This window comes from Rhodanobacter geophilus (genome assembly GCF_040812275.1).
Classification (GTDB): Bacteria; Pseudomonadota; Gammaproteobacteria; order Xanthomonadales; family Rhodanobacteraceae; genus Rhodanobacter_A; species Rhodanobacter_A geophilus.
In genome coordinates, this window is the sequence record NZ_JBFOHL010000016.1 from 1 (window position 1) to 56,205 (window position 56,205).

The 56,205-nt window shown below is 67.1% G+C and carries 51 protein-coding genes and 1 other RNA gene (1 of these 52 only partly in view); 22 read left to right on the forward strand and 30 right to left on the reverse strand.

Features of this window, described 5'->3' with window-relative positions:
- Positions 1–405: 405 nt before the first annotated feature.
- The 19 genes from ABQJ56_RS15225 to ABQJ56_RS15315 form a co-directional block, all read right to left on the reverse strand.
- Positions 406–2,223, reverse strand: a complete 1,818-nt coding sequence (locus ABQJ56_RS15225) for a type IV secretory system conjugative DNA transfer family protein (RefSeq protein WP_367845872.1) — start codon at positions 2,221–2,223, stop codon at positions 406–408.
- Positions 2,220–2,489 carry a hypothetical protein gene (locus tag ABQJ56_RS15230; RefSeq protein WP_367845873.1) on the reverse strand — a complete coding sequence of 90 codons (270 nt, stop codon included), beginning with the start codon at positions 2,487–2,489 and terminating at the stop codon, positions 2,220–2,222. Before ABQJ56_RS15230 ends, ABQJ56_RS15225 begins: the two co-directional genes overlap by 4 nt.
- Before the next feature lie 34 nt (positions 2,490–2,523).
- A complete protein-coding gene (locus tag ABQJ56_RS15235; protein WP_367845874.1) occupies positions 2,524–3,792 on the reverse strand; it encodes an XVIPCD domain-containing protein in 1,269 nt (422 codons plus the stop codon).
- A gap of 85 nt (positions 3,793–3,877) precedes the next feature.
- Positions 3,878–4,384, reverse strand: a complete 507-nt coding sequence (locus ABQJ56_RS15240) for a hypothetical protein (protein WP_367845875.1) — start codon at positions 4,382–4,384, stop codon at positions 3,878–3,880.
- Positions 4,385–4,670: 286 nt separating this feature from the next.
- Positions 4,671–5,000, reverse strand: a complete 330-nt coding sequence (locus tag ABQJ56_RS15245) for a hypothetical protein (RefSeq protein WP_367845876.1) — start codon at positions 4,998–5,000, stop codon at positions 4,671–4,673.
- A 38-nt stretch (positions 5,001–5,038) separates the two neighbouring features.
- Complete coding sequence (locus ABQJ56_RS15250) at positions 5,039–5,539, reverse strand: DUF4189 domain-containing protein (protein WP_367845877.1); 501 nt, start codon at positions 5,537–5,539, stop codon at positions 5,039–5,041.
- On the reverse strand, positions 5,536–6,633 hold the full coding sequence (locus ABQJ56_RS15255; RefSeq protein WP_367845878.1) for a TrbL/VirB6 family protein: 1,098 nt from the start codon (positions 6,631–6,633) through the stop codon (positions 5,536–5,538). The genes ABQJ56_RS15250 and ABQJ56_RS15255 overlap by 4 nt, the downstream gene beginning before the upstream one ends.
- Before the next feature lie 107 nt (positions 6,634–6,740).
- Positions 6,741–7,559, reverse strand: a complete 819-nt coding sequence (locus ABQJ56_RS15260) for a hypothetical protein (protein WP_367845879.1) — start codon at positions 7,557–7,559, stop codon at positions 6,741–6,743.
- Between the two features lie 37 nt (positions 7,560–7,596).
- Positions 7,597–10,077 (reverse strand): VirB4 family type IV secretion/conjugal transfer ATPase, encoded by a 2,481-nt coding sequence (locus ABQJ56_RS15265; RefSeq protein WP_367845880.1) that lies wholly within the window; start codon positions 10,075–10,077, stop codon positions 7,597–7,599.
- A gap of 48 nt (positions 10,078–10,125) precedes the next feature.
- Positions 10,126–10,434: a VirB3 family type IV secretion system protein gene (locus ABQJ56_RS15270; RefSeq protein WP_192165171.1), complete on the reverse strand. Its 309-nt coding sequence runs from the start codon at positions 10,432–10,434 to the stop codon at positions 10,126–10,128.
- Entirely contained in the window at positions 10,427–10,831 is a 405-nt protein-coding gene (locus ABQJ56_RS15275) for a TrbC/VirB2 family protein (RefSeq protein WP_367845881.1), read from the reverse strand. Before ABQJ56_RS15275 ends, ABQJ56_RS15270 begins: the two co-directional genes overlap by 8 nt.
- A 200-nt stretch (positions 10,832–11,031) precedes the next feature.
- On the reverse strand, positions 11,032–12,015 hold the full coding sequence (locus tag ABQJ56_RS15280; protein ID WP_367845882.1) for a lytic transglycosylase domain-containing protein: 984 nt from the start codon (positions 12,013–12,015) through the stop codon (positions 11,032–11,034).
- Between the two features lie 27 nt (positions 12,016–12,042).
- Complete coding sequence (gene virB11, locus ABQJ56_RS15285; protein ID WP_367845883.1) at positions 12,043–13,074, reverse strand: P-type DNA transfer ATPase VirB11; 1,032 nt, start codon at positions 13,072–13,074, stop codon at positions 12,043–12,045.
- Between the two features lie 21 nt (positions 13,075–13,095).
- On the reverse strand, positions 13,096–14,286 hold the full coding sequence (locus ABQJ56_RS15290; protein ID WP_367845884.1) for a TrbI/VirB10 family protein: 1,191 nt from the start codon (positions 14,284–14,286) through the stop codon (positions 13,096–13,098).
- Entirely contained in the window at positions 14,283–15,050 is a 768-nt protein-coding gene (locus tag ABQJ56_RS15295) for a TrbG/VirB9 family P-type conjugative transfer protein (protein WP_367845885.1), read from the reverse strand. Before ABQJ56_RS15295 ends, ABQJ56_RS15290 begins: the two co-directional genes overlap by 4 nt.
- Positions 15,047–15,985, reverse strand: coding sequence for a VirB8 family type IV secretion system protein (locus tag ABQJ56_RS15300; protein WP_367845886.1), 939 nt, complete (start codon positions 15,983–15,985; stop codon positions 15,047–15,049). The genes ABQJ56_RS15295 and ABQJ56_RS15300 overlap by 4 nt, the downstream gene beginning before the upstream one ends.
- Before the next feature lie 42 nt (positions 15,986–16,027).
- Positions 16,028–16,669, reverse strand: a complete 642-nt coding sequence (locus tag ABQJ56_RS15305; protein WP_367845887.1) for a hypothetical protein — start codon at positions 16,667–16,669, stop codon at positions 16,028–16,030.
- Positions 16,670–17,220: 551 nt separating this feature from the next.
- The gene (locus ABQJ56_RS15310; protein WP_367845888.1) at positions 17,221–17,577 is read right to left on the reverse strand and encodes a YraN family protein; all 357 of its coding nucleotides are present in this window, start codon (positions 17,575–17,577) and stop codon (positions 17,221–17,223) included.
- Positions 17,577–19,517, reverse strand: coding sequence for a penicillin-binding protein activator (locus ABQJ56_RS15315; protein WP_367845889.1), 1,941 nt, complete (start codon positions 19,515–19,517; stop codon positions 17,577–17,579). The genes ABQJ56_RS15310 and ABQJ56_RS15315 overlap by 1 nt, the downstream gene beginning before the upstream one ends.
- A gap of 84 nt (positions 19,518–19,601) precedes the next feature.
- Between ABQJ56_RS15315 and rsmI the strand changes: the two genes are divergently transcribed.
- From rsmI to lpxC, 17 genes are all read left to right on the forward strand, one after another.
- Entirely contained in the window at positions 19,602–20,429 is an 828-nt protein-coding gene (rsmI, locus tag ABQJ56_RS15320; RefSeq protein WP_367845890.1) for a 16S rRNA (cytidine(1402)-2'-O)-methyltransferase, read from the forward strand.
- Between the two features lie 49 nt (positions 20,430–20,478).
- Positions 20,479–20,841, forward strand: an RNA gene (gene rnpB, locus ABQJ56_RS15325) — RNase P RNA component class A.
- A 272-nt stretch (positions 20,842–21,113) separates the two neighbouring features.
- Positions 21,114–21,620, forward strand: a complete 507-nt coding sequence (mraZ, locus tag ABQJ56_RS15330) for a division/cell wall cluster transcriptional repressor MraZ (protein WP_367845891.1) — start codon at positions 21,114–21,116, stop codon at positions 21,618–21,620.
- Between the two features lie 48 nt (positions 21,621–21,668).
- On the forward strand, positions 21,669–22,592 hold the full coding sequence (gene rsmH, locus ABQJ56_RS15335) for a 16S rRNA (cytosine(1402)-N(4))-methyltransferase RsmH (RefSeq protein ID WP_367845892.1): 924 nt from the start codon (positions 21,669–21,671) through the stop codon (positions 22,590–22,592).
- Positions 22,589–22,861 (forward strand): cell division protein FtsL, encoded by a 273-nt coding sequence (ftsL, locus tag ABQJ56_RS15340; protein WP_437343440.1) that lies wholly within the window; start codon positions 22,589–22,591, stop codon positions 22,859–22,861. The genes rsmH and ftsL overlap by 4 nt, the downstream gene beginning before the upstream one ends.
- A gap of 89 nt (positions 22,862–22,950) precedes the next feature.
- Positions 22,951–24,720, forward strand: coding sequence for a peptidoglycan D,D-transpeptidase FtsI family protein (locus tag ABQJ56_RS15345; protein ID WP_496430682.1), 1,770 nt, complete (start codon positions 22,951–22,953; stop codon positions 24,718–24,720).
- Positions 24,717–26,207 (forward strand): UDP-N-acetylmuramoyl-L-alanyl-D-glutamate--2,6-diaminopimelate ligase, encoded by a 1,491-nt coding sequence (locus ABQJ56_RS15350; protein ID WP_367845894.1) that lies wholly within the window; start codon positions 24,717–24,719, stop codon positions 26,205–26,207. The genes ABQJ56_RS15345 and ABQJ56_RS15350 overlap by 4 nt, the downstream gene beginning before the upstream one ends.
- Positions 26,204–27,571, forward strand: coding sequence for a UDP-N-acetylmuramoyl-tripeptide--D-alanyl-D-alanine ligase (locus ABQJ56_RS15355; protein ID WP_367845895.1), 1,368 nt, complete (start codon positions 26,204–26,206; stop codon positions 27,569–27,571). The genes ABQJ56_RS15350 and ABQJ56_RS15355 overlap by 4 nt, the downstream gene beginning before the upstream one ends.
- A complete protein-coding gene (gene mraY / locus ABQJ56_RS15360) occupies positions 27,561–28,661 on the forward strand; it encodes a phospho-N-acetylmuramoyl-pentapeptide-transferase (RefSeq protein WP_367845896.1) in 1,101 nt (366 codons plus the stop codon). Before ABQJ56_RS15355 ends, mraY begins: the two co-directional genes overlap by 11 nt.
- A gap of 1 nt (position 28,662) precedes the next feature.
- Positions 28,663–29,901 carry a putative lipid II flippase FtsW gene (ftsW, locus tag ABQJ56_RS15365; protein WP_367845897.1) on the forward strand — a complete coding sequence of 413 codons (1,239 nt, stop codon included), beginning with the start codon at positions 28,663–28,665 and terminating at the stop codon, positions 29,899–29,901.
- Positions 29,898–30,974 (forward strand): undecaprenyldiphospho-muramoylpentapeptide beta-N-acetylglucosaminyltransferase, encoded by a 1,077-nt coding sequence (gene murG / locus ABQJ56_RS15370; protein WP_367845898.1) that lies wholly within the window; start codon positions 29,898–29,900, stop codon positions 30,972–30,974. Before ftsW ends, murG begins: the two co-directional genes overlap by 4 nt.
- On the forward strand, positions 30,971–32,416 hold the full coding sequence (gene murC, locus ABQJ56_RS15375) for a UDP-N-acetylmuramate--L-alanine ligase (protein ID WP_367845899.1): 1,446 nt from the start codon (positions 30,971–30,973) through the stop codon (positions 32,414–32,416). The genes murG and murC overlap by 4 nt, the downstream gene beginning before the upstream one ends.
- 5 nt (positions 32,417–32,421) lie before the next feature.
- Positions 32,422–33,378 carry a D-alanine--D-alanine ligase gene (locus ABQJ56_RS15380; protein WP_367845900.1) on the forward strand — a complete coding sequence of 319 codons (957 nt, stop codon included), beginning with the start codon at positions 32,422–32,424 and terminating at the stop codon, positions 33,376–33,378.
- Positions 33,375–34,118: a cell division protein FtsQ/DivIB gene (locus ABQJ56_RS15385; RefSeq protein WP_367845901.1), complete on the forward strand. Its 744-nt coding sequence runs from the start codon at positions 33,375–33,377 to the stop codon at positions 34,116–34,118. Before ABQJ56_RS15380 ends, ABQJ56_RS15385 begins: the two co-directional genes overlap by 4 nt.
- A gap of 281 nt (positions 34,119–34,399) precedes the next feature.
- Complete coding sequence (gene ftsA / locus ABQJ56_RS15390; RefSeq protein WP_367845902.1) at positions 34,400–35,635, forward strand: cell division protein FtsA; 1,236 nt, start codon at positions 34,400–34,402, stop codon at positions 35,633–35,635.
- A 266-nt stretch (positions 35,636–35,901) separates the two neighbouring features.
- Positions 35,902–37,083 (forward strand): cell division protein FtsZ, encoded by a 1,182-nt coding sequence (gene ftsZ, locus ABQJ56_RS15395; RefSeq protein ID WP_367845903.1) that lies wholly within the window; start codon positions 35,902–35,904, stop codon positions 37,081–37,083.
- Positions 37,084–37,531: 448 nt separating this feature from the next.
- The gene (lpxC, locus tag ABQJ56_RS15400) at positions 37,532–38,446 is read left to right on the forward strand and encodes a UDP-3-O-acyl-N-acetylglucosamine deacetylase (protein ID WP_367845904.1); all 915 of its coding nucleotides are present in this window, start codon (positions 37,532–37,534) and stop codon (positions 38,444–38,446) included.
- A 336-nt stretch (positions 38,447–38,782) separates the two neighbouring features.
- Here the strand turns inward: lpxC and ABQJ56_RS15405 are convergent, their stop codons facing one another.
- Positions 38,783–39,229, reverse strand: coding sequence for a DciA family protein (locus ABQJ56_RS15405; RefSeq protein ID WP_367845905.1), 447 nt, complete (start codon positions 39,227–39,229; stop codon positions 38,783–38,785).
- A gap of 200 nt (positions 39,230–39,429) precedes the next feature.
- Here ABQJ56_RS15405 and secA point away from each other — a divergent pair, with 200 nt between their 5' ends.
- Positions 39,430–42,141: a preprotein translocase subunit SecA gene (gene secA, locus ABQJ56_RS15410; RefSeq protein ID WP_367845906.1), complete on the forward strand. Its 2,712-nt coding sequence runs from the start codon at positions 39,430–39,432 to the stop codon at positions 42,139–42,141.
- Between the two features lie 254 nt (positions 42,142–42,395).
- On the opposite strand, the gene ABQJ56_RS15415 is transcribed toward secA, so the two are convergent.
- From ABQJ56_RS15415 to ABQJ56_RS15440, 6 genes are all read right to left on the reverse strand, one after another.
- Positions 42,396–43,247 (reverse strand): symmetrical bis(5'-nucleosyl)-tetraphosphatase, encoded by an 852-nt coding sequence (locus ABQJ56_RS15415; protein WP_367845907.1) that lies wholly within the window; start codon positions 43,245–43,247, stop codon positions 42,396–42,398.
- A gap of 13 nt (positions 43,248–43,260) precedes the next feature.
- Positions 43,261–43,644 (reverse strand): Co2+/Mg2+ efflux facilitator ApaG/CorD, encoded by a 384-nt coding sequence (gene apaG, locus ABQJ56_RS15420; protein WP_367845908.1) that lies wholly within the window; start codon positions 43,642–43,644, stop codon positions 43,261–43,263.
- Positions 43,645–43,709: 65 nt separating this feature from the next.
- Complete coding sequence (rsmA, locus tag ABQJ56_RS15425) at positions 43,710–44,507, reverse strand: 16S rRNA (adenine(1518)-N(6)/adenine(1519)-N(6))-dimethyltransferase RsmA (protein ID WP_367845909.1); 798 nt, start codon at positions 44,505–44,507, stop codon at positions 43,710–43,712.
- Positions 44,504–45,541, reverse strand: a complete 1,038-nt coding sequence (gene pdxA, locus ABQJ56_RS15430) for a 4-hydroxythreonine-4-phosphate dehydrogenase PdxA (protein WP_367845910.1) — start codon at positions 45,539–45,541, stop codon at positions 44,504–44,506. Before pdxA ends, rsmA begins: the two co-directional genes overlap by 4 nt.
- Before the next feature lie 15 nt (positions 45,542–45,556).
- Entirely contained in the window at positions 45,557–46,912 is a 1,356-nt protein-coding gene (locus ABQJ56_RS15435; protein WP_367845911.1) for a peptidylprolyl isomerase, read from the reverse strand.
- A gap of 31 nt (positions 46,913–46,943) precedes the next feature.
- Positions 46,944–49,388: an LPS-assembly protein LptD gene (locus tag ABQJ56_RS15440; RefSeq protein WP_367845912.1), complete on the reverse strand. Its 2,445-nt coding sequence runs from the start codon at positions 49,386–49,388 to the stop codon at positions 46,944–46,946.
- Positions 49,389–49,484: 96 nt separating this feature from the next.
- Here ABQJ56_RS15440 and ABQJ56_RS15445 point away from each other — a divergent pair, with 96 nt between their 5' ends.
- The gene (locus tag ABQJ56_RS15445; RefSeq protein WP_437343441.1) at positions 49,485–49,646 is read left to right on the forward strand and encodes a peptide-methionine (R)-S-oxide reductase; all 162 of its coding nucleotides are present in this window, start codon (positions 49,485–49,487) and stop codon (positions 49,644–49,646) included.
- A 51-nt stretch (positions 49,647–49,697) separates the two neighbouring features.
- On the opposite strand, the gene ABQJ56_RS15450 is transcribed toward ABQJ56_RS15445, so the two are convergent.
- From ABQJ56_RS15450 to ABQJ56_RS15460, 3 genes are read right to left on the reverse strand one after another with little or no spacing between them, the layout of a single operon-like run.
- Positions 49,698–50,618 (reverse strand): histone deacetylase family protein, encoded by a 921-nt coding sequence (locus tag ABQJ56_RS15450; protein ID WP_367845926.1) that lies wholly within the window; start codon positions 50,616–50,618, stop codon positions 49,698–49,700.
- Between the two features lie 12 nt (positions 50,619–50,630).
- A complete protein-coding gene (locus ABQJ56_RS15455; RefSeq protein WP_367845913.1) occupies positions 50,631–51,203 on the reverse strand; it encodes a cob(I)yrinic acid a,c-diamide adenosyltransferase in 573 nt (190 codons plus the stop codon).
- A 1-nt stretch (position 51,204) separates the two neighbouring features.
- On the reverse strand, positions 51,205–51,804 hold the full coding sequence (locus ABQJ56_RS15460) for a hypothetical protein (protein WP_367845914.1): 600 nt from the start codon (positions 51,802–51,804) through the stop codon (positions 51,205–51,207).
- Between the two features lie 99 nt (positions 51,805–51,903).
- On the opposite strand from ABQJ56_RS15460, the gene ubiH reads away from it, so the two are divergent.
- Genes ubiH through ABQJ56_RS15475 form a run of 3 tightly spaced genes read left to right on the forward strand, consistent with a single transcriptional unit; the run spans position 51,904 to position 55,172 of the window.
- Positions 51,904–53,127 carry a 2-octaprenyl-6-methoxyphenyl hydroxylase gene (gene ubiH, locus ABQJ56_RS15465; protein WP_367845915.1) on the forward strand — a complete coding sequence of 408 codons (1,224 nt, stop codon included), beginning with the start codon at positions 51,904–51,906 and terminating at the stop codon, positions 53,125–53,127.
- Positions 53,124–54,332 carry a UbiH/UbiF/VisC/COQ6 family ubiquinone biosynthesis hydroxylase gene (locus ABQJ56_RS15470; protein ID WP_367845916.1) on the forward strand — a complete coding sequence of 403 codons (1,209 nt, stop codon included), beginning with the start codon at positions 53,124–53,126 and terminating at the stop codon, positions 54,330–54,332. The genes ubiH and ABQJ56_RS15470 overlap by 4 nt, the downstream gene beginning before the upstream one ends.
- A 45-nt stretch (positions 54,333–54,377) precedes the next feature.
- Positions 54,378–55,172, forward strand: coding sequence for a dienelactone hydrolase family protein (locus ABQJ56_RS15475; RefSeq protein WP_367845917.1), 795 nt, complete (start codon positions 54,378–54,380; stop codon positions 55,170–55,172).
- A 474-nt stretch (positions 55,173–55,646) separates the two neighbouring features.
- Here the strand turns inward: ABQJ56_RS15475 and ABQJ56_RS15480 are convergent, their stop codons facing one another.
- Positions 55,647–56,205, reverse strand: the 3' end of a protein-coding gene (locus ABQJ56_RS15480; RefSeq protein ID WP_367845918.1) for an APC family permease. 1,106 nt of this gene lie beyond the right edge of the window; 559 of the gene's 1,665 nt are visible here — the last part of the coding sequence; its start codon lies off the right edge, out of view; it ends in the stop codon at positions 55,647–55,649.

The following is a 56,205-nucleotide window of genomic DNA, read 5'->3' on the forward strand; positions in this document are numbered from 1 at the left end:
GAACTCGGAAGTGAAACGCAGCCGCGCCGATGGTAGTGTGCACCTCGCATGCAAGAGTAGGTCACCGCCAGGGGCTTTATCCCTCAAACGCCCTCACCTTCCCCGGTGAGGGCGTTTGCTTTTTCTGGATCGCCGCACCATGCGCCTGGAACAAGGCGTTCCAATGGGGCCGCTGCTGGTCGCGCTGCGGGACGTGCTGGATGGAGTGCCGCGGATCGGGCGGAGGCACTTTGACGCCGCCACGCCCGGCGGCCGTGGTTCCGATGCCGTCGTGGAGCACATGATGCCGTGCTGCTCGTCGCATCCACGCCCACATCCTGAGACAGGGTGTGCATCCCGAGGAACTTGTTCTCCACGGCGTCTTCATCGATGCCGGCCGGCGCAGCGTCAGCGCGTCCGCTCGATTCACTGCGCCAGCCATCGTGCAGCCTGCTCGCCTTGCGGCTGGACGACGTTTGCCACAATCGTCGCTCCTCTCGGCGAGTGCTGCGCAGCTGCCTCGATTTTCACCGGCGGAGCGCTTGCCCGTTCCCGCAGCACCTTGTCCTTGAAGAACCAGTTCTTGTGCGCGCGGATGGGTTTGCAACCCTCGTAGAAGATGATCTCCTCGTCCTGCGGCAGCTCCTTGATTTCCTGCGGCAGGAACAGCGCGCGCTTTTCGTCGCTGTAGCTGGTCGACACCTGGTGACTGTCGCGGCCGCGGCTTTCGCTGCGCTGCTTCATGCGCACCGTCTTGTAACCGAGCATCTCGCTGTATTCGTTGGCGTCGGCCTGTTCGCGCGGGGCGAACACGATCTGCGCGCCGTGGTTGGTGATGAAGTTCTGCGCGTCGTGGTCGCCGTAGGCCGAGCGCAGCTGCGACCGGCTCTGCACGATGCACAGGTCGCGTACACCGTAGCTGGCAGAGATCGAGATGCGCTTGGCCCAGACGTCCACACGACCCATGGCGGTGAATTCGTCCATCAGCATCAACAACTGATATTTGAGGTCGGGCTCCTCACCCAATTGCTTGCCTAGATTGGCGCCGATCACGGTGCTGAAGAAGATGTTCAGGAGCTTGCGGCTCTCGTCCAGCTTGTTGGTCGGGATGATTACGTAGAGGGTGGTGGGACGCTTGCGCAACGCGGTCACGTCGAAATCCGTGGCGTTGGTGGCGGCCGCCAGGATCGGGCTCAGGAATTGCTGCAGCGGCGCCTGCACCGTGGCGATGACCGAGGAGAAGGTCTGCTCGGCCAATCCCAGCAGATTGCCGAACACGGTGCGGGTCTGCGGGCTGACGCATGCATAGGCCGGGTCGGCGAGTATCTGCTGCAGCGTTTCCTTGATGCTCTTGCCGTCCATGCCGCTGGAAAGGCGCAGGATGCGTTCAAGGCTGGGGAACAGAACCGAGGTGCTCGCATCGAGCCGCAGCGACGAGGGAGTGCCCGCGCACTGCTGGGCCAGCACCTGGCCGTCCCACACCTCGAACATGAAGGAGGCAAAGGCGGTGAAGGCGGCACGCGACTGGCTGGTCCAGAAGGGGTCCTTGCCCGTCTCATCCGGGTACAGGATGGCTGCCATGGTCTGGATTTCGCCGAGGCGCTTGCCGGGATCCATCTCGGCCATGAGGGACATCGGGTTGAAGCGGTGGGTGTTCCCAGCATCGTCGTAGGGTGCCCACACGCGAATGGCATGGCCTTGCGCTTCCCGCCAGCCGCTGGTGGCCTTGAACAGTTCGCCCTTGAGATCGAGCACAACCATCGACTGGGCGTAGGAAAGCAGCACGGGAATGGCGATGCTGGTGGTCTTGCCCGAGCGGGTAGGCGAAATGGCGATGGCATGCTGGGTGCCGTTCAACCACAGGTAGCGCCCCTTGTACTTGCCGACGAGGATGCCCTGCGGAGTCTGCGTGAGCAGCCCGGCTTTCCTGAGGTCGTGCAGGCCGGCGAAGCGGGCATCGCCATGCAGCGATTCCACTTTGCGTCGGCACAGCGGAATCAGCAGGAGCAGCCACGCCAGCAAGGGCAGGCCAAAGCCGAGGCCACCTGCCAGCTTGATCTTGCCGGCATAAGGCGCGTACTGCGGCAGGGTGGCCACCTGGAGGTACTGCCACCAAGTGTTCCAGGCCAAGGGCGCGCTCCTCAGGTCGAGCAGCCACAACACCAGCCAATCGGCGAGGTAGAGGCCGCCAAGCAGCGCGGCCACGAGCAACGTCACCGCAAAAATCAATTTTCCCTGGCTCATCCTTCGATGCCTTGTTGAACGTCTGAATGGTGATGCGGGGATTGGAGGGCAATCTTGTTGAGCAGCAGCAGTGCGCCGGCGATCACCGCCGGGCCGGCGACGCCGGCGCCGGCGCCGGACATCCACTTGTCGCGGGTGAGATCCGTGGCGACCTTGGCGTTGCCGCCATCCTCGATGGTGTCGATGGTGCCCGTGCCCAACTGCATGGCAGTCATCACCGCGACGCCTTGCGCCGTGGCAACGCGACAGCCGTGGTGAGCAAGCATGGATAGACACGGCATCACCGACAACCCGCTCGCATCACAAGGTCATGGCTTGGGATGGCGTGGACGGTTGAACGGTCGGCGCCGGTGGCGCGACGGATGGCACCGGGGCAGTTGCGGCAAGGCTGGCACTTTGGGCCATCGGCGTCTGCAGGGCCGTTGCGGTATCGATGGAACCCAACTTCGCCATTTCCATCGGCGATGCCGGATGCTGGGCGATGTAGACGCGATGGCCGTTGTCGCCGAGGGCCACCTGGTCGATGCGCACGAAACCTTCACGCTTGGCTTCAACGACCAGCGCGGCGGCAAGGTTGAGACGCTGCTGCTCGGTAGGCTGGCCCCGTGCATCAAGCGTGCGCACGCCAGAAAGTGCCTGCTTGAACAAGCCGTGGTCGGGGTTTTTCGGATCGCTCAGATCACGAGCGGCGGCGTGCTGTTGCAGCACCGAGTGCATGGACTGCCGGGTCAGCGGGCCGACCTTGCCGTCCACGGTGAGGCGGTGGTCGTGCTGGAAGCGTTCCACGGCATGGCGGGTATCCGGACCGAAGTTGCCATCCGTCCTCAACAGGTGGCCTCTGCTGTCCTTGTACCCCAATGCGGCCAATTCCGATTGCAGCTCCCTGACGTTGTCGCCACGGGCGCCTGGCTCCAAGTCGGCGTGCTTTGCTGCATGCGTCGCAGCTGGTTTCGTCGGCAGACTGATGGCCTCGTCTTTGGCCAGATGCCGCATCGTTTCCGGGGTGAGGGTCTTTTCCCATTTGGCGAACTGCGTTTGCCGCGTGTCCAAGCCGTTATAGCCGCCATTGATGGCCATGGTCGCGGCCTTGACGTCTTCATGGGCCATGTCAGGCACGCGATTCTGCCAATACCACACGGCGATCCTGGCGGCGTTCTCGGGTTTGGCTGCAAGGTCGGGGTCGCGTGCCAGGTCAAGATGCAAGGCCTTGCCGGCGGCCTCGTAATTGTCTTTGCCGGTGAGCTGGATATAGCCGCGCCCGCGGTAGGTATATCCATCGGTCGTGTCGTTGTTTCCATTGCGCCCGCCATACATCAGCCGGGCCAGTTCCTCGGGGTACCCCTTCAGGGCATTCACACGAGCCGCTTCCAGTGCCGCGTCACCCTCACGATGGGCATATTTCACCGGGATCTGCGAAATGCCCGTGGTGTAGCGGAAACTTTCGTCCAGCTTGTTGAGCCCGCCAGACTCGGCGTTCACCTGCGCCATGAAATTCGCCAGTTCCTTCGGCGACTTGATGCCCGCCTGGTAGGCGCTTTGCAACAACTGGGTTTCTCTATCGGTAGCCATGCAGTAACTCCTCACCGAATTCCTGAAGGGGTGACTGTGCTCACTGTCTGCAACATCTCCGCGGGTCGTGACAGGGATTGCCTATTCAAGGCAGCGTGACCTCCGGCAGGGTCGCGGGGTCGAAATCCTGAAAGCGCATCGTGCCGAAATCCTTTGGCGTCAGGTCCAATGCTTTGTGCTTGCCTGTTTCCTGGTCAGTCACTTCGCGCTTCACTTCATGTAGTTGCCAGTCTTTTTGCGTTGGCGCGTAGGCAAAGGTGTACTCGTTCGACCAATGTTCGCGTGAGCCGCCTTCGGTCACCACGGTAAATTGGCCCTTGCTCACTTGCGCGTAGCTGTAAGGGTCGCCGGCGATGCCGCCACATTGCGCACAAGGCACCATCTTGGCGTTTTGGGCGGCTTTCTCCAGCTGCCCAGAGGCATTGCGCACGAGCAGCAGCACCGTGCGTGACGGGCCTTCGCCCAGCTTTCCAAAGCCTTCTGCGAGTGGATCGAGCACCAGCAAGGCGCCCGGTCTGCCGCTGTCATCGAGGTCGCCTGTCTTGGAATCCAGCAGGCGGTTGTTGCCAACGAAGGCTTTCAAATCATCCATGGGTTTTCCTTGTGTGGCGGTGGATGCCGGCGAAGGAGCGATGGGAGCTCGATTCTGGGCAGCGCCTTGCGCGTTGCAGCCAGCGACAATCGCAGCCATGCAGAGTCCGACAGTGCATGAGGTTGCGAAAAACCGGGTCGGATTCATTTTCATGTTCTTGCGTACCATGGTCGTAGCCGAAGATGTGGAAGTTGCGGATGTATGGGAATACAGAGTCCGCTTCGCACTGTGTCATCAGACGATTAGTGGGTGGATAAGTGGGCCTGACTCCAGATCTTGGAGCGGATCAGCCGGAAGCCCGCATGCCGTACTCGGCGATGATGGTGGTCAGGATGCCGGAGTTCTTGCCTTGGCTGCCGGGGCACTGGGACAGCCACTGTTGGCGGTTCATGGCGGTGGCGGGCCAGTCGATGCCTTCTTCATCGTAGATGTACAGGCTGGGGGAAAAGAACGCCTGGACCGGGGCGATGCAGCCGGCAACATTCTGTTTGCCCTGGGTCTTGCCGGCCATGCAAAGGAAGCTGGCGCAGACGTTGCCCTGGGCGTGCACGGGGGCCGTGGCCAGGCTGGCGGCGGTGCCGAGGGCGAGGGCGGTAAAAAGGGCGTGCGGCTTCATGGCAGGTCTCCTGTTCATTCCGTTGCAGGGGGTAGGGATTACTGGACGCGAACGGGGAGGGCGCAGGCGGTGTAAACGACCTTGCAGTCGGATGCTCCTTTGGAGCAGCTAATTAGTGCATTTTTCTGAGCATCTTCTGCATGTAATGCACCTGCAGTTGATTCGAATTTTGTTCCCCAAGCCAGTGCGGCGCATTGGTTGTAATAAGCAAGTGAAATTTTGCAGCTTTGGTTATTGCTTTTTGATGCGCAACGCTGAAGCGCTTCAGCAATCGCAGCGGACTTGCTGGTCTGGTTCTCGGAGACGCCGACACTGGAGGTATCGTCGATGGCGATGGCGCCCCAACGATCGGCCCATCGAAGCTGAGGCCTCGGCGGTCGAGCTTGTGGATCTTGCAAGCTCTCCTGGTAGCCGGGTACCTGGTCCGCCGGTACGCACTGGCCACCATCTTGTGACCCATAGACGCACTGCTGTGCGTGGCCGGGGATCGACACGTAGAGCAGGGTGCCGAGCAATGAGATGGAGAACCATCGTTTCATCCGCCGAACCTCCCTATATTGGGGTTGTAGGACTTCACCGTATCGCCGCCCGCTGCCAAGCCGCTTGGGCCGGTGATTTGAGGAGTGTTTCCAGCTTTCGAATTTGGATCAACTGTGGTGTTTGCATTCCCCGGCGGCAACGCCTGATACCGATGTGTCCCGAGCGCCATCTGCTGTCGTGAACTGGCCATTCCCTCGCCGATACGCCCGAACGGGCTGAAGAAGTTCACCTGCCCCAACGTGCCCTGGAAGAAAGCGGCGGCCATGGGCGGGGCGGAGATGATCAAGGTGGTGAGGATCAAGCCGATACCGCCCTGCTGCAAGGCCATCGAATTGAGGCCGTCGGTGGACAGCCCGCCTTGCGTGGCCATCGAGGCGACGTACTGGGCGATGTACGAGGCGGTGATGGCGGTGAGCATCTGCATGGAGAGGGTAATCATCACGCTGAGCACGGCCAGCGAGAACACGGTGCCGATGCCGTAGAGCAGCCATTTCTGGAACAGCGGGGCGGTCTGCCTGAACAGCAGGCACATGATGAACATCGGACCGAAGCCGATGAACAGGGCGAGGGCGATCTTGTTGAGCAGCAGCAGTGCGCCGGCGATCACTGCCGGGCCGGCGACGCCGGCGCCGGACATCCACTTGTCGCGGGTGAGATCCGTGGCGACCCTGGCATTGCCACCATCCTCGATGGTGTCGATGGTGCTCATGCCCAACTGCATGGCAGCCAGGTTGTCGTCGATGGATTGGAACGGGCTGGCATTCTTTCCGGTGACCAATTGCACGATGGCGGCGGAGGTGCCGTCGGAAAGGGCCCAGTACAACTGCTGGGAACCGCCGGCCATGCTGGTGGCGATGCCGACGACGAGCACCGCCTTGAGCGAGTCGCCCACCAGCGCCATCATCGGTTCGCGCGACTGGCCGGTGATGATGCGGTAACCGTGGAACACGATCCAGATCGTGAGCACGACAAGTGCCACGGCACCTATGACCATGCTGGTCCTCTGCAACAGATCCCATTGAAAGCTGTTGATCTGGTTGGAGAGATAGTTGTTGATGATGGTGAAGAAGACGAACTTGCCGAGATCAGGCATAAATCACCCTTGCCGTACAGGCTGGCTTCGAATTGCCCTGGGCCAGGCGCGCATTCCACTGGCATGCAGGCGAGCCATGCCTGGCGATGGAATACGCCAGCGACGTGTCAGAACCCATTGCTGTCCTCGATGCTCAGTTTTTTGGCGCCGTTGTTGGTCTGCGGCACGGACAACGCACCTGCGAGTATGGCGCCGGAAGTTATCTGGCTTATGGTGTTTTGAATGATGCCTGTGCTGCCGCCCTTGTTCGCCGCATCAGCGAGTTGTGCCTGCTGCTTCTGCAGGTAGCGCAGGCGCGTCGTGTAAGCGTAGTAGGCGGATTCCATCTGCTGACGGTCGATATCCATCTGGGCGCGCAACGCAATCAACTTGTTGGTGTTGTCCGCCAGCTTGCCGAATTCTTCCGCACCGATGTTCTGCCTTGCGCGGATCAGGGCCTTCAGGTCGTTTTCCCGGGATGTAGTGATGTCGTACATCGCCTTCATGTATTGATACTGCGAATTCTCGGTATTGATGATGTCCTGGCAGTTGGTTTGCTGCTGAGTGGCCACCCCACTGCACGTGCTTGTGTCGGCGCTGATATCGACCAGAGCCACTTTCGGTGGCGCCACCGCACTGCTGGAACTGGCAGGCGCGTCGCCGTTGGAGATGCTGTCGATGAACTTGAGGTGGCCGTTGACGGTGTCTGAGCCATCGGAGGTGCTGCCGCCGATCTGCTTGCTGATGTCGCTGGTGTTGCTTTTGATGTCGCGGGTATTGCTCTTGATGTCGCCGGTGTTGGTTCTGACGGTCTGGTCGCTGACGGCAACCTCGTCCTGCGCCCGGACGGTGCCGGTAGAGAGGACTGCCAGTAGGACCAGAAGCAGCGTGGCCTGACGCATGCGCAACGGGCGCGAATATGCCGAACGGACGGGTGGGTTGATCATGGCGCACTCCTTATCTGACTCTGTCGGAGACACGGGTTTAGCGTGCGGCCGCACGAGCGGTGCTGTTGGCGGGAGGCGGGATGGGCCTAGCCTTGCCGCTGCCCTTGCGGTTTTCGTAGAAGTCGTTGAGCCATTGTTCGGGGCGCAGGTCGTCCACGTTGACACCTTCGGCAGCTGCGCGCTGTTGCAGCACTTGGTGCATGATTTCTATGTTGTCGGTGGAGGCGGAGATCACTGACAAGGCGTCGTCCATACCGCGCAGGTTGAGCTGGCACACTGCGCTCGCATGGCCCTGTTTGACGAGGAAGCAGCGCGAGCGCTCGTCCAGGCTTACCACCACCTGGTATTCGGCTTCGGTGAGCTTGAGGCCTTCGACGTAGTCCTCGCGGCTGGCGTTGGGGTTGGGCAGCAGGACCATGGTGGCGGTCTGTTCGATCAGCGCGGCGGCGATGTCGCTGGCCAGCGCGTCCTCGGGGCTTTGGGTGGCGAAGATGCCCAAGCCATTCTGCTTGCGTATGGTCTTCTGCTTGTTCTTGGCGAATTCCTTGAGGCCGCCCTTGCCGTCTAGGATCTTCCAGAATTCGTCCATCACGTAGATCAACGGGCGGCCGTCGATCAGTGCCTCCAGCCGGTGCAGCAGGTAGTTGATGACCGGCACGCGCACTTCGGGGTTGTCGATGATGTCGGTGTAGTCGAAGCCGATGATGTTGGCTTTCTCGAGGTCGATGGTGTCGACGGGGTTGTCGAACACCCAGCCCAGCGAGTTGCCGGCCGTCCACTTGCGCATACGCACGTAGAGGCCGTCGTCGCCCATGTTGGGCAGGCTCTTCTGGAAGTTGGTCATGTTGCGCAGGCGCATCGGCGTGTCGAGCATGCTCTCCACGGCGCGGAAGATGTCCTCCTCCTCGCGCGAGCTGTAGACGCTCTTGCCGGCCAGCACCTTGATCAGCTCGGCGAGGAACTGCACGTTGGCCTCGGTGCGCTCGCAGTGGAACGGGTTGAAGCCGGTGGACTGGCCGTTCTCCAGCGCGAGGTAGTTGCCGCCGCAGGCGCGCACGAAGATCTCGGCGCCGCGGTCCTTGTCGAAGAAGAAGATGGTGGGCGACGGCGTGTACTTCTGCACCTGGCTGAGCAGGAAGTTGATCAGCGCGGTCTTGCCGGTGCCGGACTTGCCGATGACCATGGTGTTGGCGATGGCCTTCTCGCCCAGCGAGTTTTCCGCCGGGTGGGTGGCGTGGAAATTGAAGTAGTAGGGCTGGCCGTTGGTGGTCTGCAGCGTGGTGACGTAGTCGCCCCAGGGGTTGTTCTCTTTCTTGCCGGTGGCGAAGTTATGCAGCGGCGAGAGGCCGAGGAAGTTCAGCGAGCTGACGTTGGCCAGCCGCGTGCGGTATTTCCAGTTGCAGGGCAACTGCGAGTAGAACGAGGCGGTGACGGCGAGATCCTCCTTCACCGAGACGAAGCCGGCGTTGGAAAGTTCCGCGCGCGTGGCGGCGATCTGCTGCGAGAGCGTTTCCTGGTTCGGCGCGTAGACCGCGATGGTGAAGTGGTACTCGCCAAGCACGAAGTTGCCGGAGGCGAGCTGGTCCATGGCGTGGTCCAGCTCGGCGATCTGGCTGAAGGCCTTGTCGCCGGAGGAGATCATCATGCCCTTGGTGCGATCCAGCGCCTTGAGCGCGTCGTGGCGGCCCATGGGGCTGAACGAGTGGGTGACGACGTATTCGAAATCCAGGTATTTCAGCCCGTTGAGGATGCCCGGATACGTGCCGTCGGTGTATTCCTTGATGTTGAGGATGGCGCCGAACTGGTTGGCGCCGTCGGGCGAGGTGATGACGAAGTCGCCGGTCTTGGCGGAGAAACGGTGCTTGCTGACCGACAGGTAGCTGTAGACCGGCGCGGGCAGCACGGGCACCGGCTCGTCGATGCGGTTGAGCAGGTAGCCGTAGAGTTCCAGCGGCTCGGAGAACACCACGCCGTTCCTGGCCTCGTACATGCCGAGGCGATATGGCGCGTAGTCCTTAAGCACGGCCTCGACGTTGCCCGCCAGTTCCAGCACGGTGTTGACGGCCTGCAGCTGCTCGGACTCCAGCCGGGTGATGTCGCCGGATTTCTCGGCGAAGCGCTTGCCTTCGACGATGGGGCGGTAGATCAGGGTGAGGTACAGCTCGTTCTGCATGAGCTTCTGCGCGGAGAGCGCGCCGTAATACGCGTCCGACATGCTCTGGTTGAAGATTTGCGCGAAGCGGCCGTGATCCTTGAAGCGGCGGCGGCGGCGTATGTCGTGCACCCAGAACGCCACGTTCACGAAGTCCGGCGCGCGCAGGGTCTGCAGCATGCGGTTGAAGGTGTTGTGGCGGTGCTCGAGATCCCATTCTTCGCGCCCCACGAACGGCAAGCCGCCCAGACGCCACACCATCAGGTAATCGCCGCCCGTGGTCTTGAGCACGGTGGGCGACACATGGGTGGACAACGTGACGAATTCGCTGATCGCGGTGTCTGGGATGAAGCTGGGCTTGGACATGATGTCGATCCGAAACGGTGCCCCGGCATGCCAGGGCGCCTTGGTGGCTTACGTTTTGTCTTTCGACTGGCCGCGGTAGCTGTTGGGCGTGAACACCCACATGCCATCGTGTTCGCGCAGGTTGCGAACCCGGGTGCGGAACTGCAGCCGCAACCCGAGCAGCCGGAAGATCATCTCGTCGCGACGCGCCATCTGGCGCATCACGAAGATCACCGGCGGGATCAGCAGCAGATAGAAAAAGTTGGTGTACACCGACAGCAGGAACACCCCGCCCACCGCGAAGAAGAACGGTATGTAGGGCACGCCCATGAACATGGGCGGGCGGGTGCAGCCGCGGAACAGTGCGTTCTTATGCATAGTGGCTCAACGCGTGCGAAATCAGGCTCGCCGATTGCACGCTGCACGAGCTGCCCGCAGTGCCGCCAAGGAACATCTTGGCGATCTGGCCGGCCGCACCGATCAGCACCGCGCCGATCAGCACGGGAGCGACGTCGCCGATGCGCTTGTGCGCGAAGGCGATCTGGTAGCCGGAGAACACCACCGCGATGGTCACCACCACGATGGAGATGGCGTTGAGGATCTTGTTGACGTTGTTGGCGAAGTTGCAGGTGGTGGAAATGGTTTCGGTGGCATCCTGGCCGAAGGCGATGCTCGGTACGATCAAGGCAATGAGCACGGCCAGGTACAGGAACGTGCCCAGGCGGGCGCGGCTGGAACGGAGGAGGCTGTCGGTGACGATCTGGTTCGGTGCCATGTCGGATTTCCTTGGGTGGTTGTGGAACATGCGCGCTCAGGCCTGAGCCGCTTCAGGGGAAGCTGCGTGGTATGCAGCCAGATTCACTGCAGGGTGCCTTGGGTATTCCAAGGCGGGTTTGCGGCCATGCGGCCACCGACGCGGACTTGCGATCCGCAAACTTTGGATGTGTCGTGCACGCGATGGAGTGCATCGCGGCTTCAGAAAACGAAGGCGGCATCGCCGGGCTCCTGTGGATGGGCAGCTGGGGTACTGCCGGTGACGTTGGCGATCGTGGATGTCGCTGGCGGCGACTTGGCCGGTGGGGGGATGGATGCCGGTGCCGGCAGCGGATCATTTGGCCCGGTCACCTGTGGCACGAAGATCGAGGAGCCGGTCGTGGTGTTATTTGACGTGTTGTTGGCTGGCCCGGAGGCTGGCAAAGGGGCGGTTGTTGCGGTTGGCTTCACTGCCGCCGTCGCCGTCGCCATCGCCGTCGTCGTCGTTGTTGTTGCCGGGGGAGTGGTGGTGATCCTGGCGGCATCCAGCACTACACCGGTCAGTGCCGCGGCGGCTTGATCCAAGGCTTGAGCGCCGGTGGCTGTTGGATAGGCCTTCGTCGAGAAGAACGACACGCTCCTGATGGCCACGCGGTAGTCGGGACTGCCTGGCGGCGGCGTCGATATCTTGTCGGCGCTGGTGACTGAGGTCGTGGCCACGGACTTGAGCGGGATGGCCCGGGGATCGTCGGCGCCGGCTTCCGTACCCTTGCCGCGGTTGATGGAGTCGTACACCTTCTGCACGTAGCCGTCGCGATAACCGGTGACGAAATCGCCCGAGTAGTAGCAACTGAAGGCCTTGCCCCAGTTGCCGCCGGAGCTGGCGTAGCACGCCGCGAGAATCTGTGCACCCGCGGCCAGGTTGGGGCAGGCGTCGAATGCCTTTTCGTAGGAGTCCAGGCCGTACTTGCCGAGGTTGGCGCGGTTCACCTGCGCCACCCCCAGCGAATAGTTGTAACCCTTGGCATCGAGCATGTGCACGGTGGCCAGTGCCTCGGCCAGATTCTTCGGCTGGCGTTCCAGCTGGCCGCCGACCACGCCGATCGCATACGGATTGGCACCCGATTCGACATCGACGATGTGGCTCATCACCTCGGCCGGTACGGCGAGGTTGGGGCAGGCCATCAATCCGATTGCAGCGAACATGGTGCGGTTTCCGTATCGATGCGTGGATCAGGTATGCGAAAAGCTGCGCGCCGGATCGAAATCGATGCCGGTGATGCAGCGGCGCCCCGCGTGCGCCTTGATGTGCACGACGATGTCGATGGTCATCATCAGCAGACGCTTGATGGTGGTGAATTCCAGCCCGGCCCCCTCGTTGGAGGCCTTCACCATCAGGGCGAGCTGGTCCCAGGTCTGCTCCGTGCTGCCGGAATGGCAACTGGTGATCGAGCCGGGGTGGCCCGAGGCGCAGTTGCGGATGAAGTAGAACGATTCGTCGCCGCGCAGCTCGGCCAGGATGATGCGGTCCGGCTTCATGCGCAGGCAGGCTTCCATGCAGCTCTTCGCGGTGACGTTGCTAGTGCTCTGGCCACCCTTGGAATAGAGCAGGTGCACCACGTTGGGCTGGGCGATGAACAGCTCACGCGCATCCTCGATCGTCACCAGGCGTTCGTCGTCGGGGATGTGGTGCACCAGCGACTTCATGAAGGTGGTCTTGCCGCTGCCGGTGGCGCCGGAGACCACGATGTTCTTCTTGTTGAGCACCGCCTTGCGGAAGAAATCCGCGTAGTTGCGGTTGGCGCGCAGTTCCAGCAATTCGTGGTCGGCGTCGCTGATGCCGTGACCGGTCTCGACGATCTCGTCGAAGAAACCGTCGTCTTGGTATTGGGCCAGCGTTTTCGTCTGCTTGGAGGGCAGGCGGATGGTGATGGACGCCTTGCCGGCCTCGCAGGCCGGCGGTATCACGAACTGCGCGCGTTCGCCGGTAGGAAAGGTCAGCGACACGACGGGATCGGTGTCGGTGATGCGCTGGCCGGTGTTGCTCTCGTTGACGACCGCGGTACAGAACTGGCGGGCCCGCTCGAACGTGAGGGACGATACCTCGACGCGGCGCCAGGCGCCGCGGCTTTCCAGATACAGCTCACCCGGGCGGTTGATGCAGATCTCGGTGACGTCCGGCGAGGACATGAATTCCCGCACTCCCAGCACGTCGTACTGGTAGGCGAGGAATTCGTTCGAGATGTGGGAGTCCAGTTCCTGCATGGCTGCTTCAGGTGGGGCGAATCAGAAACGGGCCACGACGCCGCTGAAGTCCACGTCCTTGGCGACGTAGACGTAGACGATCGTGCCCTGGTTGATGGTCACGGTCGGCGCGCGGTTGGCGGCGGCCTGCACGGCCTGGTTGGCCAGGTTCTGCACGGTTTGCGCGGTATTGCTCTCGAACGGTTGTTGCGTCGCCACGCCGTAGCCGATGGTGGTCGTCTTCGGACCGTGTTCGGCGGCTTCGTACTTGAAGGCGTCGCTGAGCATGCTGATCAGCAAAGCCGAGCTGACGCGCTGGCCCCAGTGGGCGTTGTAATAGCCCGGGATGCCGGCGCCGCCCAGGTTGTCGATGCCCGGGCTGGCCATGTTCACGTCGACGCCGTTGGGCGTGATGATGCGATCCCAGATCACGGCCATGCGGTCGCCCGTCGGCCCCTTGTCATAGGTGCCGAGGACTTTCGAGCCCTTGGGCAGCAACAGGCGCTGGCCGTTGAAGGAGTAGACCGGCTCGGTGACCAGGCACGAGGTGTAGCCGGGGATGTCCGAGATGATGCGCGTCTCCAGCACGCAGCGGATGTAGGTGCCGCGTTGCATCAAGGTGTCGGGACGGCGCAGCGGCTGGGCGCTGGTGACGGTTGAGTCGTTCAGGCTGCCAACCGGGCCGGTACCGGCCGCGGGCCGAGCGGCTGCAGTGGGCTGATCGGCGCCGGTGCCGGCGCCTTCCAATCCGGAGATCCGGCGTTGCACCAGGGTCGGCTGCTGGGCGGCGGGCGGCAGTGCAGGCTGCTGCCGGGGGAGCGGCATGGGTGGTTGCTGCACGAGCGGGATGGCTGCAGCCTGTTGCGGCGCGGGTGTGGGCGCCGGCAATGGCGGCAATGCCAGGGATTTGGGCGGCTCCGCCACTGTGACCTTTTCCTCGCGCGGCTTCGGCTGTTCGGTGTGGCGGCCGGCGCCGCTGATCATCCAGTACGCGACGAACAGCAGGAGCAGCACGACTGCACCCAGCAAGAGCAGTGCGCGCTGGTTCATGCGCTTGAGGTCGTGCGACCGCAGCTGGGGCGCGCCGGCATCCAGGTCGGGCGCGGATGCCTGCTGATAGCGGGTGGAGTAGGGGTTGCTGGCCAACGGGTCGGCCTGGTTGCCCGGTACGTCATGCGTGCCCTGCTGCGGCATGGAGTCGTCGCCGGGCTGATTCGGAATGTTGGAGTTCACTTCGGGGTGTTCCTTCGCAGGCCCACGACATCGTCGCCGTGGCGGATGACCAGGTAGGGATACGTGCCGTGAACGACGATGGTGTTGCCCTCGACGGTGGTGTTCACCAGTGAGTCTTCGCCCTTTTCCTGTTCGCGCATGAATACCGCGGGGAAGTCGCCGGTCGGGAACTGCCTGAGGTCGTTCATCCTGATGTAGGTGAAGTGGCCGTCATCGTAGACATTGACTGGCACCAGCCACGGCGCAGCCTTGCTGCGCGTCGCATAGTCGTAGTCGAAGTTGTAGCTGCGCCCCGGAACAAGGCTGGTGTTCAGCGCCGATGCCCTGCGGTCTTTCTTGATTTCCTTGGCGAAGCTGGCGTCGGCCGGGTAGCTGAAGGTGATCTTGTATTCCACGCCGTCCCGCCGTGCCTGCTCGAGCGTCTTCCAGTCGGTGGCGACCACCTTCAATTCGAAGATGTAGGAATGCGTCGCCGTGCGGATCATCATGTTGGTGTCCACGTCGACGTTCTTCGGCTTGAGGTAGAAGACGTTGTCGCGCCGGGTGAGCTCCCAGCCGGAACTGAAGCCGGTGCTGTAGTCGAGGATCTTCTCTTGCGGGCTGAGTTCGATCTGCGTGGTGATGCCGAGGCCCGTGCGCACTGGATAGATGCGGTCGGGCTGGAATTCGTACTGTTGCACGACCTGCGCGCTCGCCGGCGTGGACAGGACGGAGAAGGCCGCACACGTGGCGAGGGTCAGGCCAAGCAGGCTGGATCGATTCATGGGCGACCAACTCCGGTGGCGGGGCTCCCGGCGGTTTGCACGGGGGCCTGCGTGGGCCGGCCCGCAACGACGGAGGCGGGGGGCAGCGACGTCGCGGCAGTCTGGGACGGGACGGTGGCAGCGGAAGAACTGGGCTCCGGCATGGTGGGCGGGTCGATGCTCTGCGCCGGCACGGCGAGTGGCCTCGTGTTCTGGACCTCGGCGGGTGGAGCCGACGAGTAGTCATCGTCCACGCGGTACTCGGTGACCCAGAACCCCAGCGGATTCTGGATGCGGCTCTGGTCGTCCATGTCGAGGTTGGACTTGTAGGCAAACGACATCGTCGCGATCTTGTTGTCCAGCGGTTGCGTGCCTCCCGATCGCTTGTCGTAGAGGGTGCGCTGGAAGCGCACGGTGGCGCCCTTGGGCGTCATGCCCGGGCCGCCGCCGGTAAGCACGATGCTCAGCAGCTTGACCCGGATGGCGGTGTCCTTGCCGTATTTCTTGTAGAGGCCGTCCGGGTTGGTCGATGTGTAAAGCAGGGTATAGGCCGCACGGACGCCAGGTGAGGACATGGTCTGGACGGTTGTCCAGTCGCCCAGATTGAGCAGGGACAGGTCATACGATTCGCGCGCCAGCACGAAGTGCGCGACGTTGCTGCGGTTGATCGCCTCGCTCGTGCTGATCCTGTGCTGGGCCACGTCGTCCGTCAGACGGGCAACCGTGCTGGTGCCGGTGTAGGCATCGGCCATGACGAGATAAGGCACTTTCTGCTTGAGCGGCAGCATGTAGAAGTAGCCGCCGGCAAGGATGAGCGACATTCCGACCGCACCAAACGCCACCATCCACGCGCGTCGCTCGCTGCGCTTGGCAAGGTCCGCGATGGTCAGTTCGAAATTGACCGATTTAGCAATCGTCTCGTCGATTTTCCGGCCGGATGAGTTTTTCTTCAGCATGGGCGAGTTCCCGGTCCTTCCATGTTTTTTCAACTCGAATGTTCATTTCGCGCCAGAGGGTGTCGCTGGTTTCGTCGTCGAATGAATGGAGTTTTCGGAGATGGCATTTGCATTGGCCGTGGATGGCGGCCCAACTTCGATCCTGCGTGCGTTGGCCGTCACGAAAACCCCCTGTGCCGCATATATGGAATTGAGTCGCGCGACGGCATCGTCGATGTCCGCCGTATGAATGCCGGCGACTGGTTGATAAAGCGTGACATCAAAGGATAGGTGGTATGACAGATCTCTTCCCGAATCCCTAGCCCAGCGTGCGAGCATCGTCTTGAGTGTTTCGTCCATGGGCGACGCGTAGAACACATATGCCGGATTAAGCGGTATCTCGGTCGGCCTGTTCTGGAAATGGTTGACGGATTTCCAGGGTCCACCGAAATTTTTGGCCGGGGGAGTGCTACATCCAGCTAGGGCTGTAATGAAGAGCAGCATGGCGCCCCTGCGGGTCAGCTTCAGAAGATCCTTGTCCACGTTTGGTCCGCTGGTTGAGATGGAGTGTTTTATTTGATGTCGGGAATGGAATTTCATGGCCGCTGCAATGCAGGGGCATGACAAAATGCCTTCAATGATGACAACGTTTGAAACGGCCAGATACCGTTTGGGCGAAAAGGCGAAGCAGGAAGGCGGCTCCATATGCGCTCCCAAGCTGCCTGAGTGGTGCCTGGGCTCGAGTGTTCTGCTGTGCAACCGCTTCGATATCCATTCGTGCACCCTGTTCGGAAGAGCCTGAAACTCATTCCGAGGACGAAAAACTTGACGCGACCAGAAACCGGCGCTTGCGCGCTCAGAGATTGACTGGTAGGTACGCCCTGTGTGGCAGGCATCCCATGCCACGGTCGCGAATGCTGTCACGCAGTGCGATCGAGTTTCGTCTATTGCATCGCAAAACCGCGTTGTGTCTATATTAGAGCAGGTATGAATTGAGGCACATAAGGGTGGGCACTGGAACATTTGTCAGATAATGCTGGCGGCATGTAGTCCATTACTTACATGAAGGCTTGCATTCAATATGCAAAATGTACAAACGAGTGATTGCCTGGTGCCTGCTCTGCGTACCGTTTGAGGCGGATGCTTCGCACAGCGTGAGGGCGCAGGTTCGATCTCGATCCGGCGGCGTTTGCCTTAGTCCGAGCCTGGGGTTGTAGTCGCACGGGGGCGTGCCGGCGATGCGCCAGGGTGATGCGTCAGTTTGCCTCAAACGCCCCGCGCAGCCACTGCATACGTGCGTCTGTTTCAGGTCCGTCGTAGCTGATCACGTCGAAGCGGCAGGGGCGTTGCGCATGCTGCGGATGCGCAGCCAGCCACAGCTGCGCGGTGCGGACCAGCTTGTCCCGCTTGTTGCGGGTGATCGAGGCGAGCGCATCGCCGTGGCCGGCGCGCACGCGATAGCGCACTTCGACGAACACCACGGTGTCGCCGTCCAGCATGACCAGGTCGAGTTCGCCGTGGCGGGTGGTGTAGTTGCGCGCCAGCGGCTTCAGGCCGGCGTGTTCGAGTTCAGCGCCGGCGCGCTGCTCGAAGGCGGCGCCGGTGCTGCGCATCAGCCAGCCGGGGAGGCGGCAGCCGGCTGTTCGCTGCTGCTTGCCGGTGCGGGAGCGCTGCCGGCTGGCGCGGGCAGGTCGTCGATCTGCAGGCTGCCGCCCAGCGGACGGGCGAGACCATTCTGGAACTTCGCCCAGATCAGCACGCGGCGGATGCGGCCGAACTGGTCGGCGGTGAGCTGGCCGCTGGCGCCGGGCAGGTAGCTGCCGGGATGGTCGCGCAGCCAGTCGAGGTAGGGCACCAGGTTCCACGCGTCCATGCCGAACGCGAACAGCCGTGCGCTGCCGTCGCGTGCGTCGGGCAGCAGGGTGGCGATGTCGTCGTGGTGCGGCAGGCCGGGCTGGGCATCGAACAGCCACGGCGCGTCACAGAACTCCACGCCGTTGAGGTCGCCATCGGCGGTGGGATTGTCGCTGCCGCCATAGATGTGCGAGGTGCCGAATACCGGCAAAGCGATCCTGGCGATCTGCAGCTGCGGCAGCAGCAGGCGCGCCTGGTTGGAACGCATGCTGATGAAGATGCCGGTGTCGTTTGCCGTGGGGCTGGCCATGGCACTGGCGCTGGTGGCAGGAGCGGAGGCATCGGGTGTGGTGCTGGCCGGAGTGGCGGTGACGGGCAGGTGCAGGCTGGCGATCAGGTTCGCGTAGTTCGTGCCGTCGGCGGGCAGCGTGGCCATGCCGGTGACGCTGCCGCCGCGGGCGAGCAGTTCGGCCTTGAATGCGTTGGCTGCGCGCACGGCGAAGTCGTCGCTGGAAATCACCACATAAGCCTGGTGCAGGCCGCGTTCGATCATGTGATCGGCGGCCTGGGCGCCTTCGGTCTCCGGCAGCAGGCCGAACTCGCTTGCGTCGCTTGCGGGCAGTTGCCGGTTGTCCGGATGGTTCAGTGCCAGCACCGGCACCGACAGCTTGGGCTGGGCAAACAGCGCGGCCACGGCACCGCGAGTGAGCGGGCCGACCACCAGTTGCGCGCCGTCGCTTGCCGCCTGCTGGTAGGCCTTGATCGCGCCGTCGGCGCTGCCCTGCGTGTCGTAGATGCGCACCGAGGCGCGTGGCGCGTGGGTGCGGGCGCTCTCGGCATAGGCGGCGAAGAAACCATCGCGGATCGCCTCGCTGGCGCCCTCGTAGGCGCCACTTTCGGGCAGCAGCAAGGCGACATGGGCGGGCATCTTGTAGCCTTCGCGCACGTCGGCGCCGGCGCCGGGCAGCAAGGTGCCCACCGGCTGCTGCAGCGTCGCTGGCGCCTGCGCCACGGTGACGCCGAGCTGGCTGAGTGCCTCGTTGGTCCACGACAACATGCGGTCGTCCGGCTTCATCGCGGCGGCGCGCTGCTTGAGCGAGGCCACGTCGAGCCGGGTCAGTTCGGCGAGGATCTGCTTGCGGTTCTCCGCGCGATCCAGCCCCTGCAGGTGATCGTCCATCTGCACGCGGGTGCGGGCGGCGCCCCAGTGGTCGCCGGTGCCTGCCTGGGCCTGGGCGCGCACTTCGAACAGGCGCACCTGCAGCTTGTCCGGCACGGCGACCGTGGGCTGGGTGGTGAGCCGCAGCGCGGTGGCGGCGTCGTGGTGGCGCAGCGCGAGATCGGCGCGCAGCAGGTCGAAGCGCACGGCATCGTCGCCCTGCAGGTTGCTGCGCTTGATCTGCGCGAGCGTGGGCGCGGCGTCGTCGATGCGGCCTTCCTCGCGCCAGGCTTCGGCCGCCTGCAGGCGATAGTGGTCGGCATGGCCGCCGTACTGCGCGGCCAGCGCGAGGTAGGCTTGCGCGGCCTGGTCGAACTGGCCTTGCCGCACCAGCGCCGCGGCGCCGTCGGCTGCATTGATCTCGGCGGGCGAAGGCTTCGTGTTGCCCGGGACGCAACTGCTCAGGGCCAGCGTCCCGGCCAGCAGCAGGATCGGACCGAGGGCAGGCAGGGATGGCCGGGTGACGGGGCGCAGGCGCATCGGAAGTCTCTTGTCGGTATTCGCGGCGAGTGTGCGCGATGATAGCCGATCGTTTCCGTGACTCGGGTCCGCAGGAGCTTGCACATGCCATCCGTCCAACCCGGCTGCCTGTGGGTGGTCGCCACGCCGATCGGCCATCGCGACGATTTCTCCGCGCGGGCGATCGCGACGCTGCGCGAGGTGGCGGTGATTGCCGCCGAGGACACCCGGCACAGCAAGCCGCTGCTGCTTCACCACAACATCGCCACGCCGCTGGTCGCCCTGCACGAGCACAACGAGCGCGAGGTGGTGGATGCCATCGTGCGGCGATTGCAGGGCGGCGAGTCGGTGGCGCTGATTTCCGACGCGGGCACGCCGCTGATCAGCGATCCCGGTTTCCGGCTGGTGCGTGCGGCGCGTGCGGCGGGCATCCGCTGCGCGCCGGTGCCGGGTGCCTGCGCGGCGATCGCCGCGCTGTCGGTGGCGGGTCTGCCCAGCGACCGTTTCGTGTTCGAAGGTTTCCTGCCGCCGAAATCCGCGGCGCGCCGCGCGCGCCTGCAGGAACTGGCGGGCGAGCCGCGCACGCTGATCTTCTACGAATCCTCGCATCGGGTCGCCGAGAGCCTGGACGATATGCGTGCCGTGTTCGGCGGGGAGCGCGAAGCGGTGCTGGCGCGCGAACTCACCAAGATGTTCGAGACGGTGATCGGCGAGCCGCTGGCGCAGCTCGCCGGACGCGTGGCAAGTGATCCCGACCAGCAGCGCGGCGAATGCGTGATCCTCGTCGCCGGCCGCGGCGAGGAGGCCGACGCGAAGCTCGCCGAGGGCCGGCGCATCTTCGCCATCCTGCGCGACGAGCTGCCGCCGGCGAAGGCCGCGAAGCTGGCTGCCGCGATCAGCGGGGCGCCACGCAAGGCCTTGTATGAATCGTGATGCCGCGTGCGGCGCGCTTTTCCGCAGTCCAGCCACTACAATGGCCAGCGGAGTCGGCCGGACAGTCGCGTCGCGCGCAAGCGCGTCGAGGAAAGTCCGGGCTCCACAGGGCAGAGTGCCAGGTAACGCCTGGGCGGCGCGAGCCGACGGCCAGTGCAACAGAGAGCAGACCGCCGATGGCCCGCAAGGGCACAGGCAAGGGTGAAAGGGTGCGGTAAGAGCGCACCGCGTACGGGGCCAACGCCGTACGGCACGGTAAACCCCACTCGGAGCAAGACCAAATAGGGGAACGATAACGCGGCCCGCGTTGTTCCCGGGTAGGTTGCTGGAGCCAGGCGGCGACGCCTGGCCGAGAGGAATGACTGTCGCGCCGCAAGGCGTACAGAACCCGGCTTACAGGCCGACTCCGCCTTTTCCGCTCCCGTCCCGGCGCGCCATGCGCGCGCCGGGACGGGCATGGGTGTGCGCATGCGGTGGCGGATGGTGCGAGGTGAACAGCGGTTCATGCCGCGATCGCCCCTCGCCCGCGAGGCATGGCGATTTTGCCGTTCGGCGCGCAAGGGGCTTTGCTAAAAATTTCCCTGCATTCAAGCACCTTGCGAAGGTTTCTCAGAAAGTGCTGGAAACGTAGTCACAACTTCGCCTTTCTCCTTGATTCACAAGCAAAAATCCCTTGACAGTCTCATGGGGCGAGACTATCGTGGTTTTCAGTGTGAAATCGTGGGTTTTAGTGGAGTCTGTTGCGTGTTCCAGGGCGAGACCGCCATCACCGTCGACGACAAGGGCCGCCTGGCCATACCGACCGCCTACCGCGAGTTGGTGGCGGGCGCCTGCGCGAACCGGCTGGTGATCACCTACAACCCGTTCGAGCCGGGCTGCCTGTGGCTGTTCCCGCATGCCGAGTGGGAAAAGGTGCGCGACCAGGTCAATGCGCTGTCCAAGGTCAAGTCGGCCCATCGCGACATGCAGATGAAGCTGGTGGGTGCCGCTGCCGTGGTCGAGCCCGATTCCGCCGCGCGCATCCTGCTGCCGGTCAGCCAGCGCGCCACCACGGGCATCGAGAAGAAGGCGGTGCTGCTGGGCATGGGCAACAAGTTCGAGCTGTGGAGCGAGCAGGCCCACCTGGCGAAGATCCGCCAGACCATCGGCGAAGACGAAATCACCAACGACATGGCCGCGCTGCAGCTCTGAGTGCGGCGTACGGATTTGCGGGCGGGTTTACGGGACGGGAGGTGCGGCATGGCCGAGTTGCGGCACATCCCGGTAATGCTGGACGAAGTGGTGGAGGGCCTTGCCGTGCAGGCAGGCGGGCGTTATCTGGATGGCACGTTCGGACGCGGCGGTCACGCCCGCGCCGTGCTGTCGCGCCTCGGCCCCGATGGCCGGTTGCTGTTGATGGATCGTGATCCCGTCGCGATCGCCGCGGCGCGCGACGCGTTCGCCGCCGAGCCGCGGGTGGCGATCCGCCACGCCAACTTCGCCAGCCTCGCCGAATGGGACGAGACCGCCGCCGGCCTCGACGGCGTGCTGCTGGATCTGGGCGTCTCCTCGCCGCAGCTCGATGAGGCCGCGCGCGGCTTCAGCTTCATGGCCGACGCGCCGCTGGACATGCGCATGGACACCACGCAAGGCGAGAGCGCGGCGGGCTTCCTCGCCCATGCCGCCGAACGCGAGATCGCCGACGTGCTGTGGCAGTACGGCGAGGAGCGCTTCAGCCGCAAGATCGCCCGCGCCATCGTGGAGCGTCGCGCTGAAAAGCCGCTCGCGCGCACCGGCGAACTGGCTGCGCTGATCGAGCGCGTGGTGGGCCGGCGCGAGCCAGGCAAGCATCCGGCCACGCGCAGCTTCCAGGCGTTGCGCATCCGCGTGAACGGCGAGCTGGATTCCGTGCGGCACGGGCTGGATGCCGCGCTGGCGCGCCTGAAACCCGGCGGCCGGCTCGCCGTGATCAGCTTCCACTCGCTGGAGGACCGCATCGTCAAGCAGTTCATCCGCGATCATTCCGGCCGCGTGCAGGGCAGCCGGCGTGGCCCGCCGCAGACCGCGGCGCCGGCCGAACTGGCCACGGTGGGCAAGGCGCAATTCCCTTCCGGGGCCGAGCTGGCGGCGAATCCGCGTGCGCGGTCGGCGGTGTTGCGTGTGGCCGAGAGGTTGCGCGCATGAAGCTGATCCAGGCCATCTTCATGCTCGGGCTGCTGGCTGCCGTGCTGGCGAGCGCGATCAGCGTGGTGTGGGCGCGCCACGAGAGCCGGGTGCTGTTCGTGAAGCTGACCGCGCTGCAGAACCAGCGCGACGACATGAACATCGAATACGGCCGGCTCGAGCTGGAACAGGCCACGTTCGCGGAGCCGCGGCGCATCGACGAGGAGGCGCGGCAGCAGCTGGGCATGGTCGATCCGCGCCCGCAAGACATCCGGTTGCTGCGCCGATGAAATGGCGCGATCGCACCCGCCCGCAGCCGCAGCGCGCCACGTCGTCGCCGGGCCGCCGTCGCGGCGCGGGTCCCAGCGCGCGCAAGCGCATGGTGGTGGTGGTGGGCCTGCTCGGCCTGGTCTCGCTGGGCCTGGTGGCGCGCGCGTTCGACCTGCAGGTGGTGCGCAAGCAGTTCTACCAGAAGCAGGGCGATGCGCGCTTCCTGCGCGAAGTGCCGATCCCGGTGTCGCGCGGCACCATCTTCGACCGCAACGGCGAGCCGCTGGCGGTGTCCACGCCGGTCACCTCGATCTGGGCCAACCCGGCCGAGCTGCTGGCGAACGACGACCGTATCCCCGCGCTGGCCAAGGCGCTGGGCGGCAATGCGAACGACATCCAGAGCTACCTCGAGCAGCGCGCGAACCGCGAGTTCGTCTATCTGCGCCGGCAGATGGCGCCGGAAGCGGCGCAGGCCGTGCTCGACCTCGACATTCCCGGCGTCAACGGCCAGCGCGAATTCAAGCGCTTCTACCCGTCGGGCGAGGTGACCGCGCACATCCTCGGCTTCACCAATATCGACGACCACGGCCAGGAAGGCCTGGAGCTGGCCTACGACGACTGGCTGGCCGGCAAGCCCGGCGCCAAGCGCGTGATCCGCGACGGCAAGGGCCACGTGGTGGAGGACCTGGAGCAGGTGCGCGCGCCCAAGCCGGGGCAGAACCTCACGCTCAGCATCGACCGCGGCATCCAGTTCCTCGCCTACAACGAGCTGAAGAACACGCTGGAGAAGTTCAACGCCGCCTCTGGCGCGATGGTGGTGCTCGACGTGCATACCGGCGAGATCCTGGCGATGGCCAGCCTGCCCACCTACAACCCGAACGCGGTGGCCGGCAGCAAGCCGGGGCAGCGGCGCAACCGCGCGGTCACCGACGTGGTCGAGCCGGGCTCGACGATGAAGGCGTTCACGCTGGCGGCGGCGCTGTCCAGCGGCAAGTACACGCCGACCAGCCCGATCATCGATACCGGCAACGGCCACTGGTACTTCTACGGCCACGACATCCACGACGACGACCCGAACGGCCTGCTCACCCCGACCGGCGTGCTCACCCGCTCCAGCAACGTCGGCGCGGCGAAGATCGCGATGACGCTCGACACCGCGCTGATGTACGACACCTTCCGCGCGTTCGGCTTCGGCAGCAGCACCGAGAGCGGCTTCCCGGGCGAGTCGGCCGGCCTGCTGAAGATCGGCCGCAACTGGCGTCCACTGGAAAAGGCCATCATGGCCTACGGCTACGGCCTCAATGTCACTCCGCTGCAGCTGGCCAACGCCTACGCCACCATCGCCGACGGCGGCGTGATGCACACGCCCACCTTCATCAAGGGCGACGACAGTCCGGGCAAGCAGATCATTTCGCCGCAGGTGGCACACGAACTGGTGAGCATGCTGGAGACGGTGACCGGCCCTGCCAGCACCGGCGCGAAGGCGCGCATCGCCAACTACAGCGTGGCGGGCAAGACCGGCACCTCGCACCAGGCGATCGCCGGCGGCTACTCCAAGAACACCTACAACTCGCTGTTCGCCGGCATCGTGCCGGCCAGCAACCCGCGCCTGGTCGGCGTGATCGTGATCAACGGCACCACCAGGGGCGGCTATTTCGGCGGCACCGTGTCGGCGCCGGTGTTCGCCTCGGTGATGGGCGGCGCCTTGCGCCTGCTCGACATTCCGCCGGACAACATCGGCCGCTGGTACGTGGGCGGGCCGCTGCAGGGCAATGGCGGCCTGGTCGGCAGCCAGTCGCCGGTCACGCCGGCGGCCAACGACGTGCCGATCAACGAGGCGCCGGTCGACGAGGCGCCGACGGAAGGGGGTGCGCCATGAGCACCGGCCACCTCGACCAGTTGCTGCTGGGCATCGCGGACGCGCCGCTGGCGGCCGCGCCGGGGGCGGCGCGCATCGTGCTGTCCGGCCTTGCGCTGGACTCGCGCAAGCTGCGCCGCGGCGACGCCTTCCTCGCCCTGCGCGGCACCCAGGGCCACGGCATCCAGTTCGCGGCCACCGCGGTGCAACGCGGCGCGGCGGTGGTGCTGGCCGAGGCGCCCGAGGTGAAGCACGCGCCGCTGGATGTGCCGGTGCTGTGGATCGAGGGCCTGCATGACCTGGCCGGCGAGATCGCCGCGCGCTTCCATGGCCGCCCTTCCGAAACCTTGCGGGTGATCGGTGTCACCGGCACCAACGGCAAGACTTCCACCGTGCAGCTGCTGGCGCAGGCGTTGGCCTTCCTCGGCCATCGCGCCGCGAGTATCGGTACCCTGGGTGCCGGCCTGCACGGCCGGTTGCGCGAAGGCGAGCGCACCACGCCGGATGCGATCAGCGTGCACGGCCTGCTGGCCGAATTCCGCGACGCCGGCGCCACCCACGTGGCGATGGAGGTGTCCTCGCACGCGCTGGAGCAGGGCCGGGCCGGCGCGGTGGATTTCGAGGTGGCCGCGTTCACCAACCTCACCCGCGACCATCTGGATTACCACGGCAGCATGGAGGCCTACGGCGCGGCGAAGGCGAAGCTGTTCGCCTGGCCGGGATTGCGTGCCGCGGTGATCAACGGCGACGACGCGTTCGGTGCCCAGCTGCTGCAGCAACTGTCGCCCGGCGTGCGCGCGTTGCGCGTGAGTGCGCACGGCGATGCCGCCGCGGACGTTGCGGCCAGCAACGTGGTGAGTTCCGCCGAGGGCCTGGCCTTCGTGTTGCGCACGCCCTGGGGTACGCACACGTTGCGCAGCCACCTGCTGGGCCTGTTCAACGTGGCCAACCTGCTCACCGTGGCGGCCTGCCTCGGCGCGCTGGACGAGCCGTTCGAGCGCATCGTGGCCGCGCTGGAGAACCTGCAGCCGGTCAACGGCCGCATGAGCCGGCTCGGCGGCCAGCATGGCCTGCCGCTGGTGGTGGTGGACTACGCGCACACGCCCGATGCGCTGGAGCAGGTATTGAATGCCGTGCGCGCGCATTGCCGCGGGCGGCTGATCTGCGTGTTCGGCTGCGGCGGCGAGCGCGACGCGGGCAAGCGCCCGTTGATGGGTGCGATCGCGGCGCGGCTGGCCGACGTGGCGATCGTCACCGACGACAACCCGCGCGGCGAGAACGGCGACGCGATCGTGGCGCAGATCGTGGCCGGCATGGGCGCGGCGCGCGAATACGGCGTGCAGCGCGACCGCGCCGCCGCCATCGGCCAGGCGCTGGCGATGGCCGCGGCCAACGACGTGGTGGTGATCGCCGGCAAGGGCCACGAAACCTACCAGGAGGGCGCGGCCGGCAAGCGCCCGTTCGACGACATGCTGGTCGCGCGCGCGGCCCTGGAGCGGCGCGCGTGATGCAGCTGGGCGCCATCGCGATGTGGACGCACGGCCGCCTGCTCGGCGACGATGCCGCGGTGGGCGGCGTCGCCATCGACACCCGCAAGCTGAAGGCCGGCGACCTGTTCGCCGCGTTCAAGGGCGAGCGCGTGGACGGCCACGACTATCTCGCGCAGGCGCAGGCCGCCGGCGCCGCCGGCGCGCTGGTGGCGCGCAAGGTGGACAGCCCGCTGCCGCAGGTGCTGGTGGACGACGTGGAAGCGGCGCTGGGCGATCTCGCCAGCGCGGTGCGCGCGCAGCGCCACGCACGGGTGATCGGCATCACCGGTTCCAACGGCAAGACCACGGTGAAGATGCTGACGGCGGCCATCCTGTCGCTGCACGGCCGCACCCACGTCAACACCGGCAGCTACAACAACGAGATCGGCCTGCCGCTGACCCTGCTGGCGATGCCCGAGGATGCCGAGTACGCCGTGCTGGAGATGGGCGCGGGCAAGCCGGGCGACATCGCCTATCTCGCCGCCATCGCGCGGCCCGATATCGGCCTCGTCAACACCATCGCGCCCGCGCATCTTGAGCGCATGGGCAGCGTGGAAGGCGTGGCCGAGACCAAGGGCGCGCTGTACCAGGCTCTGCCGGCGGACGGCGTGGCCGTCATCAATGCGGACGACGCGTTCGCCGGCTTCTTCGCGGGCCTGGCCGGCGCGCGCCGCGTGCTGCGTTTCGGCCTGGAGCACAAGGCCGACGTGGGCGCGGACATCGTGGAACAGCGCGCGGACGGCTCGCTGTTCGTGCTGAGCACGCCGGCGGGCGATGCCGAGGTGGAGCTGGCCCTGCCCGGCCGCCACAACGTGGCCAACGCGCTGGCGGCGGCAACCATCGCGCTGGCGCTGGACGTGCCGCTGGACACCATCGCGGCGGGGCTGCAGCAGGCGCGCGCGGTCGCCGGCCGCCTGCGCCGTATCGCGTTGCCCGGCGGCGGCACGCTGATCGACGACAGCTACAACGCCAACCCCAGCTCGATGGCCGCGGCGATAGCCACGCTGGCGCTGGCCGCGGGCGAGCGCTGGCTGGTGCTGGGCGATATGGCCGAACTGGGCGCGGACGCCCGCGCGCTGCATGCCGGGGTGGGCACGAAGGCGCGCGAGCGCGGCATCGAGCGCCTGTTCGCGGTCGGCCCGCTGGGCGCGGCGGCGGTCGAGGCGTTCGGTGCCGGGGGCGAGCATTTCGACGACAAGGCGAGCCTGATCGCCGCGTTGAAGGCCAGCCTGAACGGCGGCGTGACCTGCCTGGTCAAGGGCTCGCATTCGGCGGGCATGGAACAGGTCGTGAAGGCGCTCGAAGGCGCGGTGAAGAAGGAGGGCGCGTCCGATGCTGCTTGAACTCGCGGACTGGATGGCGCGGCACTTCACCACGCTGCACCTGTTCCAGTACATCACCTTCCGCACCATCATGGCCGCGCTCACCGCGCTGGCGGTGTCGCTGCTGCTGGGCCCGGCGCTGATCCGCAAGCTGGCGGCGCTGAAGGCGGGCCAGGTGGTGCGCAGCGACGGCCCGCAGACGCATCTCTCCAAGGCCGGCACGCCGACCATGGGCGGCGTGATGATCCTGCTCGCGGTGACCGTCGCCACGCTGCTGTGGGCGGACCTGCGCAACCGCTACGTGTGGGTGGTGCTGGCGGTGATGCTGGCGTTCGGCGTGATCGGCTTCTACGACGACTACCGCAAGCTGGTGCTGAAGGACAGCCGCGGCCTGGCCTCGCGCTGGAAATATTTCTGGCAGTCGGTGTTCGGCCTGTGCGCGGCGCTGTTCCTGTACTTCACCGCGCCGCATGCGATAGGCAATGCGCCGGTGGCGGAAACCGCGCTGTTCCTGCCGCTGTTCAAGCACGTGGCGATTCCGCTGGGCGTGTTCTTCGTGGTGGTGGCCTATTTCATCGTCGTGGGCTTCTCCAACGCGGTGAACCTCACCGATGGCCTCGACGGCCTCGCCATCATGCCCACGGTGCTGGTCTCCGGCGCGCTGGGCGTGTTCGCCTATCTGGCCGGCAACAAGGTGTTTTCCGAATACCTGGGCATTCCCTCGATCCCCGGGGCGGGCGAACTGTCGATCTACTGCGGCGCGCTGGCCGGCGCGGGGCTGGGTTTCCTGTGGTTCAACACCTATCCCGCCCAGGTGTTCATGGGCGACGTGGGTGCGCTGGCGATCGGCGCCGCGTTGGGCTGCATCGCGGTGATCGTGCGGCAGGAGATCGTGCTGCTGGTGATGGGCGGCGTGTTCGTGCTGGAGACCGCCTCGGTGATGATCCAGGTGGCCAGCTTCAAGCTCACCGGCAAGCGCGTGTTCCGCATGGCACCGATCCATCACCACTTCGAGCTGAAGGGCTGGCCCGAGCCGCGGGTGATCGTGCGCTTCTGGATCATCAGCGTCGTGCTGGTGCTGATCGGACTTGCCACGTTGAAGGTGCGCTGACATGTTCGGCTTCGGCACATCGCAGGCGATCAAGCGGCAGGGGCCGCGCGGCAGCTACGACCGGTGGCTGCTGGTCGCGCTGGTCGGGCTCGCCAGCATCGGCGTGGTGATGGTGACCTCCAGCTCGATCGCGGTGGCCGACAGCAGCAAGGAGGGGGCGTTCTATTTCCTGAAGAAGGATTTGTTCTTCCTTGCGCTGGGTGTGGCGGCCGCCGGCGTGGCGATGCGCACCGAGCTGAAGCTGATCGAGAAGCGCGCGTTCCCGCTGCTGGGGCTGGCGGTCGCCCTGCTGCTGGCGGTGTTCGTGCCGCACCTGGGCATGCGCATCAACGGCGCGCATCGCTGGCTGAACCTGGTGGTGACCAGCTTCCAGCCGGTGGAGGCGGTGAAGCTGATCCTGGTGGTCTACCTCGCCAGTTACCTGGTGCGCCATCGCGACAGCATCGAGACGAAGTTCCTCGGCCTGATCAAGCCGATCGCGGTGGCCGGCATCATCGTGCTGCTGCTGCTGGCGCAGCCCGACTTCGGCTCGGCCACGCTGGTGATCTCGGTGACCATCGCGATGGTCTGGCTGGGCGGCGCGCGGCCGCTCTACCTGTTCGTGATGGGCCTGCCGCTGATGCCGCTGCTGGTGATCGCGGCGACCGGCGAAAGCTATCGCGTCAAGCGCCTCACCTCGTTCATGAATCCGTGGGAGCACCCGTTCACCGACGGCTTCCAGCTCACCCAGTCGCTGATGGCGATCGGCCGCGGCGAATGGACCGGCGTGGGCCTGGGCTCCAGCGTATTGAAGTTGTCCTACCTGCCCGAGGCGCACACCGACTTCATCTTCGCGGTGATCGGCGAGGAGCTGGGCCTGGTCGGCGTGGTGCTGGTGATGGGGCTGTTTGCGCTGGCGGTGGGTCGCGGCCTGTATCTCGGCCTCAAGGGTGTCGAGGTGGGCCAGCGCTTCGCCGGCTACATCGCGTTCGGCATCTCGCTGATGCTGGCGATGCAGGCGATCGTCTCGGTGGGCGTGAACCTCGGCGCGCTGCCGACCAAGGGTCTCACCCTGCCGCTGATCAGCTACGGCGGCTCGTCGATGGTGCTGACCTGCGCGATGGCCGGCGTGCTGCTGCGCGCCACCTTCGAGATCAACCGTGCGCTGGACGCGCGGCAGATGGCCAAGCGCATGCCGGAGGCGGTGGCGGCTCCCGACGTGAACGACGCGGTGCGTCCGCGTGAGGCGGCGGTGGCATGAACGTCGCGCAGCGTCCCGTGCTGATCATGGCCGGCGGCACCGGCGGCCACATCTTCCCCGGCCTCGCCGTGGCCGAGACCTTGCGCGCGCAGGGCGTGCCGGTGGCGTGGCTGGGCGCCGTGGGCGGCATGGAAACGAAGGTGGTGCCGGCGCACGGCATCGAGCTGCACGAAATCCGCGTGGGCGGCCTGCGCGGCAAGGGCTGGAAGACGCGTCTCGCGGCGCCGCTGATGCTGGCGCGCGCGCTGTTGTCCGCGTTCGCCGTGCTGCGCCGGCTGAAGCCGCGCAGCGTGCTGTCGATGGGCGGCTACGTGGCCGGCCCCGGTGGCCTGGCCACCCGTCTGCTGCATCGGCCACTGCTGGTGCATGAGCAGAACCGCGTGGCCGGCTTCACCAACCGCAAGCTCGCCGCGCATGCGCAACGCGTGCTGACCGGTTTCGCCGGCGCGCTGCCGAACGCGGAATGGGTGGGCAACCCGGTGCGTGGCGCGATCGCCGCACTGGCGTCGCCGGCACAGCGCTACGCGGGCCGCACCGGCCGCGCGCAACTGCTGGTGCTGGGTGGCAGCCTCGGCGCGCGCGCGTTGAATCTCGCGCTGCCGCAGGCGCTGGCGCTGCTGCCGCCCGAGCGACGTCCCGAGGTGCTGCACCAGTGCGGCAACCGTGGTCTCGACGAGGCGCGCGAGGCGTACGCGAAGGCCGGTGTCGAGGCGCAGGTGGTGCCGTTCATCGAGGACATGGCGGGTACCTACGGCTGGGCCGATCTCGCGGTCTGCCGTGCCGGCGCGCTGACCCTGGCCGAACTCACCGCGGCCGGACTGGGCGCGGTGCTGGTGCCGTTCCCGCATGCGGTGGACGACCACCAGACCCGCAACGCCGAGGCGCTGGTCGCCGCCGGCGCCGCCGAACTGATGCAGGAACGTGATTTGAACGTGGAACGACTGGCGCAACGTCTGGACACGCTGCTTGCCGACCGCGCGCGGCTGCTGGCCATGGCCGAAGCCGCGCGCATGCTGGCCAAGCCCGACGCGGCGGCGGTCATCGCCCGCGCCTGCCTGGAGGTGGCCGCATGACGCCCCGCAGGCTGCTCGCCCACGAAGACCTGATGACCACGTTCCGCCGCGTGCATTTCATCGGCATCGGCGGCGTGGGCATGAGCGGCATCGCCGAGGTGCTGCACAACCTGGGCTATGCGGTGTCGGGTTCGGACAAGGCGAACTCGCCCACCGCGCAGCGCCTCGCCCGGTTGGGCCTGGTGGTGCACGAGGGGCACGACGCCGCGAACGTGGGTGACGCCGATGTGGTGGTGACTTCCAGCGCGATCAGGCCGGACAACCCGGAGCTGGTCGCCGCGCGCGCCGCGCGCATCCCGGTGATCCCGCGCGCGGAGATGCTGGGCGAGCTGATGCGCTTCCGCCGCGGCATCGCGATCGCCGGCACGCACGGCAAGACCACCACGACCAGCCTGGTCGCCAGCGTGCTGGCCGAGGCGAACTACGACCCCACCTTCGTGATCGGCGGCCAGCTCAACGCCGCCGGCGCCAACGCGCGGCTGGGCACCGGCCAGTACCTGGTGGCGGAGGCCGACGAATCGGATGGCTCCTTCCTGCTGCTCTCGCCGGTGATCGCAGCGGTCACCAACATCGACGCCGACCATCTGGAGAACTACCACGGCGACTTCGCCGAGGTGAAGAAGGCCTTCGCCGACTTCCTGCACCGCCTGCCGTTCTACGGCCTGGCCGTGCTGTGCGTGGACGACGCGGAAGTGGCGCAGCTGGCGAAGACCACCACGCGCCGCGTGATGACCTACGGCATCGCCACCGCGGACGCCGACGTGCGCGCCTCCAACGTGGCGCAGCACGGCTTCGAGATGCACTTCGACCTGCACCTGCCCGGTCGCGCCGAGCCGCTGCCGGTGACGCTGAACCTGCCGGGCCGGCACAACGTGCTCAACGCGCTGGCGGCCGCCAGCATCGGCTGGCAGCTGGGCGTCGGTGCCGAGGCCATCGCACATGCACTGGCGAACTTCCAGGGCGTGGGCCGGCGCTTCCACCGTCGGGGCGAAGTCGCGCTGGATCATGGCACGGCGTTGCTGGTGGACGACTACGGCCACCATCCCAGCGAGCTGGCGGCAGTGTTCGCCGCGGCGCGTGGCGGCTGGCCGGAACGACGCCTGGTGGTGGGCTTCCAGCCGCATCGCTACAGCCGCACGCGCGACCTGCTGGACGACTTCGCGAACGTGCTGGCCGAGGCCGATGTGCTGGTGCTCACCGAGGTGTATCCCGCCGGCGAGGCGCCGATCGCCGGTGCCGACGGCCGCGCGCTGGCCCGCGCGGTACGCGCGCGCGGCAAGGTCGATCCGGTGCTGGTCGAGCATCCGCGCGAATTCAAGGACACCTTGCCGGCGCTGCTGCGCGACGGCGACCTGCTGTTGCTGCTCGGCGCCGGCGACATCGGTGCGGCGGCGGTGGAACTGGCGCAGCTGGGCCAACTCAAGACCAAGGGCGCCGCGTGATGGCAATGAACCCTGAAACGCGCATCTCCAACCCCGCCGACTTCGGCCGCGTCGCCGTGGCGATGGGCGGCAGCTCGGCCGAGCGCGAGGTGTCGCTGGATTCCGGCCGCAACGTGCTGGCCGCACTCAGGGCGCGCGGCGTGGACGCGCATGCGATCGACGGCATCCCGGCGTTGCTGGACGCGCTGCGCGCCGGCCACTTCGCGCGCGTGTTCAACATCCTGCACGGCCAGCATGGCGGTGGCGAAGATGGCGTGCTGCAGGGCGCGCTGGAATCGTTGAATGTGCCGTACACCGGTTCCGGCGTGCTCGGCTCGGCGCTGTCGATGGACAAGACGCGCTCCAAGCGCGTGTGGCAGTCGCTGGGCCTGCCCACGCCGAGGTTCGTGGCGCTGCCGCGCGGCGGCGACGCCGCGGCGGTGCATGCAGCGGCGCGCGAGATCGGCTTCCCGCTGATCGTGAAGCCGGCCTGCGAAGGTTCCAGCGTGGGCGTCACCCGCGTGTTCGAGGAGGCGCAGCTGGACAGCGCCGTCGAACTGGCGGCGAAGTATCCCGGCGACCTGCTGATGGAAACCCTGATCGAGGGCGACGAGCTGACCGTCGGCATCCTTGGCCGCGAGGTGCTGCCGTCCATCCACATCGTGCCGAAGGGCGCGTTCTACGACTACAACGCGAAGTACGTCGCCGAAGACACCCAGTACCTGTGCCCGGGCCTGGAAGGCACGGCCGAGACGGAACTGCGCGCGCTGGCGCTGGCCGCGTTCGATGCGCTGGGCTGCGCCGGCTGGGGCCGCGTCGACGTGATGCGCGACCGCCAGGGCCGCAACTGGCTGCTGGAAGTGAACACCGCGCCGGGCATGACCTCGCACTCGCTGGTACCCAAGGCCGCCCGCGCCGCCGGCATCGACTACGAGGCGCTGTGCTGGCGCGTGCTCGAAACGAGCTTCCGGGGGGATGCATGAGGGGAAGCGCCCGCCTCATCGCCTGGTGCCTGGTCGCCGCCTTGCTGGCGCTGCCCATCGTGGGCGTGCTGAACGGCTGGTTCGCGGCCAACCGCTGGCCGGTGACCCGGCTCACGGTGCAGGGCGAATTCAGGCACGTGAGCATGGAGCAGATCCGTGCCGCGGTATTGCCGCGCCTCGGCAAGGGCTTCTTCGCGCTGAATCTCGACAGCGTGCAACAGGCGGTGGCGGCGCTGCCGTGGGTGGAGTCGGTGGAGGCGCGCAAGCGCTGGCCGGACACCCTGCAGCTGCGCGTGATCGAGCGCCAGCCGTTCGCGCGCTGGAACGGCAAGCAGCTGATCAGCCGGCAAGGCAAGGTGTTCGAGGCGCCGATCGGCACGGCCGACGCCGCCACGCTGCCCGACCTCGAGGGGCCGGACGACCATCTCGCCGAGGTGGTGAGCTTCTACGCCGACGTGCGCAAGGCCTTCACCGGCACGCATCTCGTGATCAACGGCGTGGCGCTCACCGCACGCGGCAGCTGGAGCGTCACCACCGCGGCCGGCGCGCGCATCGTGATCGGCGACCGCGATCTCGCCGGCGCGCGGCTGCGTCGTTTCCTCGATGTCTATCCGCAACTGATGGCCGGCCACGACGAGGGTTTCGTCTACGCCGACCTGCGCTACACCAACGGGTTCGCCGTGCGATGGCCGCAGCAGGCGCCCGCCGCCGCCAAGGCAGGAGCCGTGCGCCGCACATGAGAGCCTGTTCAATGCCTTCGCATAGCTCGCGTTGTCCTGCCTTGGCCGCCATGCGGCAGGCGCGGCGCCGCGCCTGCCTGGCTGGCAGGTCAAGCCGCGCGCTGCCGCATGGCGGCCAAGGCAAGACAACCCGGAGGGCCGGGTCTGTTTGCCCACATCCCTGCGTCATCACTCGGTCGTGGACGGACGTCCACTCCCTCTTTCTTCCTTGGTCTGCGCGCAAACAGCTCCCGGCGCGAGCTATGCGAAGGCATTGAACAGGCTCTGAGGACGCCATGCATATGAAGACGCGCAACGACAGGCAGCTGGTGGTCGGCCTCGATATCGGCACCTCCAAGGTGACCGCGATCGTGGGCGAGTACGAGCCCGGCGAGCCGATCACCGTGATCGGCATCGGCACCCATGTGTCGCGCGGCATGCGCAAGGGCATGGTGGTGGACATCGAATCCACCGTGCACTCGATCCAGCGCGCCGTGGAAGAGGCCGAGCTGATGGCCGGCTGCGACATCCGCTCGGTGTGCGCCTCGATTTCCGGCAGCCACCTGGAAACCCGCAACTCGCACGGCAACGCGGCGATCCGCGACCGCGAAGTGACGCCCGGCGACCTGGAGCAGGTGCTGGAGGCGGCCAGCGCGGTGGCGATCCCGGCCGACCACAAGGTGCTCTACAAGGAGCCGCAGGAATACCGCATCGACGGCCAGGACGGCATCCGCTCGCCGGTGGGCATGAGCGGCGTGCGACTGGAGGCGAACGTGCACCTGGTCACCGGCGCGGCGGCGGCGGTGCAGAACATCACCAAGTCGATCCAGCGCTGCGGGCTGTCGGTGGACGAGCTGGTGCCCTCGGCGCTGGCCAGCGCGAAGGCGGTGCTCACCGACGACGAGCGCGAGCTGGGCGTGTGCCTGGTCGACATCGGCGCCGGCACCACCGACATCGCGATCTACACCCAGGGCTCGATCCGCTACACCGCGTCGCTGCCGATCGGCGGCGACCAGGTCACCGGCGACATCGCCTACGGCGTGCACACGCCGACCGCGCATGCCGAGGAGATCAAGATCAAGTACGCCTGCGCGCAGACCGGGCTGGCGCACGCCGAGGAGACCATCCAGGTGCCCAGCGTGGGCGACCGTCCGCCGCGCCGGCTGGCGCGGCAGGCGCTGGCGCAGAGCGTGCAGGCGCGCTACGAGGAAATCTTCGAGATGGTGCAGGACCGGCTGCGCAGCTCCGGCTACGAAAGCCTGGTGGCGGCCGGCGTGGTGCTCACCGGCGGCGCCGCGAAGATGGAGGGCGCGCTGGAACTGGCCGAGGAGATCTTCCACAAGATGGTGCGCCTTGGCGTGCCGCAGGAGATCAGCGGCCTTGGCGAGGTGATCAGCAGCCCGCTGCACGCCACCGGCGTGGGCCTGCTGCTGCACGGTTCGCGCCACAACGCCCCGGCGCGCGGCGCCGGCCCGGCGCTGGGCAACGTCGGCGGCCTCATCGGCAAGTGGCGCAACTGGCTCACGAAGAACTTCTGACGGGCGCCTCGCGAGATGCGAGGTGCCCGGCAAACCCACGGATGGGTTGCCCGTGATCAGGCATCTGAATGCCTGATCACGGAGGCCAGTCCGGACATGCGCCGGGCTGGCCGACCCGAACGACTGCCAGGACGGCCGTCGTTCGGGCAACGGAATACGGCGGCGCAGGAGGCGCGGCCACGGGCGGCGGGATGTCCGCCCACCACCACGGAGCGACAGGAGTCGCCACCCGCGGTTACAACGACAACAACTCTGGAGGACGGGAAATGTTCGAACTGATCGAGAAACTTGCACCCAACGCAGTCATCAAGGTTGTCGGCGTGGGCGGCGGCGGCGGCAATGCCGTGGCGCACATGATCAACGCCAACATCGAGGGCGTGGAGTTCATCGTCGCCAACACCGATGCGCAGGCGATGACCAGCTGCAATTCGCGCACCCACCTGCAACTGGGCTCCAACGTCACCAAGGGCCTCGGCGCCGGCGCCAATCCCGAAGTGGGCCGCCAGGCCGCGCTGGAGGACCGCGAGCGCATCGAGGCGATGCTGGAAGGCGCCGACATGGTGTTCATCACCGCTGGCATGGGCGGCGGCACCGGTACCGGCGCCGCACCGGTGGTGGCGCAGCTGGCCAAGGAAAAGGGCATCCTCACCGTGGCGGTGGTCACCAAGCCGTTCCCGTTCGAGGGCCGTCGCCGCATGCAGGTGGCGATGAAGGGCATCGAGGACCTCAGCCAGCACGTCGACTCGCTGATCACCGTGCCGAACGAGAAGCTGCTCAGCGTGCTCGGCCGCGAGGTCACCCTGATCAACGCGTTCAAGGCGGCCAACAACGTGCTGCAGGGTGCGGTGCAGGGCATCGCCGACCTGATCACCGCGCCGGGCCTGATCAACGTCGACTTCGCCGACGTGCGCACGGTGATGAGCGAGATGGGCCAGGCGATGATGGGCACCGGTACCGCCAGCGGCGACGACCGCGCCCAGGCCGCGGCCGAGGAGGCGATCAAGAACCCGCTGCTGGAAGACGTCAACCTCAACGGCGCCTGCGGCATCCTGGTCAACGTCACCGCCGGCCCCAACCTCACCATGCGCGAGTTCGACGAGATCGGCCGCATCGTCCACGACTTCGCCAGCGAGGACGCCACCGTGGTGATCGGCACTTCGCTCGATGCGGAGCTGAAGGACGAGGTGCGCGTCACCGTGGTCGCCACCGGCCTCAACCGCGCCCCCGCTTCGCGGAACGTGCGGATGGTGGAGCAGAAGCAGGTGGAGATGCGCCAGCGTCCGCGTCCGGTGGTGTTGCGTACCGGCACCGGCAACGAGGTGGTCGACTACGCGCAGCCCGAGTCGGTGATCACCACCAACCCGCGCAGCGAGGCACCGGCGAAGAGCCAGGACAATGGCCTGGAGTACCTGGATATCCCGGCCTTCCTGCGGCGCCAGGCCGATTGAAGTGGCCGGCGCCTGAACTGGGCGCCCCCGCTTGTTAACAAGGAGTTGAACAAAACGCCTGTCGAACTGGTCATTGCAGGAACATGATGGGTGGACTCGGGTCCGCTGCCGCGGCGAGGTGCCGTGGTTGTCAGCGAACGGCCGTCTGGTGCGTTCGGGCCTGAATCTGCAAGACGATGCGTCAGGGACGCCGCATGATCCCCCGGCCGGGCGGAAGCCCGGACTGGCCGATCCGTTACCCCGGTGCCGGAATCCCGTCCCGGCCCGGGGTATCGTGTCGCCCCCGTGCGCGCAGCGTGCGGAGAACCATGTCCGTGGCGCATCTTCCGGGATGAAGGGCGCATGAAGGTCCGACCAGACTGTACGGTACGGTTTGCTATTGCAGCTGGTTAAAACTGTGTTAGCATCCGACCCCTGATTGGCTGCTACTTGGCAGGTACCAACGACAATGATCAAGCAGCGCACGCTCAAGAACATCATCCGCGCCACCGGCGTGGGTCTGCATACCGGCGACAAGGTGTACATGACCCTGCGCCCTGCCGCGCCCAACACCGGCATCGTGTTCCGCCGCACGGATCTCAATCCGCCGGTGGACATCCGTGCGCGTCAGGACAACGTGGGCGACACCCGCCTTTCCACCACGTTGATGAACGGCGAGGTGCGCGTTGCCACGGTCGAACACCTGCTGTCGGCGATGGCCGGCCTCGGCATCGACAACGCCTACGTGGATCTGTCGGCCCCCGAAGTGCCGATCATGGACGGCAGCGCCGGTCCCTTCGTGTTCCTGCTGCAGTCCGCCGGCATCGAGGAGCAGAACGTCGCCAAGCGCTTCATCCGCATCAAGAAGCCGGTGAAGGTGCAGGAAGGCGACAAGTGGGCCAGCTTCGAGCCGTTCGAGGGCTTCAAGGTCGGTTTCTCGATCGAGTTCAACCACCCCATCATCTCGAAGCGCACCTCGCGCGCCGAGATCGACTTCTCCACCACCTCGTTCGTGAAGGAAGTGAGCCGCGCGCGCACCTTCGGCTTCATGCGCGACATCGAGATGCTGCGCGAACACAACCTCGCGCTGGGCGGTTCGATGGACAACGCCGTGGTGCTGGACGACTACCGCGTGCTCAACGAGGACGGCCTGCGTTACGAGGACGAGTTCGTCAAGCACAAGATCCTCGACGCGATCGGCGATCTCTACCTGCTCGGTCACAGCCTGATCGGCGCCTACCATGCGCACAAGTCCGGCCACGAGCTCAACAACAAGCTGTTGCGCACCCTGATGGCCGATGCCTCGGCCTGGGAAGAAGTCAGCTACCAGGACGATCCGGCCACCTCGCCGATCTCCTACGCCCATCCCGCCCAGGCGATCTGATCGCGCGCATCGCGACAGTCGACAGGCAAGCAACCCAAAACCGCCGCATCCCGTGATGCGGCGGTTTTTTATTGAAGAGTGCGGCCACGGATGGGCGCCCGTTTGATCCTCGCGATCAGGGATGATCGCAAGGGTATGCTTGAAGAGTGCGGCCAGGATGGCCGCCCGTTTGATCCTCGCGATCAGGGATGATCGCAAGAGTATGTTTGAAGAGTGCGGCCACGGATGGGCGCCCGTTTGATCCTCGCGATCAGGGATGATCGCAAGGATAAGCTTGAAGAGTGCGGCCACGGATGGGCGCCGGTTCGATCCTCGCGATCAGGGCGATCGCAACAATCACCTGCCGGTCTTGGCCAGCGCGGCCAGCCGGCCGAACAGTTCGCGCCACTCGGGATCGGTCGTGGCCAAGGCTGCGGCACGCAGGTGGACCGCAGCCCCGGGCGACAGCGCGCGCGCGCGTTCGGGTTCCAGCTCGATCCGTGGCAACGGGCTCACCTTGATCCCGATCGCCTCGGCGCGGATGTCGAGGCTGCGCGCAGTCGTGAGAACCTGCGCCTGCAACAGGCGCAGCCGCGTGGCCCAGGCGGGCGTGGCGGCGAGGAACAGCAGCCGGCCGCCGCGCAGGTTGGCGAAGCGCACCTGCTCGCGCAGCGGCAGCGGCAGGGTCTGGCGCAGCGCGCGGTCCAGCGCATCCAGCGCGGCGGCCCTGCCGGCAAGAGTGGCGAAGGATCCGCAGGCGCCGAGCGCTTGCGGACCGCGGGGACGCGAGGCAGCGCGGGACATGACCGACGGCTCCGGAATGGGGCGATGCGACGATGATACCCGCCGCACGCCGCGCACGCCGCCCTTGAATCCGCAGGCCGGCGCCGCCATGCCGGAAGTCCCGGGACCTTGGCCATGGGTACCGCCCGGGCCCGTGTAGTAACATGCCCGTTTGGGTTGCGCCAAGGCGCGGCCCCTTGTCCCCGTCATCCGGAAGATCGATGCTCAATCGTGCCCTCACCAGCATTTTCGGCAGCCGCAACGAGCGCGTGCTGCGCCAGTTGTCGCGGATCGTGGTGCGCATCAACGCGCTGGAACCCGAATTCGAGAAGCTGAGTGACGAGGCGCTGCGGGGCAAGACCGAAGAATTCAAGCAGCGCGTCGCCGGCGGCGAGTCGCCGGACAAGCTGCTGCCGGAGGCTTTCGCGGTGGTGCGCGAGGGTGCCAAGCGCGTGCTCGGCATGCGGCACTACGACGTGCAGCTGATCGGCGGCATGGTGCTGCACCAGGGCAAGATCGCCGAGATGCGCACCGGCGAGGGCAAGACCCTGGTGGCCACGCTGCCGGTGTACCTCAACGCGCTGGAAGGCAAGGGCGTGCACGTGGTCACCGTGAACGACTACCTGGCCCGTCGCGACGCGGCGCAGATGGGCAAGCTGTACGGTTTCCTCGGCCTGACCACCGACGTGGTGTGGCCGGGCATGGAGCACGCCGACAAGCACAAGGCCTACGCCGCCGACATCACCTACGGCACCAACAACGAGTTCGGCTTCGACTACCTGCGCGACAACATGGCACTCAGCAAGGAGCAGCGCTATCAGCGCGGCCTGCACTACGCCATCGTCGACGAAGTGGACTCGATCCTGATCGACGAGGCGCGTACCCCGCTGATCATCTCCGGCCCGGCCGAGGACTCGCCGCAGCTCTACATCGCGGTGAACAAGATCGTGCCGCGCATGATCCGCCAGCAGGAGGAAGAGGGCGCCGGCGACTACTGGGTCGACGAGAAGCAGAAGCAGGTGCACTTGTCCGAGGACGGCATGCAGCATGCCGACGAGCTGCTGCGCGAGACCGGCGTGATCAGCGAGGACAGCGGCCTGTACGACTCCAAGAACCTCGCCGTGGTGCACCACCTCAACGCCGCGCTGCGCGCCAACGCGATCTACCAGCGTGACGTGGACTACATCGTGCGCGACGGCGAGGTCATCATCGTCGACGAGTTCACCGGCCGCACCCTGCCGGGCCGGCGCTGGTCCGACGGCCTGCACCAGGCGGTGGAGGCGAAGGAAGGCGTGCCGATCCAGCGCGAGAACCAGACGCTGGCCACGGTGACGTTCCAGAACCTGTTCCGCATGTACAAGAAGCTGTCCGGCATGACCGGCACGGCCGACACCGAGGCGTTCGAGTTCCAGAGCATCTACGGCCTGGAAGTGGTGGTGATCCCCACCCACAAGCCGATGATCCGCAAGGACAACGCCGACCTGGTCTTCCTCGGCCAGCAGGCCAAGTACAACTCGGTGATCGAGGACATCAAGGACTGCCACAAGCGCGGCCAGCCGGTGCTGGTCGGCACCACCTCGATCGAGGTGTCCGAGCTGTTGTCCGAACAGCTGCGCAAGGCCAAGGTCGCGCACGAGGTGCTGAACGCCAAGCAGCACGAGCGCGAGGCCCACATCGTGGCCCAGGCCGGCGCGCCGGGACAGGTGACGATCGCCACCAACATGGCCGGCCGCGGTACCGACATCGTGCTCGGCGGCAGCCTGGAGGCGGCACTGGCCACGCTGCCGGCGGAGGCCACCGAGGTCGACCGCGCCCGCGTCAAGGCCGAGTGGAAGAAGCTGCACGAGCAGGTTCTCGCTGCCGGTGGCCTGCACATCATCGGTACCGAGCGGCACGAGTCGCGCCGCATCGACAACCAGCTGCGCGGCCGTTCCGGCCGCCAGGGCGACCCGGGTTCCTCGCGCTTCTACCTGTCGCTGGAGGACAACCTGCTGCGCATCTTCGGTGGCGAGGGCCTGATCCGCTGGATGAAGCGCTTCGGCATGAAGGAAGACGACGCGCTCGAAGACAAGATGATCAGCCGCCAGATCGAGAAGGCGCAGCGCAAGGTCGAGCAGCACAACTTCGACATCCGCAAGCACCTGCTCGAATTCGACGACGTCGCCAATGACCAGCGCAAGGTGATCTACCGCCAGCGCGACGAGCTGCTGGAGGGCGAGGACGTTTCCGCCACCGTGGCCGACATCCGCAACGACGTGGTCGAGAGCATCGTGCGCGACCACGTGCCGCCGGACAGCATCGACGAGCAGTGGGACATCCCCGGCCTCGACCGTGAGCTGGAAAGCCGGTTCGGCCTGTCGCTGGACTTGCCGCACTGGCTGGAGCAGCAACCGGAAATCGATGCGCCGATGATCCTCGAACACGTGCGCGACGGCGTGGAGGGGCTGTTCCGGGCCAAGGAGGCGCAGATCGGCGCCGAGACCATGCGCCAGCTTGAGAAGCACATCATGCTGACCGTGGTCGACAACGCCTGGAAGGAACATCTGGCGAACATGGACTACCTGCGACAGGGCATCTATCTGGTGGGCTACGCGCAACAGGACCCCAAGCAGGCATTCAAGCGCGAATCGTTCCGGCTGTTCTCCGACATGCTCGACCGCATCAAGGCCGAGGTGGTGCAGATGCTGGCGCGCATCCGCATCCGCAGCGAGGAGGAAGTCGCCGCGATGGAGGCCGAGCAGCAGCGCCTTGCCGAGCGCCTGCAGCGGCAGATGCTGGCCAGCGGCGGCGGCGCGCCCACCGGCGGCCTCGAGGCCGATCCGGCCGGCGCCCTGCAGCTGCAGCAGCCGGACACGCCACGCGTGGGCCGCAACGATCCCTGCCCGTGCGGCTCGGGCAAGAAGTACAAGCACTGCCACGGCCAGCTGGCCTGAGGCGAAGACATGAAAAACCCCGCCTCGGCGGGGTTTTTCGTGTCGCATGCCTGCATGGGTGTCTTGCAGGGGGCTTCGGGTTTGTTCGGCGGAAATCAAAAGCCCGCGCTGTTTGTGCCGGGGAAAGCACTTCCTGTGCTTTCCCTGACTCGCCCCGGTTGCTCGGTGGCCAACCGGGACTCCACTGCGCGGCGGCCGCCACGCAGCATGTGATCCATCCATGGATCGGGGACTGACAGGTCGCCTGCGGCCCGTCAGTCCCCGCCGCCGGGCGGCCGCTTGCGGTGCGGTTCGGCGTTCACGGCGATGTAGCGTGGTTCCTCGCTGTCCAGCTGCAGCGCGGTGAGCTGGCCACCCCACACGCAGCCGGTGTCGATCGCGTATACGCCGAGGCCCGCGAAACGGCCCAGTGCAGACCAGTGGCCGCAGACGATGCGCGTCTCGCGGCGGCGCATGCCGGGCACCTCGAACCAGGGGTACAGCCCGGGCCGCTGGGTACCGGGCTCGCCCTTGCCCTCGAAATCGATGCGGCCATTGACGTCGCAGTAGCGCATGCGGGTAAGCAGGTTGATCGTGGCGCGGTGACGGTCCAGTCCCTGCAGGCGGCTCGACCAGCTGGCCGGGCGGTTGCCGAACAGGTTGCGGAGGATGCGCGGATGACGCGGGCTGGAGAGTTCGCGCTCCACTTCCTGCGCGGCTTTCTGGGCCTGCCGCAGCGTCCACGCAGGTGCGAGGCCGGCGTGGATCATGGTCCAGCCGAGCTGCTCGTCGTGGTGCAGCAGCTTCTGCGAGCGCAGCCATTCGAACAGCACCGGCGCGTCGTCGGCGAACAGCACTTCGCGCAGTTCCGGATTCACCTTGGCCTGGGCCTCGGGCTTGCGCAGCGCGATCGCCAGCAGGCTGAGGTCGTGATTGCCCAGGGTGATGACGCATTGCTCGCGCAGGCCGTGGATCAGCCGCAGCGTGGCCAGCGACTGGCCGCCCCGGTTCACCAGGTCACCACAGAACCACAGCCGGTCCGCCACCGGGTCGAAGCGCAGCTTGTCCAGCAGGCGCTGCAGTTCCGGGTAGCAACCCTGCACGTCGCCGATCGCGTAGGTGGCCATCAGCGCGTCGCCATCAGTGCAGCGTGCGCGGGATGGACAGGGTGAACGACGGAATCGGCGCCTCGAAACGGGTGCCGTCGTCGGCCAGCATCTGGTAGCAGCCGCCCATGGTGCCCACCGGGGTCTCCAGCACCGCACCGGAGGTGTATTCGTAGTCGTCGCCCGGGCGCATCCACGGCTGCTCGCCCACCACGCCGTCGCCGCGGACTTCCTCGACCTTGCCGTTGGCGTCGGTGATCACCCAGTGCCGGGCCAGCAGCTGCGCGGGCACGCTGCCCGCGTTGCGCAGCGTGATGGTGTAGGCGAACACGTAGCGGTTGTCGTCGGGGCGGGACTGGTCGGGGACGAAACGGGTCGTGACCTGCACGTCGATCGTGTAGGGGTTGTTAGCGCTCATGCGGCGATTGTAAGGCCTGTCGCCGGCGAACGGTCGCCGCATGCACGCAACGTGCACGGGCAGATTCAGCGGCTGCCGAGCCGCTTGGCCAGACGCACGAAATCCGCTGGCGCCAGCGTCTCGGCGCGCGCCTTGGGATCGACGTCAGCGCCGCGGATCGCGTCGGCGTCGAGCAGCTGCCGCAGCGCGTTGCCCAGCGTCTTGCGGCGCTGGCCGAAGGCCGCCTTCACCACTGCGTGCAGCAGTTCGGGATCGGCGTCGTGGCGCTCGTGCGGTGCCAGCGGCACCACCCGCACCACCGCCGAATCCACCTTGGGCGGCGGCCGGAACGCTTCCGGCGGCACCTCGAACAGCGGCACCACCCTGCAGGCCAGCTGCAGCATCACCGACAGCCGGCCATAGACCTTGCTGCCGGGTTCCGCGGCCATGCGCTCGACCACTTCCTTTTGCAGCATGAAGTGCATGTCCTCGATCACCGCCGCGTGCTCGACGCAGTGGAACAGGATCGGGCTGGAGATGTAGTAGGGCAGGTTGCCGGCGATGCGCAGGCGCGCCACGCCATGCCGGTGCGCCAGCGCGGTCAGGTCCACCTTCAGCACGTCGGCGTGGACGATGGCCAGTTCGCCGACTTCCGCGGCGCGGGCCTTCAGCGCGGGAATCAGGTCGGTGTCCAGCTCGATCGCGGAGAGCGTGTGCGCGGCAGCCAGCAGCGGCAGGGTGAGCGCACCTTCGCCGGGGCCGATCTCCACCAGAAAATCGCCATCGCGCGGCGCGATCGCGCGCACGATGTCGTCGATGTAGCGGCGGTCGTGCAGGAAGTGCTGGCCGAAGCTTTTCTTGGGGCGAGCAGGAGCGTGGTTCATGGCGTCTGTCGCCGGAGCGGCCCATCACCCCGGCCTTCTCCACGCAGGAGCAGGGGCGAAGAGCGGGCGATGAGACTCAGCGCCATATCCGCGGCGGCGATCAGGCTGGCGGGATCGGCGCGGCCGCTGCCGGCGAGGTCGAGCGCGGTGCCATGGTCGACCGAGGTGCGGATGAAGGGCAGGCCGAGGGTGAGGTTCACGGTGCGGTCGAAGGCTTCGCTTTTCAGCACCGGCAGCGCCTGGTCGTGGTACATCGCCAGCACCGCGTCGTAGCGTGCCCGCTGCGCGGGCACGAAGGCGGTGTCGGCGGGCAATGGGCCGATCAGCTGCATGCCTTCGGCGCGCAGGTCGTCCAGCAGCGGGATGATGGTGTCCAGTTCCTCGCGGCCGAGGTGGCCACCCTCGCCGGCGTGCGGGTTGAGGCCGAGCACGGCGATGCGCGGGGTGGCGACGCCGAACTTCGCGCGCAGCTCCGCGTGCACGATGCGCAGCGTGCGTTCCAGTGCGGTGCGGGTGATCGCGGCAGGCACGGCGCTCAATGGCAGGTGCGTGGTGGCCAGCGCCACGCGCAGCTCGGGGCTGGCCAGCATCATCACCACGTCGGCGCCGGTGCGCTCGGCGAAGAACTCGGTGTGGCCGCTGAAGCGGATGCCGGCCTCGTTGATCGTGGCCTTCTGCAGCGGCGCGGTGACCACGGCGGCGTAGCGGCCGGCCAGGCAGCCGTCGGCGGCCTCGGCCAGGGTGGCGAGCACGTGCCGTGCGTTGCGCGGATCGGGTCGGCCGGGAATTTCCGTGGCGCCCAGTGGCACGTGGTGCACGCGCAGGCTGCCGTCGCCGCGCTGGTCGCGCGGCGTACCGTCATCGTCGACCAGTGCGAGGTGCAGGCCGCAGCGCGCGGCGGCGCGTTCGAGCAGATTGCGGTCGGTGACCGCCACCAGGTCCGCCGCCAATGGCGTGGCGGCCAATCGCGCGATCAGTTCCGGACCGATCCCGGCCGGCTCACCGGCGGTGACGGCGAGCCGTGGGAGCGCCATGCCGGCGATCCCCGGTCAGGAGGCTTTCCCGGCGTCTGCCGGCGTGTTGACGTCGTCGCGCAGCGCGGGCACCAGCACGTTGATGTAGGCATTCGCGCGCAGGTCGCGCAGGAAGTCGTCGTAGGCCTGTTCGGCCTTGCGGTTGCCGATCGCCTGGCGTGCCTGCTCGCGTTCCATCTGGGTGGTGAGATCGCTCTGGCGGGTGCCCAGCAGCTGCAGGATGTCCCAGCCGTCGCTGGTCTGGAACGGCTGCGAGACCTGGTTCTCCTTCAGCTGGCCGAGCTGCTGCGCGATCGCGCTGCCCCAGGCCTGCTGCGCGAACCAGCCCATGTCGCCGCCGAGGTTGGCGGTGGTGTCGTCCTTGGAGTTGTCCTTGGCCAGCTTGGCGAAGTCCGCATGCTTGTTGACGATCTGGTCGTACAGCTCCTGCGCCTTCTGCTGTGCCTGGTCCGGCGTCATCAGCTCGCTGGGCTTGAGCAGGATCTGCCGTGCGTGGTACTCGGTGACGATCTGCTTGGACGGTTCGCGCTGGCCGACCAGCTTGAGGATGTGGAAGCCGGTGGGACCGCGCAGCGCGGAGCTGACGTCGCCGGGCTTCATGTTGGCCACGGTGTCGGCGAAGGCCGGCGGGATCTCGTCCATGCGGCGCCAGCCGAGGTCGCCGCCGTCCAGCGCGTCGGGCGCGTCGGAGTAGCGGATCGCCGCGGCGTTGAAGTCCATGCCGCCTTTGATCGCGTTGATCGCCTGTTCGGCCTTGGCCGCGGCGGCCTGGATCGCGGCGGCATCGGCGCCGCCCGGGATGCTGATCTGGATATGCGCCAGGTGCACCTCGCCTGCCTTGTAGCTGGGGCTGGCCAGCAGGTTGTCGATCTCGCTGTCGGTGACCGACACCGAGTCGTGCACCACGCTCTGGTGCAGCTGCTGCACGGTGAGCTGGTCGGCCAGTTGCTGGCGGAAGGAAGCGAAGTCCTGGCCGGTGCGCTCGACTTCGGCGCGCAGCTGGTCGGGGCTCATCTTGTTCTGCTGGGCCACCTGGGCCACGGCCTGGTCGACCTGGGCATCGGAGACGTGCACGCCCTGGTCGTCGGCCTTCTGCAGCTGCAGCCGCATCAGGATCAGCCGGTCCAGCACCTGCTGCTGCAGCACGTTCATCGGCGGCAACTGACCGGGCTGGCTGGCGTACTGCTGCTGGATCGAGTGCACCGCGTTGTCGAGTTCGCTTTGCAGGATCACGTCCTCGTTCACCACGGCCACGATGCGGTCCAGCGACTGGGTCTGGCCGGCAGGCGCGCCGGTATTGGGCAGCAACTGCGCCTGCGCGGGCAGCGCGAGCACGAGGGCGGGCAGGAGCAGGGCGAGGAATCGCTTCATCAGGGAGCAGCCGGAAGGTGGATACAGCGGTTTATTGATAGCCGAGAATATCACGGTGCAGCAGTGGGTCGATCTGGCCGCCGGTGGAACCCATGCCCTTGAAGACGACTTCGAACATCACCGCGTTGTCGCGCAAGTTGGTCTGGCCCGGCGTCGTGGGCGGTGCAACCCCGTAGTAGCCCTGGTTCACGTAGCTGCGGTCGACCAGCCGCAGGGTGACGCAACAACTGTCGTATTCCACGCCGGCCAGCGCCTCGATCGTGCCCTTCAGCGGGGTGACCACGCCCTTGATCGGCTCGGCGTACGTCCATGCGCCGATCAGGCGCCAGCGCTCGGACAGCGGGTAGACCGCCGAGACGCTGTATTGTTCCATCAGCCCCTTGCGGTAGCGGTAGGCGAAGTTGACCACCCCGTCCAGGCCCAGCCGCCCCTGCAACTGCAGCATCGCCATGTCGGTGCGGCGGGTGTTCGGGCTCCACTGGTAGGAACTGTTGACGTGCCAGCGGTCGCTGAACTGCAGGTCCAGCTGGGCCACGTACGATGAGCCGGACCAGTCGGTGGCCGGCGACACCGTGTTCGCACCGTTCGGCATCTGCACCTCCTGCGGGGTGAAGTAGCGGATCTGGCCGAAGCTGGCGGACAGGCGCTCCACGCCGCCGTCGTCGAGCAGGCGGGTGGTGACCGCGGCAGTGAGGTTGTTCGCGTTCATCTGGCGGTCGGCGCCGGCGAACTGGTTGGTGGAGAACAGCTGCCAGTAGTCGAACGTCATCAGACTGCTGTCGAACAGCGGCAGGTTGTCCTGGTTGCGGTACGGCACGTAGAGGTAGTACAGCCGAGGCTCCAGCGTCTGCGTGTAGCTCTGGCCGAACAGCGAGATGTTGCGGTCGAACACCAGGCCGCTGTCGACGCTGACGATCGGCAGCGATCGGCTGGGCGACTTCTGCATGAATGGCGTCGAAGTGCCGCTGCCCAGCAGTCCGTAGTAGCCGTAGTCCTGGTAGCCGTTGCTGAGCTGGTAGTCGGTGTAGCGCCACGCGACGCGTGGGCGCACGAACCATGCCGGCGTGCCGAAGTCCGCACCGATCCATGGCTCGATGTCCTCGCGGCTGCCTTCCACGTAGCCCGGCTTGCGGAACGCCACGAACTGGTTGGTCATGCCGAATTCCAGCCAGCGGTTCAGCGGCAGGTCCACGTTGAAATTGGCGTACGGCAACTGCCGGTAGGGCAGCGACGCATCGGTGAGGAACGGGTTCATGTTCTGGTAGGCGGTGCCGCCCACCGAGGCGTTCCACCACTTGCCGCCGCCCGCGATCTGCGCGCTGGAAGTCAGTATGTACACCGGGGCGCCGCCCAGGTCGTTGCCGAAGTCGTAGTAGAAGCTGTTGTCGGAGCTGCGGTCGATCGAGGTGCTGAAGTTCCAGCTCTGCCACAGGTGCACGGTGTCGGTGAGGGTGACCCGGTAGCGCCGCGTGCCCTGGGTGTCGCTGGTGGTGCCCGGATCGTTGGTGCCATGGTCGTTCGGCACGTATTGCACGTCCATCGTGCTGCTGCTGCCCGGCACCATGTAGCGGAACTCGCCGTCCAGCATCGGGCCGCGCAAGGTGTAGATGCGCGGATCCAGCGTGGCGTCGTAGTTCGGCGCGAGGTTCAGGTAGAACGGTGTGCTGAGCATGTAGCCCGAGCGGCTGGTGTGGCCGATCGTCGGGTACAGGAAGCCGGTCATGCGCCGGTTGTCCACCGGGAAGCTGAACCAGGGCAGGTAGAGCACGGGCACGTTGCCGACGCGGAAAGTGGCGTTGTGCGCCACGCCGCGGCCGGTCTCCTTGTTGACGGTGATCGACTTGCCGCGGAACTCCCACACGTGGTGGCCGACGTCGCAGGTGGAGTAGGTGGCTTTCGTGTAGAGGGTGTGGTCGGCGTCGAACATCTGCGCCTGGTTGGCCACGCCATTGCCGCGCGAGTCCAGCATCTGGTAGCGCACGTCGTCGGCGATGCCGGTGCTGGCATCGTCGTTGCCGCGGGCGTGGGTGGCGGCCATCAGCTGGCCGTAGTCCTGGTAGCGCACGTTGCCGCGCGCGTCGTAGTCGGTGGTGTCGTCGTTGTAGTCAACGGTGTCCGCCTGCAGCCGTTGGTCTGCACGGTCCATGCGCACGTTGCCGGAGAGGTGGTAGACGGTCTGGTTGGAGCTGTCCACGTGCTGCGCCCACACGTAGGTGTTGCTGGTGTCGCGCACGCTGCTGTCGCGGCTCAGGGTGGGGTCGTAGAACGCCAGCATCGCGTTCGGGCGGCACATCGCATAGTTGTACGGTCGCGGCGCGCAGTGGAAGGAGCCCAGCGGGCAGACCTGCTCGCTGCCGTCCAGCGAGGTCTTGCGATGCGGCCCCGTGCCACTGGCCACGGCGTCGATCGGGCCGCCGGCCAGGGCGAGGGCGGCGGCAACCGCCAGCAGGCGTCGTGGAGGGAGCTTGCGCGTCACAATGGAAACCCGGCGGCCGTGAGGCCCGTAAAGCTAGCAGAAAGACCCCGGATCAGGCAGACATGCCAGGCCGCGACACGCAACGAGGATTCAGTCATGAACGAACCCGGGCTGGTCAGGAGCGAGGCGGAATGGCGCATCGAGGTGCGCTGCGCACATGGCGACTCGCATCTGGGCCGCGTGTTCCCCGACAGCCCCGGGCCCACCGGGCTGCGCTACTGCATCAACTCGTTGGCGCTGGATTTCGTGCCGGAGTAGGGCCGGCTTCAGCCGCGACCAACCGGCAACGAATCGCGGCTGAAGCCGCTCCTACTCCAGCAACTCTCCGACATGCGCCGCCGTGCTGGCCGCCAGCGCGGCGAGGTCGTAGCCGCCTTCCAGCGTGGAGACCAGCCGGCCGCCGGCGTGCTGGTTCGCCAGCTCGACCAGCTTTGCGGTGATCCAGGCATAGTCCTCGCTGCCCAGGCAGAGCCCGGCCAGCGGGTCGTTCCGGTGGGCGTCGAAGCCGGCGGAGACCAGCAGCAGCTGCGGCCTGAAGGCGCGGATGCGCGGCAACAGGTCGCCTTCCCACAGCTCGCGGAACAGGCAGGAGCCGTCGCCGGCCGACAGCGGCCGGTTGAGGATGTTGCCGGCACCGCGTTCGCCCGGGCTGCCGCTGCCCGGGTACAGCGGCATCTGGTGGCTGGAGGCGAACAGCACGCGCGGCTCGCGCCAGAAGATGTCCTGGGTGCCGTTGCCGTGGTGCACGTCGAAGTCGGCGATCGCCACGCGCTTCAGGCCATGTGCCGCCAGCGCGTGCGCCGCGGCCACCGCCACGTTGTTGAACAGGCAGAAGCCCATGGCCTGCTCGCGAGTCGCGTGGTGGCCGGGCGGCCGCACTGCACAGAACGCGTGGCGCACGTGGTCGTCGCCGAGCACCGCGTCCACCGCCGCCACCGCGGCGCCGGCGGCGCGCAGCGCGGCCTCGGCAGAGCCGGGTGACAGCACGGTGTCTTCGTCCAGCCGCCGCATCTCGCCGGGCGGCACGGCGGCGAGCATGCGTTCGACATGGGCTGCCGCATGCACGCGCAGCAGCTGTTCGCGGCTGGCACGCGGCGCCTCCACCCGGTCCAGCGCGGCGTAGCGGTCGTGGTCAAGCGCACGCAGCACGGCGGCGAGACGTGCCGGCGCTTCGGGGTGGCCGGGGCCGTTGTCGTGTTGCAGGCAGGCCGGGTGGGTGTACAGCCGCAGCATGCGGCCGCTTCAGCTGGCGGCGGGCTTGCGCCGCCGTTCGTGCTGCCACAGCACCTCGCCGTGGCCGCCGGCGCGGGCGAGCACGCGGCAGAGCACGAACAGCAGGTCGGAGAGGCGGTTGAGGTAGCGCTGCGTCTGTGGCCGCACTTCGGGTTCCAGCTGGCGCAGCGTGATCACCTCGCGCTCGGCGCGGCGGCACACGGTGCGTGCCAGGTGGCAGCAGGCGGCGGCCATGCCGCCGCCGGGCAGGATGAAATCCTTCAGCGGCGGCAGCGGTTCGTTGAAGGCATCCAGCACGCCTTCCAGCCGCGTGACGTCGGCATCCTCGATCATCGCCATGCCGGGGATGCACAGCTCGCCGCCCAGGTCGAACAATTCATGCTGCACCTGGGTCAGCGCCTCGCGCACCGCCGCGTCCACGCCCTCGCAGGCCAGCACCATGCCGATCGTGCTGTTGAGCTCGTCCACGGTGCCGTAGGCGGCCACGCGCGGCGAGTCCTTGGCCACGCGCGAGCCGTCGCCCAGGCCGGTCGTGCCGTCATCCCCCGTGCGGGTATAGATCTTGGACAGGCGGTTGCCCACGTCAGTGCTGGGCGTGGCCGCTGCGCTGCGACAGGCGCGACAGCTGGGTCGCCAGGGCATGCACCACCGCACCCAGCGCCACGTAGAGGGCGGTGCCGGTGAGGAACGGCAGGTACCAGTCGCCGAGGTTGGCGAACCAGGCGCCGAAGCTGCGCGGCGCCGGCACGCTGGCGCTGATCCAGTAGAAGCTGCCGTTGGAGATCAGGTAGCACACGCCCTCGGCGACCAGCAGCGCGGCGACCGCGAGGGCCAGCGTGGAGAGGCGCAGGCCCTGCTGGCGCTTCGCCAGCCAGCTGCCGCCCAGCCACAACGCGCCGTAGGACGGGACCAGGAACCAGTAGCCCGGCGACACGCAGTAGTGGCTCCAGAAATCGATGCCCTGGCCGGTGATGACGAGGTAGTCCACCAGCACCGCCTCGGCCATCAGCAGCGGGAAGGCCCAGCGGCCCTGGCCGCGCAGCCAGAATCCGGCGAGGAAGAACACGCCCCACGAGGCATCCCACAGCGCGTGGTGCAGCAGCGAGGGATGGAAGCGGGTGACGCCCATCACCAGGGCCAGACCCAGGAAGATGGCCAGGCGTCGGGTCGTTGTGGTTGCCATTGTGTACTCCGTGCAGCTCGGCGGGATTCAGACGCCCAGTTTATCCCAATGCGACCGGCCCGATGCGTGGGCATCGCGCTGGCGCGTATCATCCGGTGCATGAATCCCTCCGCATCCCCTGCCGATCGCGGCGTGCTGATCGTCGGTGGCGGCCTGGTCGGCGCCAGCCTCGCCATCGCGCTGGACGCCGCCGGCGTCGCCGCCACCCTGGTCGAGGCCGCCGCGCCGCGCACCGATGCCCAGCCCAGCTACGACGAACGCAACCTCGCGCTGGCCCGGGCCACCGTCAACGGCCTCGCCGCGATCGGCGTGTGGCCGCACGCGGCGGCGCAGGCCGCGCCGATCCGGCACATCCACGTCAGCCGCGCCGGCGAGTTCGGCAGCGCGCGCTTGGCGGCGGCGAAGCACGGCGTCGACGCGCTGGGCTGGACCCTGCCCGCACGCGAGCTGGGCGCGGCGCTGCTGCGCCGGCTGGACGCCTGCACCCGGCTGACCCGGCTTGCGCCCGCGAAGCTGGAGTCGCTGGAAGCACAGCCGGATGGCTGGCGCGCCCGCATCCGCACGGCCGACGGCGAGCGCGCGATCGATGCCTCGTTGCTGGTGGGAGCCGACGGCACCGAATCCTTCGTGCGTCAACAGCTGGGCATCGACGCCGAACGCCACGACTACGGGCAAACCCTGTTCGTCGCCACGGTGACGCCGGAGCGCGCGCATGCCAACCGCGCGTTCGAGCGCTTCGCGGACGCCGGCCCGGTGGCCTTGCTGCCGCTGGCCGAGGGGCGTTGCGGCCTGGTGCTCACCGTGCCCGCGGAAGAGGCCGGCGCGGTTGCCTTGCTGGAGGACGATGGTTTCATCGCGCTGGCGCAGCAGCGTTTCGGCTGGCGGCTCGGTCGTCTTTCGCGGCCCGGCAAGCGCCATCCCTATGCGATCCATCGCGTGGCCGCGCAGCGGCTCGCCGGCCCGCGCGCGGTGCTGGTGGGCAATGCCGCGCAGACCGTGCATCCGATCGGTGCGCAGGGCTTCAACCTCGGCCTGCGCGATGCGCTGACCCTGGCCGAGCTGGTCGCTGCCGCGGACGATCCGGGGGCGCCTGCCTTGCTGGAGCGTTATGCCGCGCGCCGCGCGCCCGATCGCGAAGGCACCATGGCGATGAGCCACGGCCTGGTGCGCCTCGCCTGTCTCGAACAACCCCTGCTCGCGCCGCTGCGCTCGCTGGCACTGCTCGCCCACGACCGCGTGGCGCCGCTGCAGGATCGCCTGGCGCGGCGTGGCATGGGCTTCCGCGGCGAGCCGCCGCGCGCGGTGCTGGAGCGGTTGCCGTGAGCGTCTCGCATTACACCCATGCGCCGCGTCGCGGCCCTGCACTGGATGTTGCCGTGGTCGGCGGTGGCATGGTGGGCGCCGCCGCCGCACTGGCACTGGCCAAGTCCGGCTTCGCCACCGCCCTGCTGGAGGCGCGTGCGCCGCAGCCCTGGAGCGTCGCCGACGAAGTGGACCTGCGGGTGGTGGGGCTGGCGCCGTCGTCGATCGCCTTGCTCGACGAGTTGGGCGTCTGGACGTCCATTCGCGGCGCGCGTTCCGGTCCCTATGCGCGCATGCATGTGTGGGACAGCGAAAGCGGCGCAGCGATAGCCTTCGATGCCGCCGACGAGGGACGCGACCTGCTCGGCCACATCGTCGAGAACAACCTGGTGCAGTGGACGCTGTGGCAGGCGCTGGAAACCGCCGGCGTGCGCCGGCTGTGCCCGGCCGAGGTGCGCGGCTTCGATGCGCGCGAGGACCGCGTCACGCTGGAGCTGGCCGACGGCGCAAGCCTGTCCGCACGCCTCGTGGTGGCCGCCGACGGAGCCGCCTCGCCGCTGCGCACGATGGCCGGCATCGCCACCCGCGGCCGCGACTACGCGCAGCGTGCGGTAGTGGCGCACGTGGCCACCGAGCGGCCGCACGCGCAAACGGCGTGGCAGCGCTTTCTTCCGACCGGTCCGCTGGCGTTGCTGCCGCTGGCGGACGGGCGCAGCTCCATCGTGTGGTCGCTGCCCGAGGACGAGGCGCAGCGCGTGCTTCTGCTTTCCGACGCGGCCTTCCTGCAGGAGCTTGGCGTTGCCAGCGATTTCCGCCTGGGGCGCGTCGTGTCGACCACGAAGCGCGCTGCCTTCCCGCTCAAGCTGCAACTGGCCGAGACCTACCAGGCCGAACGCTTCGTGCTGCTGGGTGATGCCGCGCACGCGGTGCATCCGCTGGCCGGGCAGGGCGTGAACCTGGGCCTGCGCGACGTGGCCGAACTGCGCGACGTGCTGGTCGCCGCGCGCGACGCAGGCCGCGATTTCGCCGCCGCCCACGTGCTGCGTCGCTACGCGCGCCGCCGGCGCAGCGCCGACACGCTGGACGCGCGCGGCTTCGACGTGCTGGCGCGCATCTATGCCTGGCGGTCGCCGCCGCTGGTCGCCGCGCGCGGCCTCGGCGTGCGCCTGCTCGACCGGTTGGCGCCATTGAAACGTCACCTGGCGGAGCATGCCGCCGGATTTTGAATGTCGTCCCCTGGAAGCCAGGGGCATCCATCAGGAGGAGCCGTCATGCGTATCGCTCGATTCTGCAGTGCTGTGTTGCTCTCGCTGCTCGCCTTCGCCGTGCAGGCGAAGATGGTGCATCGCCCGGTGGAATGGACGCAGGGCGGCACGCGCTTCCACAGCGTGCTGGTCTACGACGACGCCGGCAGCGCGAAGCGTCCCGGCCTGGTGATGGTGCCGAACTGGTTCGGCGTGAACGACGAAGCGATCAGGAAGGCCGAGATGATCGCGGGCAAGGACTACGTGATCCTGCTCACCGACATGTACGGCGCCAACGTGCGCCCGCAGCTGGACAACGCCGAGCAGGCGCAGGCCGCGGTGAAGCCGCTGTACGCGAACCGCGCCTTGATGCGCTCGCGCATCAACGAGGCGCTGGCCCAGCTCAAGGCGCAGGCGAAGGATGCCCCCATCGACACCGCGAGACTCGCCGCGATCGGCTTCTGCTTCGGCGGTGCGGCGGTGCTCGATCTCGCGCGCAGCGGCGCGGATGTCGCCGCCGTCGTGTCCTTCCACGGCGATCTTTCCACCGACGACGCGTCGATGGCCAGGCACATCAAGGCCCGCGTGCTGGCGATGAACGGCGCCGATGACACGTGGACGATGAAGGACGCCGACAAGTTCATGGACGAGATGCGCCAGAGCCCTGCCGACTGGCAGTTCGTGGTGCTGGGCCATGCGGTGCATTGCTTCACCGAGGTGGGCGAGAACTCGCCGGGGTGCAAGTACGACGCGAAGGTGGCCGCGCGCTCGTACGGGCTGATGCATGCGTGGTTGCGGGAGGCGTTCGCGGGGCGCGATTGAGCGCGGTGGCTGGTGCCTTGCGTGTCGCAAGATGCAAAGCGGTTTCGGCCGCCTGCCGCAACACGTTTTTGCCCCTCGCCCGCCTGCGGGAGAGGGGTTGGGGGAGAGGGCGCTCTTGCTCTTTCCGGGTTCTCGCCAGCGACAAAGCGGTTCCGTGCGCCCGCTGCGCGGCCTGGTCGTCCCCGCCCCGCCGCCGCCCAGGGGCCCCGAAAGAGCAGGCGCGCTTCCTGCGCGCCAGAAGCAACAGCAGAGCACCGCGCATCGCGCGGTGCTCGTGCTCAGCTCTCCTGAAAAGTGCGCGCCGGGAGCGCGCTGCTTTACCCGGGGCCCCTATGGCGCGCCATCGGGGTGGCCTCTCTTTTGGTTGCTTTTCTCTGGCCACGCAGAGAAAAGTGACTCGGGCGCCGGCAGGCGCATGAAACCGCTTTGAAGCAGCTTGAACACGCGGGTTGGCGGTAACGGCCGAGACAGGGCTCAATGCCCGGTGAGGCGCTCCGCATCAAGCTCTTCCGGTGGCACCAGCGGCGCATCCGGATGCGAGGCAGCCTCCAGCTCGGCGGCTTCCACCGACGGCGTGCGCCAGCCCGACTTGACGCCCCAGACGTAGAACACGAAACCGATCACCGCGACCACCAGCAGATCCCAGCCATAGGGCAGGTAGCCCTGGCCGCCGAAGGTGGTGCTTCCGGCCCAGGAGACGAAGGCGATCACGGGCAGGTAGGCGACCAGCCACCAGGCGCCTTTCATCTGGCGGCCGAAATCGTGCCAGCCGGACTTGGCCTGGTAGTAGAAGTACACCGGCAGCGCGACGACCATCAGCAGGATGATCTCGCCGGTCAGCGGCCACTTCGCCCAGTACAGCAGTTCGGTGGACATCACGAAGGCGATGCCGGCGAGCACGGGCAGGCCGGCGAGGCGCAGGGGGCGGTGCAGGCCGGGCGCGGTGCGGCGCAGCGTCATCACGCTGACCGGGCCGGTGAGGTAGGAGATGATCGTGGCCACCGAGATCACCGCGGCCAGCGTGCCCCAGCCG

Excerpts from the sequence above, each read along its gene's own strand:
- ABQJ56_RS15225 (WP_367845872.1), bottom strand. The coding sequence starts at position 2,223 with ATGAGCCAGGGAAAATTGATTTTTGCGGTGACGTTGCTCGTGGCCGCG.
- ABQJ56_RS15230 (WP_367845873.1), bottom strand. The coding sequence starts at position 2,489 with ATGCTTGCTCACCACGGCTGTCGCGTTGCCACGGCGCAAGGCGTCGCG.
- ABQJ56_RS15235 (WP_367845874.1), bottom strand. The coding sequence starts at position 3,792 with ATGGCTACCGATAGAGAAACCCAGTTGTTGCAAAGCGCCTACCAGGCG.
- ABQJ56_RS15240 (WP_367845875.1), bottom strand. The coding sequence starts at position 4,384 with ATGGATGATTTGAAAGCCTTCGTTGGCAACAACCGCCTGCTGGATTCC.
- ABQJ56_RS15245 (WP_367845876.1), bottom strand. The coding sequence starts at position 5,000 with ATGAAGCCGCACGCCCTTTTTACCGCCCTCGCCCTCGGCACCGCCGCC.
- ABQJ56_RS15250 (WP_367845877.1), bottom strand. The coding sequence starts at position 5,539 with ATGAAACGATGGTTCTCCATCTCATTGCTCGGCACCCTGCTCTACGTG.
- ABQJ56_RS15255 (WP_367845878.1), bottom strand. The coding sequence starts at position 6,633 with ATGCCTGATCTCGGCAAGTTCGTCTTCTTCACCATCATCAACAACTAT.
- ABQJ56_RS15260 (WP_367845879.1), bottom strand. The coding sequence starts at position 7,559 with ATGATCAACCCACCCGTCCGTTCGGCATATTCGCGCCCGTTGCGCATG.
- ABQJ56_RS15265 (WP_367845880.1), bottom strand. The coding sequence starts at position 10,077 with ATGTCCAAGCCCAGCTTCATCCCAGACACCGCGATCAGCGAATTCGTC.
- ABQJ56_RS15270 (WP_192165171.1), bottom strand. The coding sequence starts at position 10,434 with ATGCATAAGAACGCACTGTTCCGCGGCTGCACCCGCCCGCCCATGTTC.
- ABQJ56_RS15275 (WP_367845881.1), bottom strand. The coding sequence starts at position 10,831 with ATGGCACCGAACCAGATCGTCACCGACAGCCTCCTCCGTTCCAGCCGC.
- ABQJ56_RS15280 (WP_367845882.1), bottom strand. The coding sequence starts at position 12,015 with ATGTTCGCTGCAATCGGATTGATGGCCTGCCCCAACCTCGCCGTACCG.
- virB11 (WP_367845883.1), bottom strand. The coding sequence starts at position 13,074 with ATGCAGGAACTGGACTCCCACATCTCGAACGAATTCCTCGCCTACCAG.
- ABQJ56_RS15295 (WP_367845885.1), bottom strand. The coding sequence starts at position 15,050 with ATGAATCGATCCAGCCTGCTTGGCCTGACCCTCGCCACGTGTGCGGCC.
- ABQJ56_RS15300 (WP_367845886.1), bottom strand. The coding sequence starts at position 15,985 with ATGCTGAAGAAAAACTCATCCGGCCGGAAAATCGACGAGACGATTGCT.
- ABQJ56_RS15305 (WP_367845887.1), bottom strand. The coding sequence starts at position 16,669 with ATGGAGCCGCCTTCCTGCTTCGCCTTTTCGCCCAAACGGTATCTGGCC.
- ABQJ56_RS15310 (WP_367845888.1), bottom strand. The coding sequence starts at position 17,577 with ATGCGCAGCACCGGCGCCGCCTTCGAGCAGCGCGCCGGCGCTGAACTC.
- ABQJ56_RS15315 (WP_367845889.1), bottom strand. The coding sequence starts at position 19,517 with ATGCGCCTGCGCCCCGTCACCCGGCCATCCCTGCCTGCCCTCGGTCCG.
- rsmI (WP_367845890.1), top strand. The coding sequence starts at position 19,602 with ATGCCATCCGTCCAACCCGGCTGCCTGTGGGTGGTCGCCACGCCGATC.
- mraZ (WP_367845891.1), top strand. The coding sequence starts at position 21,114 with ATGGGGCGAGACTATCGTGGTTTTCAGTGTGAAATCGTGGGTTTTAGT.
- rsmH (WP_367845892.1), top strand. The coding sequence starts at position 21,669 with ATGGCCGAGTTGCGGCACATCCCGGTAATGCTGGACGAAGTGGTGGAG.
- ftsL (WP_437343440.1), top strand. The coding sequence starts at position 22,589 with ATGAAGCTGATCCAGGCCATCTTCATGCTCGGGCTGCTGGCTGCCGTG.
- ABQJ56_RS15345 (WP_496430682.1), top strand. The coding sequence starts at position 22,951 with ATGGTGGTGGTGGTGGGCCTGCTCGGCCTGGTCTCGCTGGGCCTGGTG.
- ABQJ56_RS15350 (WP_367845894.1), top strand. The coding sequence starts at position 24,717 with ATGAGCACCGGCCACCTCGACCAGTTGCTGCTGGGCATCGCGGACGCG.
- mraY (WP_367845896.1), top strand. The coding sequence starts at position 27,561 with ATGCTGCTTGAACTCGCGGACTGGATGGCGCGGCACTTCACCACGCTG.
- ftsW (WP_367845897.1), top strand. The coding sequence starts at position 28,663 with ATGTTCGGCTTCGGCACATCGCAGGCGATCAAGCGGCAGGGGCCGCGC.
- murG (WP_367845898.1), top strand. The coding sequence starts at position 29,898 with ATGAACGTCGCGCAGCGTCCCGTGCTGATCATGGCCGGCGGCACCGGC.
- murC (WP_367845899.1), top strand. The coding sequence starts at position 30,971 with ATGACGCCCCGCAGGCTGCTCGCCCACGAAGACCTGATGACCACGTTC.
- ABQJ56_RS15380 (WP_367845900.1), top strand. The coding sequence starts at position 32,422 with ATGAACCCTGAAACGCGCATCTCCAACCCCGCCGACTTCGGCCGCGTC.
- ABQJ56_RS15385 (WP_367845901.1), top strand. The coding sequence starts at position 33,375 with ATGAGGGGAAGCGCCCGCCTCATCGCCTGGTGCCTGGTCGCCGCCTTG.
- ftsA (WP_367845902.1), top strand. The coding sequence starts at position 34,400 with ATGAAGACGCGCAACGACAGGCAGCTGGTGGTCGGCCTCGATATCGGC.
- ftsZ (WP_367845903.1), top strand. The coding sequence starts at position 35,902 with ATGTTCGAACTGATCGAGAAACTTGCACCCAACGCAGTCATCAAGGTT.
- lpxC (WP_367845904.1), top strand. The coding sequence starts at position 37,532 with ATGATCAAGCAGCGCACGCTCAAGAACATCATCCGCGCCACCGGCGTG.
- ABQJ56_RS15405 (WP_367845905.1), bottom strand. The coding sequence starts at position 39,229 with ATGTCCCGCGCTGCCTCGCGTCCCCGCGGTCCGCAAGCGCTCGGCGCC.
- secA (WP_367845906.1), top strand. The coding sequence starts at position 39,430 with ATGCTCAATCGTGCCCTCACCAGCATTTTCGGCAGCCGCAACGAGCGC.
- ABQJ56_RS15415 (WP_367845907.1), bottom strand. The coding sequence starts at position 43,247 with ATGGCCACCTACGCGATCGGCGACGTGCAGGGTTGCTACCCGGAACTG.
- apaG (WP_367845908.1), bottom strand. The coding sequence starts at position 43,644 with ATGAGCGCTAACAACCCCTACACGATCGACGTGCAGGTCACGACCCGT.
- rsmA (WP_367845909.1), bottom strand. The coding sequence starts at position 44,507 with ATGAACCACGCTCCTGCTCGCCCCAAGAAAAGCTTCGGCCAGCACTTC.
- pdxA (WP_367845910.1), bottom strand. The coding sequence starts at position 45,541 with ATGGCGCTCCCACGGCTCGCCGTCACCGCCGGTGAGCCGGCCGGGATC.
- ABQJ56_RS15435 (WP_367845911.1), bottom strand. The coding sequence starts at position 46,912 with ATGAAGCGATTCCTCGCCCTGCTCCTGCCCGCCCTCGTGCTCGCGCTG.
- ABQJ56_RS15445 (WP_437343441.1), top strand. The coding sequence starts at position 49,485 with ATGAACGAACCCGGGCTGGTCAGGAGCGAGGCGGAATGGCGCATCGAG.
- ABQJ56_RS15460 (WP_367845914.1), bottom strand. The coding sequence starts at position 51,804 with ATGGCAACCACAACGACCCGACGCCTGGCCATCTTCCTGGGTCTGGCC.
- ubiH (WP_367845915.1), top strand. The coding sequence starts at position 51,904 with ATGAATCCCTCCGCATCCCCTGCCGATCGCGGCGTGCTGATCGTCGGT.
- ABQJ56_RS15475 (WP_367845917.1), top strand. The coding sequence starts at position 54,378 with ATGCGTATCGCTCGATTCTGCAGTGCTGTGTTGCTCTCGCTGCTCGCC.